Source organism: Kitasatospora sp. NPDC089797 (genome assembly GCF_040684795.1).
Lineage (GTDB): Bacteria > Actinomycetota > Actinomycetes > Streptomycetales > Streptomycetaceae > Kitasatospora.
In genome coordinates this window covers 1-57,671 of record NZ_JBFBGS010000032.1, presented here as the reverse complement: position 1 = coordinate 57,671, position 57,671 = coordinate 1, and the positions used below count along the sequence as shown (strand labels likewise).

The following is a 57,671-nucleotide window of genomic DNA, read 5'->3' as shown; positions in this document are numbered from 1 at the left end:
TGGGCTGAGCGGAAGCGGTCCAGGGCCTTCGCCGTAGGGGTGCTAATCGGTCAGAGACTGATCAAGACCGGGCACATTCGCGCAAGCGGTTCCCCGGCGGTCCGCCCGGGCGGCAGGATCGCGCTGAACAGGCGGATCGTGCCGTCCCGGCACCCGGCTGTCATGTCTTGGCCACTCGATGTCGATCACGGGGGTGCCCGGGTGTCCGTGTCCGACGACCGCAGAGCAGAGCAGCCGACGGAGGAACCGTACCGGGCCGACGACCCGCCGGGAGCACCGTACCGGGCCGACGACCCGCCGGAGCCGACGGCCGAGGACCCGTACGGGCCCGCCTACCCGTACACCGCCGAGGACCCGTACGGGAGTTGGGGGCCGGTCGAGGAGGACGAGCTCGCCGACCTCGACGACTTCCTGCGCGTCTGCGCCGAACTGACCGGCTTCGACGTCCCCGAACTGCGCGCCACCGGCATGGCGGACGAGCACCACCGCACCGCCCTGGCCCACCGGGTCCGCGACGAGCACGCGCTCGTCCACCTCTGGTACGTCGGCTCCTGGCCCGGCGAGGCCCCCTCCTCCGCGCGCGCCCACGACCGGGGCCTGGTCTGGCGGACCTTCCGGGCCGACCCTCCCGGGGCCGCCGCGCCCGGCCACGGCAGCTGGGCCGAGGCGCCGCGCGGGGGCGAGCAGTGACGGCCGGTTCCCCGCACCCCACGGGTCGGGACGCCGGGATTCGGGACGCCGCGGGCCGGGACGCCGGGCACTGGGACGCCGTCGTGGTCGGCGCGGGCTTCGCCGGCAGCCTGGTCGCCCAGCGGCTCGGCGCGCAGGGCTGGCGGGTCCTGGTGCTGGAGGCCGGCCGGACCGCGCCCCCCGCCGCGGAGACCGCCGCCGCCCACCGGGCGGCCGGCGGCGGCCCGCCCATCGCGGCGTACCCGCACAGCCCCGACGCGCCGTCACCCGACGCCGCCGACCTCACCGGTCTCCCCGACGGCGGCTTCACCGCCACCGGCTACCTCCGGCAGCACGGCCCGCTGCCCTACGCCAGCGGCTACCTGCGCGCCAACGGCGGCACCGGCCTGGTCTGGACCGGGCTCGCCCCGCGGATGCACCCCGAGGACTTCCGCACCGGCGACCTCGGCCGCGGCCGCAACTGGCCGATCGGCTACCACGACCTGGAACCGCACTACCGCGAGGCCGAGCGGGAACTCGGCGTCGCCGCCGACGCCGAGGACCAGCGCCGGGCCGTCGGCCTGCCGCTCCCGGACGGCTACGCCTTCCCGATGCGGCCCATCCCGGCCAGCTACCTCGACCGGCAGCTGGCCCGCGCCCTGGACGGCCGCACGGTGCGCGACCCCGCCGCGCCCGGCCCGGCCCGGCTCGCCGTCACGGCCACCCCGCACGCCCGCAACGGCCTGCCCACCCGGCCCCGCCGCGCGGACGGCGCCGACCACGGCCCGCCCTGCGCGGGCAGCGCCAGCTGCGTCCCGGTCTGCCCGACCGGCGCCAAGTACACCCCGCTGCGCACCCAGGCCCGCTGGTCGCCCGCCGTCGAACTGCGCACCGGCGCGGTGGTCGCCCGGGTGCTCGCCGACCCGGTGACCGGCCGGAGCACCGGAGTCGAGTACCTGGCCGGCGGCACCGCGCACCGGGTCACCGCGGACCTCGTGGTGCTCGCCGCGCACGCGATCGAGAACGCCAGACTGCTGCTGCTGTCCGGCCTGGCCGACCGCAGCGACCAGGTCGGCCGGAACCTGATGGACCACCCCGTGCTGCTCACCTGGGGCCTGATGCCCGGACCGGTCGGCCCCTACCGGGGGCCGGGCTCCACCAGCGGACTGGAGGCGTTCCGCTTCGGCGGGGCGCGCCGCCGCCGGGCGCCGTTCCGGATCGAGATCGGCAACTGGGGCTGGTCCTGGGTCGGCGGCGGCCCCGAGGCCGAGACGGCCGCGCTGCTCGCCGCCGGACTGCGCGGCAAGGAGCTGCGGGAACGGCTCGGCGACCGGTTGGGGCGTCAGTTCGCGTTCCAGTGCGAGCTGGAGCAGACCGCCGACCCGGGCAACCGGGTCACCCTCGACCCGGACCGGCGCGACCCGCTCGGGCTGCCCGTCCCGGCGATCCGCTACGACCTGGACGAGTACGTCCGCGAGGGCATGGCCTCCGCCCGGGCCGTCTCCGACCAGGTGTTCGCCCTGCTGGGCGCCGAGGACCACACCGCCTACCCGGGCCGCGGCTGGCCCGGCCGGCTGGAGCACCGGGGCGAGGTGTACGGCTACCGGGGCGCCGGCCACGCCGGCGGCACCCACGTGATGGGCGACGCCCCCGGCACCTCGGTGGTCGACCAGTGGCAGCGCTGCTGGGACCACCCCAACCTGTACGCCGTCGGCTGCGGCTCGATGCCCTCGCTCGGCACCTCCAACCCCTCGCTCACCATGGCCGCCCTCGCCCTGCGCAGCGCCGAACGGATGCACCAGGACCTGCTGGCGCTGCGGCGGCCGGCGACCCTCTCCCCGCCCTCCTCCGTGCCCCGCGCACCCTCCCCGCCCTCGGAGCCCTCATGACCGGCCTGCCGCTGCCGCCCGTCCCGGAGCCCTACCACCTGCCGTTCCACTACGGCGCGCTGCACAACATCGGCGTCGACTACCTGGTGGAGCCCGAGCGGGCCCGTCGCCTGCTCGCCAAGCGCCACCCCGGACTGACCGTCGCCGCCTTCGACGGCGGGGCCTGCGTGTCGCTCAACTACCAGCTGTACTTCGCCCAGTACCCGAACGGCGGTGGCATCACCGAGGAACTGGAGATCAACCTGATCGCCCACCCGGCCTTCGCCGAGGAGCGCATCCCGCTGGTCGACTACGGCCAGTACGCCCGGGGCCACGACCAGACCAAACTGCTCGGCATCGCCCGGCTGCACGTGCTGTGCGACAACCCGCTGGCCATCGACGCCGGGCGCCGGCTGTACGCCGAGCCCAAGCACCCCGGCTGGTTCGCGACCACCCTGCCCTCGCTCAACGCGCCCGCCGTGCAGGAACGGTGGAGCGTCTCCTGCCGCCGGGCCGAGCTCGGGGCGGACGGGCTGCACCGGCACGAGGAGGAGATCCTCGCCCTGGACGTCGACCTGGTCGGTCTCACCCCCGAGGCGGTGAGCAACACCCCGATCACCGGCTACGGCACCGACGACGAGGGGAAGCTGCTCGCCGGCCCGCTCAACGTCCACCAGCCGTACCGCTACTACGCGTTGGACGACCGTACCGCCGGCCGGGTCCGGCTGGAGCTCGGCAACCCGGCCGAGGAGGCCGCCCGCGACCTCGCCCAGCTGATCGGGGACGCCCCGGCCGCCGGGGTCTGGACCTACCAGTCCGCGCCGGTGGCCGCCCACCAGCGCCCCTACTACGTCCGGTGACGGCCGAGCCCGTTCCACCCGCCCGGAGCTAGAGTTCCCCTTCGACACGAACGAGGGGGAGCGATGGACGGGACGGACGCGCTGGACGGCGTCGAGGCGCTGCGGCGGCTGCACGAACCGGGGGAATACCGGCGGCTGGCGGAGCGGAGCACCGACCCCGAGGTGCTGCGGGTGCTGGTCCGGTGCGACTACCCGTTCGTCTGGCAGGCGATCGCCCGGAACCCCGCCGCACCCGCCGAGGCGCTCGCCGCGCTGGCCGTCCGGCGGAACTCCACCTGGAACGACAACTGCCTGCCGGCACTGATCGCGGCCCGCCCCGACCTCACGGTCGAGGTCCTGGACGGGCTGGTCGAGGTGGTGGCCGAACGGCTGCGGGAGGGCGAACGGCCCTATGCCGCCGTCCTGTTGCTGGCCCGGCGGCCGGAGGTGACGGCCGAACGGCTCAACCGGCTGGGGCACCTGCCGGGTGCCTCCAGCCGGTTGCGCCGGGGGATCAGGCGTGCGCTGGCGGCCCGCCCGTCCGACTGAGCTCGGCGGGCGGCGGTCCGTCGGCCGGGGCGGGCCCGGGCGAGCGGGACCAGCGTCCGGCGAGGACGGTGCCGACGACCAGTTGGAGCTGGTGGTAGGCCATCAGCGGCAGCACCATCAGCCCCGCCTCCGGGCCGAACAGCACGGTGGCCATCGGCAGCCCGTTGGCCAGGCTCTTCTGCGAGCCGCAGAGCATCGCCGCGATCGCGGCCGGGCGGTCCAGCCCCAGCAGCCGCGCGCCGAGCCCGGTGGCCGCCAGCGTCGCGGCGAGCAGTGCCAGCAGGACCACGACCAGGCCGAGCAGGGCGAAGGGCGTCGCCTGGTGCCAGATGCCCTGGGCGACCGCCGCACTGAACGCGGTGTAGACGACCAGCAGGATCGAGCCGCGGTCCACCGGCGTCAACACCCGCTTGTGACGGGCGACCAGGCCGCCGATCCACGGCCGCAGCAGCTGCCCGAGCAGGAACGGGGCCAGCAGTTGGAGCCCGATCCGCAGCAGCCCGTCCGCCGACAGCCCGGCGTGCGAGCCCAGCAGTCCGGCGACCAGCAGGGGGGTGAGCAGCAGTCCGGCGAGGCTGGAGTACGTCCCCGCGCAGATCGCCGCCGGGACGTCGCCCCCGGCGGCGCCGGTGAGCGCCACCGAGGACTGCACCGTGGACGGCACCAGGCAGAGGAACAGCACCCCGGCCTGGAGGGAGTCCGTCAGCGGCACGGGCGTGAGCAGGGCGGTGGCCAGCCCGAGCAGCGGGAAGAACGCGAAGGTGACGGCCAGCACCAGCCCGTGGAGCCTCAGGTGGCGCAGCCCGGCCAGCGTCTCCCGGGTGGACAGCCGGGCCCCGTAGAGGAAGAACAGCAGGGCCACCGCGATGTCGCACGCCGTCGCGGCGACCCGGGCCGAGGCGCCGGAGACCGGGAGGAGCGCGGCCAGTCCGACCGTCCCGGCCAGGGCCAGCAGGTACGGGTCCGGCCTGCCCGGCCGGGCGCGGCGCGGCGGGGCGGCGCCGCCGCGGAGCTCCGTCACGGCCCACCCCCGGGCGCCGGGGCGGGTGCGGCCGACGGTGCGGGGCCCAGCAGTCCGCCGACCAGCGAACCGGCACCGTCGTGGTCGCTGCCCGCCGAGCCGCTGCCGAACGGGAGGTTGGCCGTCCGGTCGACCTCCAGCCAGGAGTCGGCCCCGGAGTTGTCGACCACCGTGATCAGCGTGCCGCCCGCCGCGGCCGGGGCTGCGCCGGTCGCGAGCAGTGCGCACGCTCCGGCCAGCCCCAGCGCGGCGGTCCTCACCCGGCCACCGCCAGCGGTCCGCGGGAACGCGTGATGTTCTGCTCCAGCAGCTCGGTGGACTCCCGCACACCGACCGGGCGGGCCTGCTCGGCCGTGGCGGGCAGCCGCCCGTCGTCGTTCTTCAGCCCGACGAGCGCCTCGTCGATCGCCCGGTGGGACGCGAACAGGCAGGGCGTGCTGTAGATCGCCACGTCCACCCCGAGTTCGGTCAGCTCGGAGAGCGACAGCCGGGGGGACTTCCCGCCCGCGATCTGGTTGAACAGCAGCGGCTTGTCGCCGACCTCCTTGCGGATCCGGCGGATCCACTCCTCGCTGCGCACGCCGTCGACCAGCACCACGTCGGCGTCGGTCTCGGCGAGCGCGCGGGCCCGGCGCAGGATGTCCTGCTCCTCGGTGGCGTCGGTGCGGGCGACCACCAGGAGGTCGGTGCGGTTGGCGAGGACGAGTTCGAGCTTCTCGAGGTACTCCTCCAGCGGGAGGACCTGCTTGCCCTCGGCGTGGCCGCAGCGGCGCGGGCGCTTCTGGTCCTCCAGGATCACGCCCGAGGCGCCGATCCGCTCGAGCCGGCGCACCACGTGGCAGGCGACCTCGTGGTCGACGTAGCCGTCGTCGATGTCGACCAGGAGATGGTGTTCCGGAAAAGCACCGCGCAGTCGTTCGACGAAGGCCACCATGTCGGGCCACGCGATGAAGCCGATGTCCGGCAGGCCGTAGTAGGAGGCGGCGAAGCCGAAGCCGGAGACGAACATTCCGTTGTAGTGCCCGGCGGCAATGGTGGCCGAGTACATGTCGTGAACGCCGATCAGGGGGGTGGTGCCGGGGCCGGCGATCTCCGAGCGAAGGCGCTGACCAGGGCCGGAGGCGTTGGAACCGTGCAACAAGGGTTTCTCCCTACTCGCGACGGAAATTCCTCAACTCGACCTTTGTCGGTCCGAGTTGGCGTGTCCTCACTATGCAGTCTTTAGGTTTCCATGGGCAAATCTTTACTGTGGTATCACTCGTATGGGTGAATGAGCGTCAGATCGTGCATGAATCGTATGACATGTACACGCGGGCGGGTCGACCGTCTGGACACGAAGCGGCCCCGGAGCTCCGCAGTGCGGCGGTTCCGGGGCCGAAGTTCCGTGCGGTGACAGGGAGTTGAGGCTAAGGCGACAGGGCGTAGCCGGCGGCTCAGCTGCCCGGGGCGGGCCGGACGTCGCGGCGCTCGCGCAGCGTCCGCAGCACCCGGCGGGTCGCCCGGGTGGCCACCGGCGGGAGCAGGTCCAGGGCCAGTCGGCGCGGCCCGGAGCGGGAGAGCTGTGCGGGCGTCTTGACCTGGTAGTTGAGCCGGAGCACCCGCCGCCCGGCGATGGTGTCCTCGTCCACGGTGTAGCCCTCGGCCCGCCAGTCGCGCTCCAGCAGGACCTCGCGGGCGGCGCCGGCGTCGCCCCAGGTGCCGTAGAACTTCATCGGGGTGAGCAGCACCGGGTGCAGCCCCCCGGTGAAGACCGCCTCCCAGACCGCCGCGGAGACGCCCGGGGTGTGCTCGGAGCGGTAGTCGTCCAGTGCGACCAGGCCGTGCTCGCCGAGCGCGGCCCGGGCCACCAGGATGTCCCCGCTGACGTGCTCGTACAGGTGCGAGGCGTCGACGTGGACGAACCGGCAGCTGCCCGCCGGGATCCGCCCGTCCGCCAGCACCGAGGTGGGTGCCTGGACGATCTCGGGCAACTCCCGGTGGAACGCCAGGTAGTTGGACTCGAAGGCGCTGCGGGTGAGCGTCTTGCGGTAGGACATCGCCATCTCGGCGGCGTTGTCGGCGTCACCCGCGTCGGAGTCGAACAGGTCGCAGACGGTCAGCCGTTCGCCCGGCTGGAGGTGGTCGCCGAGCAGCACCGCGCTGCGGCCGAGGTAGCTGCCGAGCTCCAGGACGTCCCCGGTGACCCCGGCCGCGGTCTGGGCGGAGAGCAGGTGGGCGAACGCGGCCCGGTCGAGGCCGAAGAACCAGCCGGGGATGTCGTCCCGGCGTCGCGGGGCGGGGCCGACGGCTGCGGTCACTTCACTGGGCACGGCTGCCTCCAGGGCGGGCGGGGCGCGGCGGTGGGTCACGCCGCGGAAGGCGCCGTGGTCGTGAGGCAGATCATCATAGCGATGGGCGGGGCGCGCGGGGCGGACTGGGGAAACCCGCAATTCCGCATCGGTGGCGCGCTGTTCGACGGGGGCGTGCGGGTCGATTGCCCGCGCCCCATAGCCCCAGGTCACGCCCCTGCCGTACGCCGCCCCTGCCGCGCGCCCCCGCCCCACGCCTCCGGCCACCGCCCCGCGTTTCCGCGCGGTGGTGGCCGGGCCGTCCGGCCGTCAGGCCGGGGAGTCCCCGTCGCCGCAGGTCAGCCAGGAACGGGTGATCGTCCTCGCCTCGTCGGCCTGTTCCGGGGTGACGATGCCCTCCACGTCCGGGCCGCGCCCCAGGAAGTCCCGGACGCGTTCGCGCTCGTCGGCGCTGACGACCCAGACGGACGAGGTGGAGGACCCGTCGTCGTGCCAGTCGAGCACGCTCAAGGTGTGACGATGGCTCATCGCGTCCTCCCGGCCCCTCGGTGACGGAATTGCTTCGGAGCGGCCCGACGTCAGAGCACCCTGACGTTCGAGGCCTGCGGCCCCTTCTGGCCCTGGGTGACGTCGTACTCCACCCGCTGGTTCTCCTCCAGGGAACGGAAGGAGCCCGGACCCGCCGCGATCTCCGAGAAGTGCACGAAGACGTCGGGGCCGCCCTCGTCCTGCTCGATGAAGCCGAAGCCCTTCTCGGCGTTGAACCACTTGACCTTGCCTGTAGCCACGGTTTCTCCCGGGTCGTACGAGTGGCGTCCCGCCGGTCCCGCCGGCGGAGGACGACTTCTGGTCCCACGGTAGCCGCGACGCCCCGGCCCCGCGCGTCAGCGGAATCCGTCGCGCTGGGAGTCGGGGGTCGAGGGCGTGTCTGACAATTCCCGCCGGGCGCGCGGTGTCGGGCATCCCGCCTGGACGCACCGGCAGATCGCCCAAGTACGCCCAGTACGAGGACGACCTGCCGGCACGCCCAGCCGGGCGCCCGACCCCGCGCGCTGATCCGACGCGAATTGTCAGACACGCCCTAGCGGCCTTCGCCGCCCGGACGGTCCGTCGGGGCGGCCAGGGCGGCGAGGGTCTGCGCCAGCCAGGCCCGTTCGGCGGTGCCGGAGGCGTGGGCGACCAGCAGCATGCCGCGCCGGAACGGGTTCGGTTCCCGTTCGGCGGTGATCGGACGGCCCTCCCCGTCGTAGAAGAAGCTGCTCGGCGCCTCCAGGAAGGCCAGCCGGCGGCGCAGCACGGCGGCCTGCCGTGGCGGGTCGGCCAGTTGGTGGAGGAACGCGACGAGGGTGAAGAAGCGGATCTGGTCGGTGATGTCGCCCTGTTCCGGGTCGGCGAGGCGGCGCAGCAGTTCGGACCGGCCCTCCGCGGTCAGCTCCAGGGTCTGGCGCGGCACGGCCCCGGTACCGGGTTCGGTGCGGCGCCGCAGTAACGACGCCTTCTCCAGTCGGCTGATCGCGGGGTAGAGCGCGCCGTCGCTGACCGGGCGGACGTGACCGGTCAACCCGGTGATCCGGGACTTGAGTTCGTAGCCGTGCAGGGGCTGGTCGTACAGGAAGCCGAGGATCGCGAGGGTCAGCACGGTCGGAGCCCTTTCGTCGAAGTGCGCCCCATGATGCGCCCTGGGGCGCTGATCGTGCTACCTCTCCTCGATGTACCTCGAATCGATGCCATTCCTGCGGGGACGGTCGCCCGCGTCGGTGCGGGTGCCCGGGCGGGGGCGTCGGGCGCGAGCGGAGGCCGCGCCCGACGCGGGGGTCAGCGGGTCGCGCCCGGGCGGGGGTCGAGGCGGGCGGCGAGGCGGGTGGCGAAGGCCCCGGCCGCCGCCAGGTCGCGGGCGTCGGGGCGCTGCTTGTTGATCCCGCCGACCGGCCGGAAGGGGAGCCAGGTGTCATGGCCGCGGGCCGTGAAGCCGTCGACCACCTCGAAGCCCTTCGCCGCCAGCCGGCGCTCCAGCGGGCCGGTGAACGGGCGGAAGCCCGGCTGGGGGAAGCCGCTGGTGGCGAAGACGAAGGCGCGGGACGGCCGGGCGGCCGGCGGGAGGGCGTCGACGAAGCGCCGCAGGCGCGGGTGGAGGCGGCCGGTGAAGACGCCCGAGCCGAAGCCGACCAGGTCGTGGTCGGCGAGCCCGGCCGGGTCGAGCTCCTCGGGTTCGACCACCCGGGCGGCCAGCGGCCGGGCCATGGCGTCGGCGATCCGCCGGGTGTTCCCGTGGGACACCGACACGCACACGATGAGGGCCTTCATGGGGCTGCTCCCTTCGCTCCGCACTCGCGGGGGTGCGGAACGCCCGCACCCGTCAGGGGGACCGGGCGGCGCGCCGGAACGTGACACGGCGGACCGGCCTGCGGTGGCGGCCCGGCGTCCGCGGGGCCCGGCGGGTGCTCCCGGAGACACCCGCAGCACATCCGACCCGCATTTCCCGTCAGCACCTCCCGTCACATTTCCGCACACCCGTCCCGGCCGTCATTCCGGTCACTCTGCCGCGCCCGTGAAAACCTGGTACAGGCCTGCCGCTGGCCGACGGCCAAGGTTTCGGCCAACCAATTCACATCCGTCATCAGGGGTTCCGCCCGTGGTCGGGAGCCACACCAGGGTTTTTGCCGGTCCGATTCCTATGAGAATTGCTTTCCGTTCAATCGGAAGGGGTTGCGAGCGGGTGATCGGCCGTGAAGACTGTTCCGCGTTCGACTTTCGGAGTGTTCGGGCCGTCAAGGATTGCGCCGACTCCCCGGCTGTCGCGGCGGGTTCCGCCCGGTGGCCCGGGGACGGGCGTAGGGGGGATTGCGATGCCGGGTAGGGCTGCCGTGCGGAGTGCGGGCCGACGGGGCCGCAGGCCGGCGTGTTCGGGGTGCCTGTCCGGTCCGGCGGGTCGGGTGCGGGCATTCGGTTGCCCGGAGTTTGCCGAGTAGCGGGGAAATCGGGTCGTATTCGTGCCGTCGCGGCCGCCGCGCGCCGATGCGGCCCGGCACCGCTCCGCGTGCGCCGTAGTCGCGCCGCGCCACGCCGGTAGTCGACTCCATTCGCGTCCGTGCCGTACCGGCCCCGGCCGGGACGGCGCCCGGTCATTCCCGTTGTTCGCGCGGCTCTTTGCGCCGGTGCGCGCCGGGGCCGGAAATTTGGCACGACGTTCCTCAGTAATCCGGAAATTCATCCGCGGGGGCCGGCAGCGGCCCGCGGCCGAGAACCAGTCCACGGGAGCTTCCGCCCATGCCGTACCCCGCCTTGGCGCCGGTCCGCGAGTGCACGCCGCAGCTGTTGCGGCGTGAGCTGCAGGACCGGCTCGACACGCTCGCGCGCCACCACCGGGTGCCCGGTGCCCAACTCGTCCTGGACACCGGGGCGGAGGTGGTCGCCCTGCACACCGGGGTGGCCGACGCCGCGACCGGTGACCCGTTCACCGGGGACACCGCCGTCCCGGTCGGCTCCCTCACCAAGCCCTACACGGCGGCCCTGGTGCTGCTCCTCGCCGACGACGGGGACCTCGACCTCGACGACCGGGCCGCCGCCCACCTGCCCGAGTTCCGCCACCTGCCCGAGGTGACGGTCCGGCACCTGCTCAGCCACACCGGCGGGCTGCCCACCGGTCCGGACTCCGACGCGGCGGCCCGGACCACGGCGGTGCACTACCTGGCCTCGGTCTGCACCCCCGGGGACGCGCTGTTCCCGCCCGGCACGGGCTTCTCCTACTCCAACGCCGGCTACGTCGCCGCCGGGCGCCTGGTGGAGGCGGTGACCGGGATGACGTGGCAGGAGGCCGTCGCGACCCTGCTGCTGGAACCGCTGGACACCGTGCCCGCCTTCCTCGCGACCGCCGAGGGGACCGCCGCGGACCCGGCCGCGCGCCCGCTCGCCGCCGGGCACGCGCTCAACGCCGCGACCGGCCGGGCCCGGCCGGTCCGGCAGAACCTCGCCCCGCTGGAGGCGCCGGCCGGGGCGCTGTCCTTGAGCGCCACCGACCTCGCCGCACTCGGCGCCGCGGCGATCGGACGGTCCAAGGTGCTGCCCCCCGAGGTCGCCGAGGAACTGCGCCGCCCGCAGCCCGGCGCCCGGCCGGGCACCCTCGCGGACGGCTGGGGGCCGGGCCTGGCGCTCTACCGGCAGGACGACCGGCTGTGGTGCGGCCACGACGGCAACGCCATGGGCACCTCCTGCCACCTGCGGGCCGAGCCGGACAGCGGCACGGTGGTCGCCTTCACCGGCAACGCCGGTGCGGCCACCGCCCTCTGGCGCGACCTCGCGGCCGAGCTGGGCGGGCTGACCGGGCTGACGGTGCCCGCCGCGATCGGCCCGGTGGCCGCGGGCGAGCCGGTCGTCCTGCCCGAGTGCGCGGGCAGCTACGCCAACGGCGGGATCCGGTACCGGGTCGAGCCGGCCCGGGACGGAGGGCTCACCCTCTCCGTGGACGGCGACCTGCCGCTGCCGCTGCGCTGCTACGCCGACCTGAGCTACGACCTGGTCGACCCGGAGACCGGCCGCCCCGAGCCCGGCGGCCGGTTCCACCGGGACCCGGAGACCGGGGTGGTCGACCTGGTCCAGGTGTCCGGTCGCACGGCCCGCCGGGTCGGACCCGCCTGAGCCGGTCGCGCCGCCGCCGGGCCCGCCCCGGCACGTCCGCCGCCCCGTACCGCCCCGCACCGCCCCGCTCCCCGCACCGCCCTGCTCCCCGCACCGCCCCGCCCGGCTCACCCCGGCGCGGCCCGTACCGCCTCGTACCGCCGTCAGACCCGTACCGCCGTCACGTCCGTACCGCGGCGCCGGGGCCGGTCCCCGCCGTCCCGCCGCCCGCGTCGCTCCCTCCCCGTCCGGAAGGACCCCCCGTCATGGCCGCCCAGCCCGCCCAGCCCGCGCGTCCGTCCGCCCCGCCGCAGCCCAGGGACGCCGACCCGACCCCGGCGGCCCGGACGCTCGACGGGCTGTTCGCCGCCCGGGTGGCCGAGGCGCCGGACGCGCCCGCGCTGACCGACGGCCGGCGCACCTGGAGCTACCGGGAGCTGGCCGACCGGGTCGAGCGGCTGGCCCGGGCGCTGCGACGGCGCGGTGCGGGGCCCGAGCGGACGGTGGCGCTGGTCCTGCCGCGCTCGATGGAGCTGATCGCGGCGGAGCTGGCGGTCGCCCGGGCCGGCGCGGCCTTCCTGCCCGTGGACCCGGCCTACCCGGCCGAGCGGCGGGCGATGATGCTCGCCGACGCCGCGCCCGCGGTGGTGCTGGACGACCCGGCCCTCGTCGGCGGGCTGCTCGATGCGGCCGACGCCGACGGGCTGCTCGAAGCGGTCGACAACGCCGGGCTGCTCGAAGCGGCCGACGCCGACGGCACCGAGGGCACCGACCGCGCGGCGTACGTCATCTACACCTCCGGCTCCACCGGGACGCCCAAGGGAGTGGTGGTCACCCACCGGGGGATCGCCGGGTTCACCGCGGCGGCCGTCGAGCGCTACGCGATCCGCCCCGGTGACCGGGTGCTGCAGTTCTCCTCGCCCAGCTTCGACGCCTCCGTGCTGGAACTGTTCACCTCCGTGCTGGCCGGGGCCACCCTGGTGGTCCCGCCGGACGGCCCCTGGCTGGGCGCCGAACTCGCCGCCGTGCTGGACGAGCACCGGATCACCCACGCGCTGATCCCGCCCGCGGCCCTGGCCACCGTGCCCGCCGGGGCCGGCCGCGGGCTGCGCACCCTGATCGTCGGCGCCGAGGCCTGCCCGGCCGACCTGGTCGACCGCTGGGCGCCCGGCCGACGCATGATCAACTCCTACGGCCCGACCGAGGCCACCATCGTCGCCACCTGGACCGGACCGCTCACCGCCGGCAGCGGCACCCCGACCATCGGCGGCGCGCTGCCGCACACCCGGGCGTACGTCCTCGACGACGCCATGCGGCCCCGACCGGCCGGGAGCGACGGCGAGTTGTACATCGGCGGGGAGGGCGTGGCGCGCGGCTACCTGGGCCGCCCCGGCCTGACCGCCGAGCGCTTCCCGCCGGACCCGTTCGGGCCGCCCGGCGCCCGGCTCTACCGCACCGGCGACCGCGCCCGGTGGACGGCCGACGGGCAGCTGGAGTTCCTCGGCCGGCTCGACCGCCAGGTCAAGATCCGCGGCTTCCGGATCGAACCCGGCGAGATCGAGGCCGCGCTGCGGGCGCACCCGGCCGTCGACCAGGCCGTCGTGGTGGTCCGCGAGGACGAGCCCGGCCGGCCCCGGCTGGTCGGCTACGCCACCCCGGCCGACCCGGCGCACACCCCGGACCCGGCCGCGCTGCGCACCGCCCTGGCCGCCGCCCTGCCGGCCCACCTGGTGCCGTCCGCCGTCGTCGTGCTGCCCGCGCTGCCGCTCACCCCGCAGCACAAGATCGACCAGCGCGCGCTGCCCGCACCCGCCCGCCCCGGCAGCACCGCGGCCGTCGCCCCGCGCACCGACACGGAACGCGCCCTGGCCGCCGTGTGGGCCGAGGTCCTCGGCGTCGACGCGGTCGGCGCCGACGACGACTTCTTCGAGCTGGGCGGCGACTCCCTGCTGGCCGCCCGCACCCTGGCCCGGACCACCGAGCGGCTGGGCGTGCCGCTCACCCTCCGGGACGTCTTCACCGCCCGCACCGTCGCCGCCCTGGCCGCGCTGGTGGACGAACGCCCCGCCGCCGCCCCGCCCGCACCGATCCCGCCCGCCCCGCCCGGCGGACCCCGGCCGGCCTCCGCCGCCCAGCGCCGGCTGTGGTTCCTGAACGACCTCGACGCCGGGGGCACCGAGTACAACACCGGGGTCGCCCTGCGGCTGCGCGGCACCCTCGACACCGAGGCGCTGCGCCGGGCGCTGCACCGGCTCGGCGGCCGGCACGCCTCGCTGCGCACCACCTTCGGCACCGTCGACGGACAGCTCGTCCAGCACGTGGCCGAGGCCGTCGAACTGCCGCTGCGCACCGGGGAACTCGACGGGCTGCCGGCCGGGGAGCGCGAGGCCGCCGCCGAACGCCTGCTGACCGAGGAGCTCGGCCGCCCGTACGACCTGGCCGCCGGTCCGCTCACCCGGGCGCTGCTGGTGCGGACCGCCGCCGAGGACCACCTGCTGCTGCTCGGGCAGCACCACATCGTCACCGACGGCCGGTCCGTCGGTGTGCTCACCCGCGAACTCGTCGCGCTCTACCGGGCGGAGGCCTCCGGCGAACCCGACGGGCTGCCCGCGCCCGCCCTGCAGTACCCCGACTTCGCGCACTGGGAGCAGCACCGCGAGGCCCCCGGGACGGCCGCCGACCTCGCCTACTGGAAGCACTGCCTGGCCGACCTCCAGCCCCTCCAACTGCCCACCGACCGGCCCCGGCCCGCGGTGCGCACCACCGCCGGCGCCGCGCTCCGCCACCACCTCCCTGCTGAACTGGTCACCCGGCTGCGGCACTTGGCGGCCGGGCGCGGCACCACGGCGTTCACCCTGTTCGCCGGGGCGGCCGCCCTGCTGTTCGCGCGCTACTCCGGCCAGCGGGACATCGCCTTCGGCACCGTCACCACCGGGCGCGACCGGCGGGAGCTGGAGGAGGTCACCGGCTTCTTCGTGAACACCGTGGTGCTGCGCGCCGACGTGGACGCCAAGGCCACCGTCGACCGCTTCACCGAGACCATGCGCACCACCCTGCTGGACGCCTTCGCGCACGCCGCCGTGCCCTTCGACCGGGTGGTCGAGGAACTGGCCCCGCCCCGGGACCCGAGCCGCACCCCGATGGTGCAGGTGCTGGTCGTCCAGCAGGACACCGTCGCCCCGCCGGCCCCCGGCGACCCGGTCTTCGCGGACCACCCGCTGCCCCGCCCGGCCGCCCGGTTCGACCTGGTACTGGAGTTCACCCCGGAGCGGGCCGGCGGCTGCGGGCTGACCGTGGAGTACAACACCGACCTGTACGACCGGCGCACGGTCGACCGGATGGCCCGGCACCTGCACCGGCTGCTCGCCGGGATGGCGGACGGCCCGCAGCGCACCCTCGCCGAACTGCCGCTGCTCTCCGAGGAGGAGCAGCGCACCCTGCTCGACTCCTGGAACCCGCCGGTGGGCGGCGGGCCGGACACCCCCGGCGCGGTGCTGCCCGGGCTGTTCGAGGCGCGGGTCGCCGACGGCCCCGGGCGGACCGCCGTCGTCCACGGTCCGGTGCGGCTGGACTACGCGACGGTGAACCGGCGCGCCAACCGGCTCGCCCGGCTGCTGGTCGCCCGGGGCGCCGGCCCGGACCGGCTGGTCGGGATCTGCCTGCCCCGCTCGGCCGAACTGCCCGCCGCGGTCTGGGCCGTGCTGAAGTCGGGCGCGGCGTACCTGCCGGTGGACCCTGGGTACCCGGCCGAGCGGATCCGGCTGATCCTGACGGACGCCGACCCGGCGATCGTGCTCGCCACCCGGGAGACCGCGGCCGCGGTGCCGGCGGGCTTCCCGGTGCTGCTGCTGGACGACGGCCCGGACCTCGACGCCGGGCCGGAGGCCGGCCTGACGGACGGCGACGCCACGGACGCCGACCTGACGGACACCGAGCCCACGGACGCCGGGCCCACGGACGCCGACCTGACGGACGCCGACCGGCGGGAGCCGCTGCTGCCCGACCACCCCGCCTACGTCATCTACACCTCCGGCTCGACCGGCCGGCCCAAGGGTGTGGTGGTCACCCACCGCAGCGTCGCCGTCCTCGCGGACTGGGCCGCGGAGCGCTTCGGCGCCGACGGGCTGGCCCACGTGCTCGCCGCCACCTCGCTCAACTTCGACGTCTCGGTCTTCGAACTGCTCTGCCCGCTGCTGGTCGGCGGGACGGTCGAGGTGGTCGCCGACCTCACCGTCCTGGCCGAGACCGACGGCGCCGGGCCGCGCCCGGTCGGCCTGCTCAGCGGCGTGCCCTCGGTGGTGTCCCGGCTGATCGCCGGGGGAGCGGCCCCGGTCGACCCGGAGACCGTGGTGCTGGCCGGTGAGGCCGTCACCGCCCGGGCGGTGCAGGACCTGCGCCGGGCCCTGCCCGGCAGCGCGGTCGCCAACCTCTACGGCCCCACCGAGGCCACCGTGTACGCCACCGCCTGGTTCGCCGGCGACCGGCTGCCGGACCAGGCACCGCCGATCGGCCGACCGCTGGGGCTGACCAGGGCCTATGTGCTGGACCACGGGCTGCGTCCGCAACCGCCGGGCGTGGTCGGCGAGTTGTACCTCGGCGGCGGCGGGCTGGCGCGCGGCTACCTGCGCCGCAGCGGGCTGACCGCCACCCGGTTCGTGGCCGACCCGTACGGCGAGCCGGGGGGCCGGATGTACCGCACCGGGGACCTCGCCCGGTGGAACGCCGACGGTGACCTGGAGTACGTCGGCCGGATCGACCAGCAGGTCAAGGTGCGCGGCTTCCGGATCGAACTCGGCGAGGTGGAGGAGGCCCTGCGGCGCTGCCCGGGCGTGGCGGAGGCGGCCGCCGCCGTCGCCGACGGGGGCGGCGGTGACGGTGGCCGGCGCCTGGTCGGGTACGTGGTGCCCGCCCCCGAGCACCGGCTGGAGCCGGCGGAGGTGCGCCGCGCGCTCGCCCTGAGCCTGCCCGACCACCTGGTGCCCGCGACCGTCCTGGTGCTGCCCGCCCTGCCGCTCAACCCCAACGGCAAGCTCGACCGCGGCCGACTGCCCGATCCCGGGCCGGCCGAGCGGACCGTCCGGCACGTCGCCCCCCGCACCCCCGCCGAGCACGCGCTCGCCGCGATCTGGACGGAGGTCCTGCGGCTGGACCGGGTCGGCGCGGACGACAACTTCTTCGACCTCGGCGGCGACTCCATCCTCGGCATCCAGGTGGTCGCCCGCGCCCGGCAGGAGGGCCTGCCGCTCACCTCCCGGGACCTCTACCGGCACCAGACGGTGGCCGCGCTGGCCCGCTGCGCCGACGACGCCGAACGACCGGCCGTCGCCGCCGCGGTGGCCGCCACCGGGCCCGGCGTGCCCACCCCGATCCAGCGCTGGTGGTTCGAGCAGGCGGCCGGCCGGGCCGGGCACTTCAACCAGGCGACGTCCCTGCTGCTGCCCGCCGACGCGGACCCGGCGGCGCTGGAGGAGGCGCTGAACGACCTGGTCGCGCACCACGACGCGCTGCGCTCCAGCTTCGAGCCGGACGGCGCATCGGACGGCGCGCGCTGGCGGATCGAGGAGCGGACCGCCCGGCTGCGGCTGGCCCGGCACACCGGACCGGACGGCGACACCCCCCACTTCGGCCCCTTCGACCTGCGCCGCGGACCGCTGCTGCGCGCCGTGCTGCACGACCGCGGCGCGGACCGGCCCCCGGTGCTGCACCTGGCCGTCCACCACCTGGTGGTCGACGGGGTCTCCTGGCGGGTCCTGCTGGAGGACCTGGACACCGCCTACCGGGCCCGCCGCGCGGGCCGGGACGGCGCGGCGGCGCTGCCCGCGAAGGCCACCCCGCTGCGCCAGTGGTCCCGGCGGCTGGCCGGGTTCGCCGCCGACGGCGGCTTCGAGGACGAGACGGAGTACTGGGCCCGGGCCGTCCCGCCGGGCCCCGACCCCGACCCCTTCCCGGCCGACGACCCGGCGGGCGCCGACGACTACGCCTCGGCCCGCTCGGTGACCGTCCGGCTGGACCGCGCCGACACCGCCGCCCTGCTGCGCACCCTGCCCGACACCTACCGCACCCAGGCCAACGACGTGCTGCTGAGCGCCCTCGGCCGCGCCCTGGGCCGGGCGGACGGCCCGGCCCGGGTGGTGGTGGACGTCGAGGGGCACGGCCGCGAGGAGCTGTTCCCCGAGCTGGACCTCGGCCGCACCGTCGGCTGGTTCACCACCCGGCACCCGGTCGCCCTGGCGGTGCCCGCCGGAGCCGACTGGGACACCGTGCTCAAGCAGGTCAAGGAGCAGCTGCGGGCCGTCCCCCGGCGCGGCCTCGGCTTCGACGCGCTGCGCCAGTTCGGCCGCCCCGGGACGGCGCCCGCCGCCCAGGCCGCCCGGATCAGCTTCAACTACCTGGGCCGGATGGACGTCCCGGACGCCGCCGAGGGGCTGCTGCGCGGCACCTTCCGGCCGCTGGAGCTGGACGCCGACCCGGCCACCGGGCGCCCGCACGCCCTCGAGGTGGTCGGACATCTCGTCGACGACGTCCTGGAGTTCACCTTCTTCTACGCCGGGAGCCGGTACCGCCCGGCCACCGTCGGGGCACTGGCCCGGCGCTACGCGGAGGAACTCGCCGACCTCGCCCGCTTCGCCGCCCGCCCCGACGCGGCCGGCCGGACCCCGTCCGACTTCCCGCTGGCCCGGCTCGACCAGCCGGCCGTCGACCGGATCACCGGGGACGACCCGGGCGCGGTCGAGGACGTCCTCCCGCTGACGCCCACCCAGGCCGGGATGCTCTTCCACGGCCTCGCCGAGGAGGACAGCGGCGCCTACTTCCAGCAGCTCGACTTCGTGCTGGACGGCGTGCCCGACCCGGCGCGGCTGGCCGAGGCCTGGCAGTGGGTGAGCGACCGCACCGAGGTGCTGCGCGCCGAGGTCCGCTGGCAGGGCGTCCCCGAGCCGGTGCTGGTGGTCCACCGCCGGGCCGAGCTGCCGGTCGCCCGGCTGGACTGGCGCGAGGTGCCGGAGCCCGACCGCCCGGCCCGGCTGGCCGAACTGCTGGACCGTGACCGGGCCCGCGGCCTCGACCTCGACCTGGCCCCGCTCCAGCGGCTGGTGCTGATCCGCCTCGCCGACGACCGGGTGCGGGTGCTGTGGTCCTTCCACCACCTGGTGCTGGACGGCTGGAGCCTGTTCCAGGTGCTCTCGGACGTCTTCGCCGTGCACGCCGTCCTGGCCCGCTCGGGGCCGGCGGCGGACGTGCCGTACGGCACCGTCCCGGAGCGCCGCCCGTACCGCGACTACGTCGGCTGGCTGGCCGAGCGGGACCCGGCCGAGGCCGAGGGGCACTGGCGCGGGCGGCTGGCCGGGCTCACCGAGCCGACCCCGCTGCCGTACGACCGCGAGCCGCGGCAGAGCCACCGCGCGGAGTCCACCCAGGCGGTGCCGTTCACCCTGCCCGCCGCCGCGACCCGGGCCCTGGAGGAGCTCGCCCGGGGCGCCGGGCTCACCCTGAACACCGTGGTCCAGGGCGCCTGGGCGATCCTGCTCGGCCGCCAGGCGAACCGCGCCGACGTCCTGTTCGGCACCACCTCCTCGGGGCGGCCGCCCGAGCTGCCCGGGGTGGAGTCGATGACCGGCCTGTTCATCACCACCCTGCCGACCCGGACCACGGTGCCCGCCGACGGCACCCTGCTGGACTGGCTGCGCGCCCTCCAACGGGAGCAGAGCGAGGACCGGCGGCACGGCCACCTCCCGCTCACCCGCCTGCGGGCCGCCACCGAACTGCCCGAGCAGAGCGCGCTGTTCGACAGCCTGGTGGTCTTCGAGAACTACCCCGTGGACGACGACGCGGCCGCCGCCCACGGCCTGCGGCTGCGCGAGCTGGACGGGATCGAGACCACCAACTACCCGCTCGCCCTGATCGCCTACCCGGGCCCGGAGCTGGCCCTGCGGCTCTGCTACGACCCCCGGCTGTTCGACGCCGCCACGATCCGGCGGACGGCCCGGCAGCTCACCGCCCTGCTGACCGCGCTGCCCGGCGCGGCCGGGCGCCCGCCCGCGCGGATCCCGCTGCTGGCCGCCGAGGAGCGCCGACGGGTCCTGGTCGACTGGAACGACACCGCGGTCGAGCGGCCCGAGCGGGACATCGCCGAGCTGTTCGCCGAACAGGTCCGGCGCCGCCCCGACGCGGTCGCCCTGGAGGCGGGCGGGGAGCGCCTGAGCTACCGCGAACTCGACGCCCGCGCCGCCGCGTTGGCCGCCCGGCTGGCCGCACTCGGGGTCGGCCCCGAGCGGTCGGTCGGGGTCCTGATGAACCGTTCCGTCGCCCTGGTCGTCGCCCAGCTGGCGCTGGTCCGCAGCGGCGGGGTCTACGTGCCGCTGGACGGCCGGGCGCCGCGCGAGCGGCTGCTCGGGATGCTCGCCGCGGCCGGCGCCGAGCTGCTGCTCACCGACCCCGACTCGGCCGGCACGGCCGCCGGACTGGGACCTGCGGAAAGGGTTCTGCTGGTCGACGGCGGACCGGCCGACCCGAGCGTGACCGCCGACCCGAGCGTGACCGCCGACCCGGGCGCGACGGCCGACCCGGGCGTGCCGGCCGCCGGGGCAGCGCCCGTCCACCCCGACCACGTCCAGTACCTGATGTTCACCTCCGGCTCCACCGGCACCCCCAAGGGCGTCGCGGTCCGCCGCCGCGACGTCGCCGCGCTCGCCCGGGACCGCGCCTTCGCCGGGCACGACCGGGTGCTGGTGCACTCCCCGCACGCCTTCGACGCCGCCACCTACGAACTCTGGGTGCCGCTGCTGCGCGGCGGCACCGCCGTGCTGGCCCCGCCCGGGGAGGTGGACGCCGCCGTGGTCCGGCACGCCGTCACCGAGCAGGGCGTGCGCTGCCTCTTCCTGACCATCGGGCTGTTCCGGCTGCTCGCCCAGGAGGACCCGGGCTGCCTGCGCGGGGCCCGGGAGGTGTGGACCGGCGGCGAGGCGGTGCCGGGCGCGGTGGTGGGCCGGGTGCTGGAGGCCTGCCCCGGGCTCACCGTCGTCGACGTCTACGGCCCGACCGAGACCACCACCTTCGCCACCCGCCGGGCCTTCCGTCCCGGCGACCCGCTGCCCGCCGTGCTGCCGATCGGCCGCCCGCTGGACAACACCCGGGCGTACGTCCTGGACGGCGCGCTCCAGCCGCAACCCCCGGGCATCACGGGTGAGTTGTACCTGGCCGGGGCCGGGCTGGCGCGCGGCTACGCGGGCCGCCCCGGCGAGACCGCCGCGCGCTACCTCGCCGACCCCTACGGCCCGCCCGGCAGCCGGATGTACCGCACCGGGGACACCGTCCGCTGGAGCGAGGACGGCGAGCTGCAGTTCGTCGGCCGCGCGGACGACCAGATCAAGATCCGCGGCTTCCGGATCGAACCCGCCGAGATCGAGGCCCGGCTGACCGCCCACCCAGCCGTCGCCGAGGCCGTGGTCTCGCTGAACCAGGGCGGCGGACGCAAGCGGCTGGTCGCCCACCTGGTGCCCGCCGAGGGCGCCGACGGCACCGTGCCGCCCGCCGCCGCGGCCCTGCGCGCCCACCTGGCCGCCGACCTGCCCGACTACATGCTGCCCGCCGCGTTCGTCACGGTGCCCGCACTCCCGCTGACCGCCAACGGCAAGGTGGACCGCCGCCGACTGCCCGCCCCCGACTGGTCCACGGCCGGCGGCGCCGCCCACCGCGCCCCGCGCACCGACGCCGAACGCGCCCTCGCCGGGATCTGGGCGGAGCTGCTCGGCGTCGAACGGGTCGGCCTGGACGACGACTTCTTCCTGCTCGGCGGCGACTCCATCCTGAGCATCCAGGTGGTCTCCCGGGCCCGCGCCGCCGGACTCGCGCTCTCCCCGCGCGACCTCTTCCGGCACCCCACCGTGGCCGCGCTGGCCGCCGCCGCCGGCACCGCCGCCACCGTCCTCGGCACCGAACCGGTCAGCGGTGAGGTCGGGCTGACGCCCATCCAGCACTGGTTCCTCGACCCGCACCCGGCCCAGGCCCACCACTTCAACCAGTCCCTGGTGGTGGAGACGCCCGGCGCCGTCGACCCGGCGGCCCTGCGCCGCGCCCTGACCGCCCTGTGGGCCCAGCACGACGCGCTGCGCTGCCGCTTCGCCCCCGGCCCGGACGGCCGCTGGCAGCAGCACTGCGAACCCGCCGACGCCACCGCCCCCGAACTGCTGGAGGTGCACGCCGGGGAGGACGAGGCGGCGGTGACCGAGGCCGCCCAGGCGGGCTTCCGGCTGGACACCGGCCCGCTGTTCACCGCCCGGCTGTTCACCGGCCCGACCACCGGCCGGCTGCTGCTCACCGTCCACCACCTGGTCGTCGACGGCGTCTCCTGGCGGGTCCTGCTGGAGGACCTGGAGACCGCCTACCGGCAGGCCGTCGAGGGCCGCCCGCTGCGCCTGCCCGCCCGCACCAGCTCCGTCCGGGAGTGGACCCGCCGGCTGCGCGCCCACACCGGGGCCGGCGGCTTCGCCGACCAGCACGCGCACTGGACGGCCGCCGCCCGGGCCTGCGAGGCGCCGCTGCCGGTGGACGGCGAGGGCGCCAACACCGCCGCCGAGCTGGGCACGGTGACCGTCCGGCTCGACCGCGAACGCACCGACCGGCTGCTGCGGCAGGTCCCCGCCGTCTACCGCACCCGGATCGACGACGTGCTGCTCACCGCCCTGGGCCGGGTGCTCGCCGAGTGGACCGGCCGCCCCACCGTGGCGATCGGCCTGGAGGGCCACGGCCGCGAGGACGCCCTGTTCGAGGGCGTCGACCTGTCCCGCACCGTCGGCTGGTTCACCTCCCTGTACCCCGTCGCGCTGGCCGTCCCCGCCGCTCCCGACGGGGACTGGGGCGCCGCGCTGAAGTCCGTCAAGGAGCAGCTGCGCGCGGTGCCGGACCGCGGCCTCGGCTACGGCGCGCTGCGCCACCTGGCCGGGGAGCGGTTCGCGGACGCCCCCGCCCCCGGGATCAGCTTCAACTACCTGGGCCGCTTCGACTGGTCCGCCGACGGCGCCGCCCTGGTGCGCGCCGTCCCCGGCGGCCTCGGCGGCTCGGAGGCGCCCGGCACCGAGCGCCCCCACCTGCTGGACGTGGTCGCCCGGGTCGAGGACGGCGAACTGGAGGTCGGCTGGTACTACAGCACCGGACGGCACCGCGCGGAGACCGTCACCGCCCTCGCGGACGCCCTGCTCCGGGCGCTGGAGGGGATCGTCGCCCACTGCGCCCGCCCCGGCGCCGGCGGCCGCACCCCGTCCGACTTCCCGCTGGCCCGGCTGGACCAGGCCGCGGTGGACCGGATCGTCGGGGACGGCCGGAGCGTCGCCGACGTCCACCCGCTGACGCCGATGCAGGCCGGGATGCTGTTCCACAGCCTGCTGGAGCCGGACGGCGACACCTACGTCAACCAGGTCCAGCTGGTGCTGACCGGGGTCACCGACCCGCGGGCGCTGGCCGAGGCCTGGCAGGCGACCGTCGACGCCAACCCGGTGCTGCGCACCCGGCTCAGCTGGCAGGACACCGCCGAGCCGGTCCAGGTCGTGCAGCAGCGGGTCGTCCTGCCGGTGGCCCGGCACGACTGGACGGACCGGCCCGCCGAGCAGGTCGCCCGGGACACCGCCCGGCTGCTCGCCGCCGACCGCGAGGCCGGCATCGACCTGGCCGCCGGGCCGCTGCTGCGGCTCTCCCTGGTGCGGCTCGGCGCCGACCGGGTCCGGGTCGTCTGGACCTTCCACCACGTGCTGCTGGACGGCTGGAGCGCCGCCCAGGTCTTCGACGAGGTCTGCGAGCGCTACGCCGCGCTCACCGCCGGCCGCCCCCCGCAGCTCGCCGACCGCGCCCCCTACGCCGACTACCTGCGCTGGCTGTCCGAACAGGACCAGGAACAGGCCGAACGGCACTGGCGCGCCACCCTGGCGGGCTTCCCCGCCCCCACCGAACTGCCCCGGGACCGCCGCCCCGCCGAGGCCCACCGGGCCTCCTCCTCCGCCAAGGTGCGGATCAGCCTGGGCGCCGGACTCTCCGCGCGGCTGCGCGACACCGCCCGGCAGGCCGGGCTCACCGTCAACACCGTGCTCCAGGGCGCCTGGGCGCTGCTGCTCTCCCGCTACGGCGGCGGGCCGGACGTGGTGTTCGGCACCATCGTCTCCGGCCGGCCCGCCGAACTCCCCGGCGTCACCTCGATGGTGGGGCTGTTCATCAACGCCCTGCCGACCCGGGCCCGGATCGACGACCGGCGCCCGCTGGGGGAGTGGCTGCGGGAGCTCCAGGACACCCAGTCGGAGGCGCGCCGGTACGACTCGGTCTCCCTCGCCCAGCTCCAGAACTGGAGTGAACTGCCCGGCGGGACGGCCCTGTTCGACAGCATCGTGGTCTTCGAGAACTACCCGTTCGACGCGGGGGCGCTGACCCGGCACGGCCTGTCCGTGGAGACCGAGCACGTCCTGGAGCCGACCAGCTACCCGCTGAGCGTGGTGGTCGCCCCCGGCGAGTCCATCGCGGTCGACCTCGACCACGACCCGGCCGCCTTCGACACCGCCACCGTCGAGGGGATCGGGGCGAGCCTGCGCACCCTGCTGGCGGCGCTCGCCACCGGCCTGGACCGGCCCGCCGCCGAACTGCCGCTGCTGGCCCCGGCGGAGGGCCGCGAGCTGGTCGAGCGCCTCGGCGGGAAGCCGACCCGGCTGCCCGCGGGCACCCTGCCCGAGGCCTTCGCCCGGCAGGCCGCCCGCACCCCCGACGCCCCGGCCGTCCGCTCCGGCGACACCCTGCTGAGCTACCGGGAGCTGGACGAGCGCTCCAACCGGCTGGCCCGGCTGCTGATCGCGGCCGGCGCGGGCCCCGAGCGCTTCGTCGCGCTCGCGCTGCCCCGCACCGCCGACCTGGTGGTGGCCCTGCTGGCGGTGCTCAAGAGCGGCGCCGGCTACCTGCCGGTCGACCCGGGGTACCCGGCCGAGCGGATCGCCTACCTCTTCGAGGACGTCCGGCCGGACGCCGTGGTCACCGACACCGGGGCCCGGGAGCGGCTGCCGGAGGGCCCGTACACCCGGATCGTGCTCGACGACCCGGCCAGTGCCGCCCGGCTCGCTGCTGCCTCCGCCGACCCGGTGAACGTGCAGGAACGATCCGCCCCGCTGCTGCCCGGCCACCCCGCCTATGTCATCCACACCTCCGGCTCCACCGGCCGGCCCAAGGGCGTGGTGGTCGCCCACGCCTCCGTGCTGGCCCTCACCGACTGGGCGGCCGAGGAGTTCGGCGGCCGCGGCCTCGCCCACGTGATCGCCGCCACCTCGCTCAACTTCGACGTGTCGGTGTTCGAGATCTTCTCGCCGCTGCTCTCCGGCGGCTGCGTGGAACTCCTCCGGGACCTCCTGGCCCTCGCCGAACGGCCCGGCCGCTGGCAGGCCGGGCTGGTCTCCGCCGTGCCCTCCGCGCTCGGCGGGCTGCTCGCCGAGAACACCGTCCGGCTCGCCGCGGACACCGTGCTGCTGGCCGGCGAGGCGCTGCCCGCCCGTACCGTGCGCCAGCTCCGGGCCGCCGTCCCCGGCTGCCGGGTGCTCAACGTCTACGGCCCCACCGAGGCCACCGTCTACGCCACCGCCGCCCTCTGCGACCCCGCCGACCCCGACCGCGACCCGCCGATCGGCCGGCCGGTCGGCGGCGCCCGGGCCTACGTCCTGGACGAGCGGCTGCGCCCGGTGCCGATCGGCGCGCCGGGCGAGCTCCACCTGGCCGGCACCGGCGTGGCCCGCGGCTACCTGGGCCGCCCCGGCCTGACCGCCGCCCGCTTCCTGCCCGACCCCTTCGGCCCGCCCGGCGCCCGGATGTACCGCACCGGGGACGTCGTGCGCTGGACGGCCGACGGACAGCTGCGCTACCTCGGCCGCGCCGACGACCAGGTCAAGGTCCGCGGCTTCCGGATCGAACTCGGCGAGCTGGAGGCCGCGTTGGCCCGCCACCCGCAGGTCGCCGCGGCGGCCGCCCGGGTGCTGGAGCAGGACGGCCACAAGCGGCTGGTCGGCTACGCGGTGCCCCGCGGCGGCGACCTGCCGGACCCGGCCGGCTGGCGGGCCTTCCTCGGCCGCACCCTCCCCGAACACCTGGTGCCCGCCCTGGTGGTGCCGCTGGAGCGGCTGCCGCTCGGCGCCACCGGCAAGCTCGACCGGCGCGCCCTGCCCGTCCCGGCCTGGCACGCCCCGGCCGCCGGCGCCACCCGGCCGCCCCGCACCGCCACCGAACGGGCCCTCGCCGCGATCTGGTCCGAGGTCCTCGGCGTGCCCGAAGTCGGCGCGGACGACAACTACTTCGCGCTCGGCGGCGACTCCATCCTGGGCATCCAGATCGTCTCGGCGGCCCGCCGGGCCGGCCTCACCCTGACCCCGCGCCACCTGTTCGCCCACCAGACCCTGGCCGAACTCGCCCGGGCCGCCGAGGACGCGCCCCGGCCGGCCGGCCCCGACGAGCAGGGCCCGGTGACCGGCGACGCCCCGCTCACCCCGGTCCAGCACTGGCTGTTCGACACCCTCGACGGCGACCCGGCCCGGCTCACCCAGTCCGTCGCCTTCCGGCTCGCCCCCGACACCGACGAGCAGCTGCTGCGGGCCGCCCTGGCCGCCGTGCTGGAGCGGCACGACGCGCTGCGACTGCGCTACCAGCCGCTGGAGCACGGCCGGTGGCGCCAGCACGGCACCGAACCCGGCCCGGCACCCGAGCTGAGCACCCACCGGCTGCGCGGCGACGAGGAGTTCCAGCGGCTGCGCGACGACCTGGCCGACGGCTTCGACCTGACCGCCGGCCCCCTGCTGCGCGCCGCGCTCTGCCACCTCGCCGACGACCCGCACCCCGTGCTGCTGCTGGCCGCCCACCACCTGGTGGTGGACGCGGTCTCCTGGCGGCTGATCCTGGAGGACCTGGACACCGCCCACCGGGCCCTGCGGGACGGACGCCGGCCCGACCTCGGCCCCCGCAGCGCCTCCTTCCTGACCTGGGCCGACCGGCTCGACCGGCACGCCCGGGACGGCGGCTTCGACGCCGAACTCGCCCACTGGCGGGGCGTGGAGGCCGCGACCCCGCTGCCGACCGACCTCGACGGCGCCAACACGGCCGCCGAGGAGGAGACGCTGACCGTCGCCCTGGACCAGGAGGAGACCAGGCGGCTGCTCCAGGACGTGCCCGAGGCCTACCGCACCCGGGTCAACGACGTGCTGCTCTGCGCCCTGGGCCGGGTCCTGGCCCGCTGGACCGGCCGGGATACGGCCGCGGTCGCCCTGGAGGGCCACGGCCGCGAGGACCTCCTCGGCCTCGACCTCTCGCGCACCGTCGGCTGGTTCACCGCGATGTACCCCGTGATCCTGGACGTGCCGCGGAGCGCCGACACCGGCACCGCGCTCAAGACCGTCAAGGAGAACCTGCGCGCCGTCCCCGGCGGCGGCCTCGGCTACGGCGCCCTGCGCCACCTGGGCGACGCCCGCGACCTGCCCGGCCTGCCGCAGATCGGCTTCAACTACCTCGGCCGGCAGGACTGGACCGCCACCCCGGGCGGCCTGCTGCACTCCCCGTACGGGCCGCTCACCGGCGGCCTGGACCGCACCGCCGAACGGCCGCACCTGCTCGACCTGCTCGGCCGGGTGGCGGACGGCCGGCTCGAGTTCAGCTGGTCCTACTCCCGGGAACGGCACCGTCCGGCCACCGTCGCCCGGCTCGCCGCCGAACTGCTCGACGAACTGCGGGAGATCGTCCGGCACTGCGCCGGACCCGGCGCCGGCGGCCGCACCCCGTCCGACTTCCCGCTGGCCCGGCTCGACCAGGCCGCCGTGGACCGGCTGGTCGGCACCGGCCGCGAGGTGGCGGACCTCCAGCCGCTCACCCCCACCCAGACCGGCATGGTGCTGCACGGCCTGGACGAGGCCGAACACGGCCTGTACGTCGAGCAGATCACCTTCGTGCTGGACGGCGCCCGCGACCCGGAGCCGCTGGCCGCCGCCTGGCAGCACGTGGTCGACCGCACGCCCGTGCTGCGCACCGCCGTCGTCCTGCGGGACGTCCCGGTGCCGCTCCAGGCGGTGCACCGGCGGGCGACCCTGCCGGTCACCCACCACGACTGGCGCACCCTGCCCGAGGCCGGGCGCGCCACCCGGCTGGAAGAGCTGCTGGCCGAGGAGCGCTCCCGCCCGCTCGCCCTGGACCGGGCCCCGCTGCTGCGGCTCCACCTGATCCGGCTCGGCCCGGACGCGATCCGGGTCGTCTGGACCTTCCACCACGTGCTGCTGGACGGCTGGAGCGTCTTCCACGTGCTCGCCGACGTGCTGGCCGCGCACGCCGCGCTGGCCGCCGGCGACCGCCCGGACCTGCCCGCGCGCCGGCCCTTCGGCGACTACGTGAGCTGGCTGGCCGCCGGCGGCAGCGCCGACCGCACCGGCGCGGCCGCCGACCACTGGCGGGCGGCGCTCGCCGACCTCACCGCGCCCACCCCGCTGCCCTACCACCGCCGCCCCGCCCCCGGCGACACCACCCGCTCCGGGCAGTGGCTCTCGCACCGGCTCGACGCGGCCGCCACCCGGCAGCTCCAGGACTTCGCCCGCCGCCACCGGATCACCCTCAACACGCTGGTCCAGGGAGCCTGGGCGCTGCTGCTCGCCCAGCGCAGCGGGGAGAGCCGGGTGTGCTTCGGCACCACCGTCTCCGGGCGCCCGGCCGAACTGACCGGCGCGGACGCCATCATCGGCCTGTTCATCACCACCCTGCCCGCCCTGGTCGCCGTCGACGGCGCCCGGCCCTGCGCGGACTGGCTGCGCGCCCTCCAGGAGGAGCGCGCCGAGGACCGCCGGTTCGAGCACCTGCCGCTGGCCGAGATCCAGGCCCTCGGCCAACTCCCGCCCGGAACCGGACTGTTCGACAGCCTGGTGGTGCTGGAGAACTACCCGGTCAGCGAGGCGACGGCCGACGGCCAGGGCCTGCGGATCCGCGAACTGGACGCCCGGGAGGCAACCAACTACCCGCTCACCGTGGTCGTCTCGCCCGGCGAACGGCTCGCCGTCGAACTCGGCCACGACCCCCGCTACCTCGACCGGCGGACCGCCCGCGGCCTGGCCGACCAACTCCTGCACATCCTGGACGCGTTGGCCGCCACCGACGGCGCCACCCGGCTGGACGCGCTCGACCTGCTGCCGCCCGGCGAGCGGGACCGGCTGCTGCACGGACCGGCCCGCCCGGAGACCGCCCCGGTCGCCCCGGCGAGCCTGCCCGCCCTGGTCGAGGCCGCCGTCGACCGCTGGCCGACCGCCGTCGCCCTGAGCACCGACGGCCAGGACCTGACCTTCGCCGAACTCGAGGCCCACGCCAACCGGCTGGCGCACCGGCTGATCGCCCGCGGGGCCGGCCCCGGCACCGTGGTCGCCCTGCTGCTGCCGCGCTCGGCGGACACGCCGCTGGCCGAGCTGGCGGTCGCCAAGGCCGGCGCCGCCTTCCTCCCGGTCGACCCCACCTACCCCGACGAGCGGGTGGAGGCGATGCTGCGCGACGCGGCCCCCGGACTCACCCTGGACGCCAAGGAAGTGGCCGCCCTGCTGGCCGCCGCACCGGACGGCACCCCCGGGCACCGCCCCACCGACGCCGACCGGACCCGCCCGCTCGACCTCGACGACCCCGCCTACGTGATCTACACCTCCGGCTCCACCGGCACCCCCAAGGGCGTCGTCCTCACCCACCGCGGCCTGGCCGGCTTCGCCGCCGCCGAGGCCGCGCACTACCGGGTCGCCCCCGGGGACCGGGTGCTGGCCTTCGCCACCCCCAGCTTCGACGCCTCGGTGCTGGAACTCTGCCTGGCCCTGCCGCACGGCGCCCGGCTGGTCGTCCCGCCGCCCGGGCCGCTGCTCGGCGCCCCGCTCGCCGAACTGCTGCGGGCCGAGCGGATCACCCACACCCTGCTGCCGCCCGCCGCGCTCGCCACCCTGCCGGCCGACACCCCCGGCACGCTGCCCGCGCTGAAGACCCTGATCGTCGGCGCGGACGCCTGCGGCGCCGACCTGGTCGCCCGCTGGGCCCCGCACCACCGGATGGTCAACTCCTACGGCCCCACCGAGGCCACCGTGGTCGCCACCTGGTCCGCGCCGCTGGCCCCGGACGGCGCCGCCCCGCCGATCGGCCGCCCGCTGCCCGGCACCGGCGCGTACGTCCTGGACGCCCGACGGCGCCCGGTGCCCGACGGCACCCCCGGCGAACTCTGGCTGAGCGGACCGTCGTTGGCCCGCGGCTACCTGCGCCGCCCGGGCCTGACCGCGGCCCGGTTCACCGCCGACCCGTACGGGCCGCCCGGCAGCCGGATGTACCGCACCGGCGACCTGGTGCGCCGCGACCACCGGGGCGAACTGCACTACCTCGGCCGCACCGACCACCAGCTGAAGCTGCGCGGCCACCGGATCGAGGCGGGCGAGGTCGAAGCCGTCCTGGTGCGCCACCCGGCCGTGCTGGACGCCGTGGTGACCATCCGGGAGGACGAGCCCGGGCTGCCCCGGCTGGTCGCCCACCTGCTGGCCGCCCCCGGCACCGAACCGCCCACCGGCGCCGAACTGCGGGCGCTGGCCGCCCGCTCGCTGCCCGGCCCGATGGTCCCGACGGCCTTCGCCGTCCTCGACCGCTTCCCGCTCACCCCCGGCGGGAAGACCGACCGGGCCGCGCTGCCCGCGCCCCGGCCCGCCGCCGAGGAGACGCTCGAACGGCTGGCCCCCCGGACCCCCACCGAGGAGGCGGTCGCCGAGCTCTGGGCCGAGGCCCTGGGCACCGCCGTCGGCGTCACCGACGACTTCTTCCTGCTCGGCGGCGACTCCATGCGGGCCCTGCTGATCGCCTCCCGCGCCAACGATGCCTTCGGCGTCACGCTCACCCCGCGTGACGTGCTGGTCTCCCGCACCGTGGCCGAACTGGCCGAACTGGTCGAGGACCTGGTGCTGAGCGAACTCGAAGACGCCGCGACCGGCGGCCCCGACGATGACGAACGGTGAGGATCCGACGACCATGACGCCTTCGAAGCGAGACCGCGCGGCCGCCCTGCCCGCCGACCTGCGGGAAGCGCTCCGGCTCCGGCTGGCCGGACGGTCCGGCACCACCGCGGCGGCCATCCCGCCCGCCGACCGCAGCCGCCCGCTGCCGCCGTCCTCCGTCCAGCAGCGGCTGTGGTTCCTGGACCGGCTGCGCCCAGGCGACCCGCGCTACAACAGCGCGCTGGCCGTCCGGTTCACCGGGCCGCTGGACGGCGCGGCGCTCACCGGGGCGCTGGCCGCCGTGCTGGCCCGGCACGAGGCGCTGCGGACCGTCTTCGAGGAGGTCGACGGCCGCCCGGTGCCGACCGTCCGGCCGGCCGCGCCGGTGCCGGTGCGCGAGGTCGCGGCCGACCTGTCGGACGGCCCGGCGGACGGCCTGGACGCGCTGCTGCTCGCCGAGTACTCCCGCCCCTTCGACCTGCGGCGGGGGCCGCTGCTGCGCGCCCTGCTGGTCCGCGAGTCGGAGCAGGCGCACGTGCTCCAGCTGACCGCGCACCACATCGTCACCGACGGCTGGTCGATGGGCGTCGTCCTCGACGAGCTGTGCACCGCCTACGCGGCGCTGGCCCGCGGCGCCGCGCCGGAGCTCGCGCCGGTCGCCGTCCAGTACCCGGACTTCGCCGCCTGGCAGCGCGAACAGCTCTCCGGGGTCCGGCTGGAGGCCGAACTCGCCCACTGGAAGCGGCGGCTGGCCGGCGCGGTGCCGCCCGAACTGCCGCTGGACCACCCCCGGCGCGGCGAGGAGGCCGGGCCCGGCGCCGTCCACGCCTTCACCGTCCCCGCCCCGCTCACCGCCCGGCTGCGCGAACTCGCCGCCGAACAGCACGGCACCCTGAACACCGCGCTGGTGGCCGGCGTCCAGGCGCTGCTGGCCCGCTGGTCCGGCCAGGAGGACGTCAGCGTCGGCTCGCTGACCCCCGGCCGCTCTCGCACCGAACTGGAGCGCGCCGTCGGCTGCTTCGTCAACACCGTGGTGCTGCGCACCCGGGTCGACCCGGCCGGCTCCTTCCGCACCCTGCTGGCGGCCGCCGCCGGCACCGGCAACGAGGCCCTCGCGCACGGCGACACCCCGTTCGACCGGATCGTCGAGGCGGTGGCCGCCCCCCGCGAGGCCGGCCGCAACCCGCTGTTCGACGTGCTGGTGCTGCTGCACTCCGCGCCGCCCGCGGCCACCGCCCCGGAGGGCACCGCGGTCACCCCGGTCGCGATACCCCGGCAGGCCGCCACCTTCGACCTCAGCGTGGAGTTCGTGCCCGAGGGCGAGCAGCTCACCGGCCTGCTGGAGTACCGCGCCGACCTCTTCGACCCGGCCACCGCCCGCCGCACCGCCGACCAGCTGCTGCGGCTGCTGGCCGGCGCCGCCGCCGAACCCGACCGCCCGCTCGGCACCCTGCCGCTGCTCTCCCCGGAGCAGACCCGGCAGGTCACCCGGGACTGGAACGCCACCGACCTGCCCGTCGAGAACGCACTCCACCCCGAGCTGCTGCAGCGCCGGGCGGCGGCCACCCCGGACGCCCCGGCGCTGACCGCCGGCGACCAGGTGCTCGGCTACGCGGAGCTCAACGCCCGCGCCAACCGGCTCGCCCACCAGCTGATCGCCCGCGGCATCGGCCCCGAGCAACTGGTCGCCCTGCACCTGCCGCGCACCGCCGACCTGGTCACCGCCATCCTCGCCGTCTGGAAGACCGGCGCCGGCTACCTCCCGCTGGACCTCGCGCTGCCCGCCGAGCGCATCGACTACCTGCTGGCGGACGCCCGCCCGGCGTTCGTCCTGGACGAGGCGACACTGCGCGCCCTGCCCGCCGACGGGCCGGACACCGACCCCGTCGACGCCGACCGGACCGCCCCGCTGCACCCCGACAACACCGCCTACGTGCTGTACACCTCCGGCTCCACCGGCCGCCCCAAGGGCGTCGCCGTCCCGCACCGCGCACTGGCCAACCTGCTGGCCGCGCACCGGGCCGGCTTCGTCGCCGACGCGGGCGGCGGCCCGCTGCGGGTCGCGCTGACCGCGTCCTTCTCCTTCGACACCTCCCTGGAGGGCGTGCTGCTGCTGGCCGACGGCCACCCGCTGCACCTGGTCGACGAGACCACCCGGATGGACCCGGCGGCCCTGGTCGAGTACGTCGTCCGGCACCGGATCGACTTCCTCGACCTGACCCCCTCCTACCTGCGCCAACTGCTGCCCGCCGGGCTGCTCGACGACCCCCGGCACCGGCCCCGGGTGCTGATGCTCGGAGGCGAGGCCGTCGGCCCCGGGCTCTGGCGCGAACTCGCCGCCCGGCCGCGGACCGCCGCGTACAACTACTACGGCCCCACCGAGTGCACCGTCGACGCCCTGGCCTGCCGGATCGCCGCCGAGGACCGCCCGCTGGTCGGCCGCCCGCTGCCCAACCTCCGGGCGTACGTGCTGGACGACCGGCTCCAGCCGGTGCCGCCCGGCGTCAGCGGCCAGCTCCACCTGGCCGGCGCCCAGGTCGCCCGCGGCTACGCCGGCCGCCCCGGCCTGACCGCCGCCCGGTTCACCGCCGACCCGTACGGGCCGCCCGGCACCCGGATGTACCGCACCGGCGACCTCGCCCGCTGGACGGCCGACGGCCGGCTGGAGTACCTCGGCCGCGCCGACGACCAGGTCAAGGTGCGCGGCCACCGGATCGAGCCCGGCGAGATCGAGGCGGCCCTGCTCGACCTGCCCGGGGTCGCCGCGGCCGCCGTCGTGGCCGGCCCGGACGCCCACGGCCACACCCGGCTGGCCGCCTACCTGGTCCCCGCCGCGGGGACGCACCTGCCGGCCGCCGAACTGCGCGCCGCGCTGCGCCGGGTGCTGCCCGACCACCTGGTGCCCTCCTCCTTCACCACGCTGGCCGCGCTGCCCCTCACCACCAGCGGCAAGCTGGACCGCCGCGCCCTGCCCGCCCCGCGGCCCGGCGAGCAGGAGCACGCGTTCGTCGCCCCCCGGACCCCCGACGAGCAGACCCTGGCCGCGATCTGGGCCGAGGTGCTGGGCGTGCCCAGGGTCGGCGTCACCGACAACTTCTTCGAGCTCGGCGGCGACTCCATCCTGAGCATCCAGGCCGTCTCCCGGGCCCGCGCGGCCGGCCTGCGGATCGGCTCCCAGGACGTCTTCCGCCACCAGACCGTCGCCGACCTCGCCGCCGCCGCCCGTGCGGCGACCGCCCCCGCCACCCCGGCCGCGGCGCCGCCCCGGATCGACGGACCGGCCCCGCTCACCCCGGTCCAGGCGTGGTTCCTCGCCACCCACGGCCCGCTGCGCCACTACGCCCTGTCGATGCTGCTCGACCTCCCGCTCCAGCTCGACGAGGCCGCCCTGGAGATGGCGGTGCGGGCGCTGCTCGCCGCCCACCCGGCGCTGCGCACCCGCTTCCGCCAGGACGCCGACGGCTGGCGGCAGGAGCCGGTCGACGCCCCGACCGCCGGGCTGCTCGACCGGGCCGACCCGGCCCGCGACCGGGCGCAGGCCGCCGACGCCGCCCGCGCCGCGCTGGACCCGGCCACCGGCACCCTGCTGCGCGCCGTCCTGTTCCGCGGGCCCACCGGGGAACGCCCGCAACTCCTGCTGGCCGCCCACCACCTGGCCGTGGACAGCGTCTCCTGGCGGGTGCTGCTGGCCGACCTGGAACGGGCCTACCGGCAGGCGGCGGACGGCGCCGCACCCCGGCTGGAGCCCGAGCACACCCCGTTCACCACCTGGGCGCACCGGCTCGCCGACCACGTGCGCTCCGGCGGCCTCGACCAGGACCTGCCGTACTGGACGGCGGCGACCCGGCAGCCCGTCCGGCCGCTGCCCGTCGACCACCCCGGCACGCCCACCGCCGGCTCGGTCCGCACCCTGCGCACCCGGCTGGACCGCGCCACCACCGGCGCACTGCTGCGCACCGTCCCCGAGGCCTACCGCACCCAGGTCAACGACGTGCTGCTGAGCGCGCTCGGTCGGGCCCTCGCCGACTGGACCGGCGGCGGGCAGGTCACCGTCGCCCTGGAGGGCCACGGCCGCGAGGACCTGTTCGACGGCCCCGACCTGGCCCGGACGGTCGGCTGGTTCACCACCCAGTACCCCGTCACCCTCACCCCGGCCGGCCCGGCCGAGCGCCCCGACTGGGCCGCCACCCTCAAGCAGGTCAAGGAGCAGCTGCGGGCCGTCCCGCACCGGGGCCTCGGCTACGAGGCGCTGGCCCGGCTGCGCGACGGCGACCCGGCCGCCCGCGCCCTGCGCGAGGTCCCGCTGCCCCAGGTCTGCTTCAACTACCACGGCCAGTGGACCGCCCCCGCCGACGGCGACTTCGCCCCGGCCGGTCCCGCCCCGGGCCGGGACCACGCCCCCGACGAGCCGCTGGACCACCTGCTCGACATCTCCGCCGTGGTCACCGACGGCGTCCTCGAACTCACCTGGCACTACAGCGAGCAGGTGCACGAGACGGCCACCGTCCAGGCCCTCGCCGAGGCCGTCGTCCGTGCCCTGACCGCCGTGGTCGAGCACTGCGCCACCCCCGGCACCGGCGGCCGCACCCCCTCCGACTTCCCGCTCGCCGGGCTCGACCAGGCCGCCCTGGACCGGATCGTCGGCGACGGACGGGACGTCGAGGACCTGCTGCCGCTCACCCCGCTCCAGGAGGGCATGCTCTTCCACCGCCTGGTCGGCGGCCCCGACGACGTCTACCTCGACCAGGCCGCCCTGCTGCTGGAGGGCGTGACCGACCCCCGGACCCTCGCGCTGGCCTGGCAGCGGGTGGTGGACCGGACGCCCGCGCTGCGCACCTCGGTGCGGTGGGAGGGCGTGCCCGCCCCGCTCCAGCTGGTGCACCGCGACGTGCGGCTGCCCGTCGCCCACCACGACCTGCGGGCGCTCGACCCGCAGCAGCGCGCCGACCGGCTGGAGCGGCTGCGCGCCGAGGACCTCGCCGCCGGGCTGGACATCGCCGTCGCGCCGCTGACCAGGCTCACCCTGGTCCGACTGCCGGACGCCCGGGTCCAGTTGCTCTGGACCTCGCACCACCTGATCCTGGACGGCTGGAGCCTGGCCCAGGTGCTCACCGAGGTGTTCGAGGAGTACGCCGCGCTGACCACCGGCGCCGCGCCCGCCCCGGCGCTGCGCCGTCCCTTCGGCGACTACGTGCGCTGGCTCGCCGACCAGGACACCGGGGCCGCCCGGGCGCACTGGCGCGGCGTGCTGGCGGGCTTCGCCGGCGCCACCCCGCTGCCCGTCGACCGCCCCCGGCGCGAGCTGCACCGGGCCCGCTCGGCGGACAGCCACCGGGCCGGCCTGTCCGAGGAGGTCTCCGAGCAGCTGGCCGGCGCCGCCCGCCGGGCCGGACTGACCCTCGGCACCGTGGTCCAGGGCGCCTGGGCGCTGCTGCTCTCCCGGTACGCGGGCGAGCCGGACGTGCTGTTCGGCACCACCGTCTCCGGCCGTCCCGAGGAACTGCCCGGCGTCGAGTCGATGATCGGGATGTTCATCAACACCCTGCCCACCCGGGTCCGGGTGGAGGGCGGCCGCACCGCCGCCGACTGGCTGCGCGGGCTCCAGGAGGAGCAGGCCGGGGCCCGGCGGCACGCCGCGGTCTCGCTCGCCGAACTCACCGGCTACAGCGACGTCCCGGCCGGCGGCGCGCTGTTCGACAGCATCGTCGCCTTCGAGAACTACCCCTTCGACGACGCCCGCGCGGCGGGCACCGGGGTCCGGCTGGTGGAGGTCGCCTCCCGGGACGCCACCAACTTCCCGCTGGTGCTCCGCGCGTACCAGGGCGACCGCCTCGGCTTCGAACTCGCCCACGACCCGGAGCTGTTCGACGCCGGGACGGTCCGCGACCTCGCCGGGCGGCTCTGCCTGCTGCTCACCGAGCTCGCCCGCGGCCTCGACCGGCCGCTGCGCGAGCTGGCCTGGACCACCGCCGAGGAGCGCCGCCGGCTGCTGGCCGCGGGCGACGGCGGCGCCCACGGCCGGCCCGGGCGCACCCTGGTCGACCTGTTCGAGGCGCAGGCCGCCCGCACCCCGCACGCCGAGGCGGTCACCTGCGGGAGCGAGCACCTCGACTACGCCGCCCTGGACGAGCGGGCCACCCGGCTCGCCGGCCGGCTGGCCGCACTCGGCGCCGGGCCCGAGCGGTTCGTCGCCCTCGCGCTGCCCCGGACGGCCGAGCTGGTGGTGGCCGTCCTCGCCGTCCTGAAGACCGGCGCGGCCTACCTGCCGCTGGACCCGAAGCTGCCCGCCGGACGCCGCGCCGAACTGCTCGCCGACGCCGACCCGGTGGCCCTGGTGACGTTCGCGGACGAGCCCGCGTCCGTCCCCGTGCTGTCGCCGGCCGACCCCGGGCCGGGCGGCACCGCCGCGCTCGACCCCGGCCGCCGCCCGCTGCCCGACAGCCCCGCCTACGCCATCTACACCTCCGGCTCCACCGGCCGCCCCAAGGGCGTCGTCGTCCCGCACGCCAACGTGGTCCGGCTGTTCGACCAGACCCGGGAGCTGTTCGACTTCGGCCCGCAGGACGTCTGGACGCTGTTCCACTCCTACACCTTCGACTTCTCGGTCTGGGAGCTGTGGGGCCCGCTGCTGCACGGCGGCCGGCTGGTCGTGGTGCCGGAGGACGTCGCCCGCTCGCCGGAGGAGTTCCTGCGGCTGCTCGTCGACGAGCGCGTCACGGTGCTCAACCAGACCCCGTCCGCGTTCCACCCGCTGGTCCGCGCCGACGCCGAACACCCGGAACTGTCACGGCGGTTGGTGCTGCGCACGATCGTCTTCGGCGGCGAGGCGCTGGACGCCACCCGGCTCGGCGACTGGTACGCCCGCCACCCCGAGGACGCGCCGCGCCTGGTGAACATGTACGGCATCACCGAGACCACCGTGCACGTCACCCACGCCCCGCTCGGCCTGGCCACCGCCGCCGCGGGCGGCCCGGCCCCGATCGGCGACGGCCTCGCCGACCTGCGGCTCCACCTGCTGGACGGCGGGCTCTCGCCCGTCCCGGCGGGCGCCGTCGGCGAACTGTACGTGGCGGGGGAGGGCCTGGCCCGCGGCTACCTCAACCGGCCCGGGCTGACCGCCACCCGCTTCCTCGCCGACCCGTACGGCCCGCCCGGCAGCCGGATGTACCGCACCGGGGACCGCGCCCGCCGCCGCTCCGACGGCACCCTGCACTACCTCGGCCGGGCCGACCAGCAGGTCAAGATCCGCGGCTTCCGGATCGAGCCCGGCGAGATCGAGGCCGCCCTGCTCACCCACCCCGGCGTCGGCCAGGCCGCCGTCGGCGTGCACCAGGACGCGGCCGGCACCCGCCGGCTGGTCGCCCACGTGGTCGCCGGGGAGGGCGCGGCCGAGCCGCCGTCCGCCGCCGACCTGCGGGCCCACCTGGAACGGCTGCTGCCCGCCTACCTCGTGCCCGCCGCCTACGTCCCGATGGCGGCCCTGCCGCTCACCCCCAACGGCAAGCTCGACCGGCGCGCGCTGCCCGCCCCCGGCCCGCAGGGCTACCCGGGCGCGGCCGGCCGCGCCCGCACCGCGCCGCGCACCCGCGCCGAGCAACTGGTCGCCGCCGCCTGGGCGGAGGTGCTGGACACCGCCGAGGTCGGCGCCGAGGACGACTTCTTCGCCCTCGGCGGCGACTCCATCCTCGCCGTCCGGGCCACCGCCCGGCTGCGCACGGCCTTCGGGCGCGCGGACCTCACCCCCCGGCTGCTGTTCAGCCACCCCGTGCTGGCCGACCTGGCCGAAGCCCTCGGGGCGCCCGCCGCGGCCCCCGGCCCGGCCGTGATCCCGGTGGTCGACGACCCGGCGGGCGAACCGCCGCTCTCCTACGCCCAGCAGCGGCTCTGGTTCCTCGACCGCTTCGAGCCCGGCGGCACCGAGTACACCACGCTGTCCGTGCTGCGGCTGCGCGGGACGCTCGACCGGGACGCGCTGGGCGCGGCCCTGGACGGCCTGGTCGAGCGGCACGCCGCGCTGCGCACCACCTTCGCCGAACGGGACGGCCGGGCCCACCAGGTGGTGCGCCCGCCGTACCCGGTCGAGCTGCCCGCCGAGGAGACCGACCCGGACGCGCTGGACGCCCTGCTGGAGCGGATCGCCGCCACCCCCTTCGACCTCGCCGCCGGCCCGCTGCTGCGCGCCCGGCTGGTGCGCACGGGGGAGCGGGAGCACATGCTCGTCCTGGCGGTGCACCACATCGCCACCGACGGCTGGTCGATCGGCGTGCTCGGCCGCGACCTCGCCGAGCTGTACGCGGCCGCGCTCACCGGACGCCGCCCCCGGCTGCCCGAACTCCCCGTCCGCTACACCGACTTCGCCACCTGGCAGCGCTCCCGGAGCGACCGCGCCGAGGCCGAACTCGACCACTGGCGCACGGTGCTGGCCGACCTCCCGCCGCTGGAACTGCCCACCGACCGCCCCCGCCCCGCGGTCCGCGGCACCGACGGCGCGCTGGTCACCTTCGACCTGCCCGCCGCCCTGACCGCCCGGCTGCGCGAGCGCGGCCGGGAGGCCGACGGCACCCTCTACACCGTCCTGCTGGCGGCCTGCCAGGTGCTGCTGGCCCGCTGGTCCGGGCAGTCCGACCTCGCCGTCGGCACCGTCACCTCGGGCCGCGACCAGGGCGAACTCCACGACGTGGTCGGGATGTTCGTCAACACCCTGGTGCTGCGCGGCGCCGTCCGCCCGGAGCTGCCGTTCCGCGCCCTGCTGGCCGGGGCGCGGGACACCGTGCTGGACGCGCTCGCCCACCAGGAGGTGCCCTTCGAACGGCTGGTGGACGCCCTCCAACCGGAGCGGGACACCAGCCGCACCCCGCTGTTCCAGGTGATGGTGGCCCTGCACAACCTCGGCGCCGAGGCGCCCCGGCTGCCCGGCCTGACCGTCGAGCCGGTCACCCCGCCGGTGCGCCACGCCACCTTCGACCTGTCCTTCGACTTCGTGGAGCGCGACGGCGGCCTCACCGGCCACCTGGAGTACAGCACCGGGCTGTTCGACGCCCGGACCGCCGAGCAGCTCGCCGCCCGGCTGACCGTGCTGCTGGAGGCCGTCGCCGCGGACCCGGACACCCCGGTCGGCGCGCTGCCGCTGATGACCGCCGAGGAGCGGGACCGGACTCTGCGGCAGGGCCGCGGCGAACCGCTGCCCGAGGAGCCGGACACCGTCCTGCCCGCCCTGCTCGAGGAGCAGGCCGCCCGCACCCCGCACGCCACCGCGCTGGTCGCCCGGGACGCCACCCTGGACTTCGCCGCCCTCAACGGGCGGGCCAACCGGCTGGCCCGCCACCTGGTCGCCCTCGGCGCCGGCCCGGAACGGCTGGTCGCCCTGCGGCTGCCGCGCACCTCCGAGCTGGTGGTGGCGCTGTTCGCGGTGCTCAAGGCGGGCGCCGGCGTGCTCTTCGTCGACCCGGAGCTGCCCGCCGAACGCGCCGCCCTGCTGTTCGACGACGCCCGGCCGCACACCGTGCTGACCGAGCAGGACCTGCGCGACGTGCCCTGGCAGGCCCTGCCCGGGCACGACCTGACCGACGCCGAGCGGACCGCCCCGCTGCTGCCCGGGAACACCGCCTACGTCATCTTCACCTCCGGCTCCACCGGCCGCCCCAAGGGCGTGGCCGTCGAGCACCGCCAGCTGGTCAGCCTCTGCCGCGACCACCGCCTCGGCCTGGTCGCCCCGCACACCGCCGACGGCGAGCGGCTGCGGATCGCGCTCAGCGCCTCCTTCTCCTTCGACACCAGCTGGGAGGGCCCGCTGCTGCTCGCGCTCGGGCAGGAGGTGCATCTGATCGACGAGGACGTCCGGCTGGACCCGCAGGCCTTCTGCGCCCTGGTCGCCGAGCGCCGGCTGGACCTGGTCAACGTCACCCCGTCCTTCCTGCGCGAACTCACCGCCGCCGGACTGCTCGACCCCGGCCGCCACCACCCGCGGCTGCTGCTGGTCGGCGGCGAGGCCGTCCCCGCCGCCACCTGGCGCCGGCTCGCCGCCGCCCGCGCCGAACTCGGCGTCACCGCCTACAACGTCTACGGCCCCACCGAGTGCACCGTCGACGCCACCTGGGCCCGCTGCGCGGACCACCCCGACCGCCCGGTGATCGGCCGCCCCGGCCGGGGCCTCAGCGCCCACCTGCTGGACGACGCGCTGCGCCCGGTGCCGCCCGGGATGCCCGGGGAGCTGTACCTGGCGGGCCCCCAGGTCGCCCGCGGCTACCTCGACCGGCCGGGGCTGACCGCCGCCCGCTTCCTCGCCGACCCGTACGGCCCGCCCGGCAGCCGGATGTACCGCACCGGGGACCGCGCCCGCTGGGACGCCCACGGGCAGCTGGAGTTCCTCGGCCGGGCCGACGACCAGGTGAAGGTCCGCGGCTTCCGGATCGAGCCCGGCGAGGTGGAGGCCGCCCTGCTCGCCCACCCCGACCTCGCCGACTGCGCGGTCGCCGCGCGCGAGCACGCCGGGCGCACCCTGCTGGTCGGCTACCCCGTGCCGGCCGGGGACCGGGTGCCGCCCGCCGAGGAGCTGCGGGCCTGGCTGCGGCGCACCCTGCCCGACCACCTGGTGCCCGCGGCCTTCGTCCCGCTGGCCCGGATCCCGCGCACCGCCGGCGGCAAGACCGACCGTCGCGCCCTGCCCGCACCGCCCGCCCAGCCGGACAGCGCCACCCCGTACGTGGCCCCGCGGCCCGGCCCCGAGCAGCGGCTCGCCGCGATCTGGGCCGAGGTCCTCGGAGTCGAACGGGTCGGCGCCCGGGACAACTTCTTCGCCCTCGGCGGCGACTCCATCCTGAGCATCCAGATCGTCTCCCGGGCCCGGGCCGACGGGCTGGCGCTGACCACCAAGGACGTCTTCCGGCACCAGAGCGTCGCCGAACTCGCCCTCGTCGTCGGCGAGTCGACGCCCCGGGCCGCGTCGGAGCCGGAGCCCGACGAGGCGCCGCTCACCCCGATCCAGCACTGGTACCTGGACGGCCGCCGCCCCGGCGACCCACTGCGCTTCACCATGACCCAGCGCCTCGAACTCGCCCCCGGCACCGACCCGGCGGCGCTGCGCGCGGCCGTCCTCGCCCTGCTGCCCGCCCACCCGGCGCTGCGCACCGGCTACCGCCACGACGGGACGGGCTGGCGCCAGGAGGTGCGGCCGCCGCAGCCGGACGGCCTGTTCACCCACCACCCGGTGGCCGGCCTCGACGACGCCGCACTGGAGGCCGAGGTACAGCACGCCACCGACGCCGCCCAGCGCTCGCTCGACCCGGTCGAGGGCCGCCTGCTGCGCGCCCTCCTCTTCGACGCCGGCCCGCAGCGGCCCGGCCAACTCGTCCTCACCGCCCACCACCTGGCCGTGGACGGGGTCTCCTGGCGGATCCTGCTGGCCGACCTGGAGACCGGCTACCGCACCGCCCGCAGCGGCGCCGCGGTCGAGCTGCCGCCGGAGGGCACGTCCTACGGCCGCTGGGCCGCCCGGCTCGGCCGGCACACCCGCTCGGGCGCCCTGGACGGCGACGCCGGGTACTGGACCCGCACCGGCGCGGCCCCCGCGGAACTGCCCGCCGGACGCCCCGGCGGCAACACCCAGGCCGGCGCCGCCACCGTCACCGTCACCCTGGACGAGGCGACCACCGAGGCCCTGCTGCGCGGGGCACCCGCCGCCTACCGCACCCAGGTCAACGACGTGCTGCTCAGCGCCCTGGGCCGCACCCTGAGCCGCTGGTGCGGCCGGGACACCGTGCTCATCGGCGTGGAGGGGCACGGCCGCGAGGAACTCCTCGACGGCCTGGACCTCTCCCGGACGGTCGGCTGGTTCACCGCCGAGTTCCCGCTCGCCCTGCGCGTCGACCCGGCGGCCGGCTGGCACGACACCCTGCGCGCCGTCAAGGAGCAGCTGCGCGCCGTCCCGCTGCGCGGCCTCAGCCACGGCGCCCTGCGCCACCTGCTCCCGGACGGCCCGCTCACCGGGGCGGCCGTCCCGCAGATCGGCTTCAACTACCACGGCCGGGTCGACACCGGCGGCGCCGCCGACGGCCTGGTCCGCGGCCCGCTGCCGCCCGCCGGGCGCGACACCGACCCGGACGAGCCGCGCCCCTACCTCCTGGAGGTCACCGGCGCGGTCCAGGACGGCCGCCTCGAACTGGGCTGGACGTACCCCACCGCGATCTACCCCGAGGCCACCGTGCGCGGCCTCGCCGAGGAGACGCGCGACGCCCTGCGCGAACTGGCCGAGCACTGCGCCCGCCCGGGCGCCGGCGGCCGCACCCCGTCGGACTTCCCGCTGGCCGGCCTCGACCAGCCGCAGCTGGACCGGCTGGTCGGCGACGGACACGCCGTCGACGACGTGCTGCCGCTGACCCCGCTGCAGTCCGGGATGCTCTTCCACGGGCTGGTCGACACCGACGGCGCCTACGTCGACCGGATCGCCGTGCGGCTCGCCGGGGTCGCCGACCCGCAGGCCCTCGCCGCCGCCTGGCAGCGGGTCGCCGACCGCACCCCGGCACTGCGCTCCGCCGTGCACTGGCGCGGCCTGCCGCACCCCGTCCACCTGGTCGCCCGGCACGCGTCACTGCCCGTGCGCCACCTCGACCTGCGCCCGGCCACGCCGCCGGACCTGGCGGCGGAGACCGAACGGCTGCTCGCCGAGGAGCGGGCCACCCCGCTGGAGCTGACCACCGCGCCGCTCACCCGGCTGACCCTGGCCGCGCTGCCCGACGACGAGGTGCTGCTGCTCTGGTCCACCCACCACCTGATCCTGGACGGCTGGAGCACCGGCCAACTGCTCACCGAGGTGTGCGAGGAGTACGCCGCGCTGACCGGCGGCCCGCAGGCGCCCCGGCCGGTCCGCCGGCCGTTCGCCGACTTCCTGGACTGGCTGCGCGGCCAGGACACCGCGGCGGCCGAGGCGCACTGGAGCGCCGCACTCGCCGGGTTCACCGCCCGCACCCCGCTGCCCTACGACCGCCGCCCGGCCGGGGCGCACCGGGCCCGCTCCACCGCCGCCGTCCACCGCGCCCTGGACGAACCGCTCTCCCGGCGGCTGCGCGAGAGCGCCGCCGCCGCCGGACTCACCGTCAACACCGTCATCGAGGGCGCCTGGGCGCTGCTGCTGGCCCGGCACGGCGGCGGCGAGGACGTGGTCTTCGGCACCACCGTGTCCGGCCGCCCGGCCGAACTGCCCGGGGTCGAGACGATGATCGGCCTGTTCATCAACACCGTGCCCACCCGGGTGCGGCTCGCCCCCGGCGGCGTGCTGCCCTGGCTGCGGGAGCTCCAGGACCGCCAGAGCGAGGCCCGCCGGTACGACCACCTGGCCCTGACCCGGATCCAGGCGCTCGGCGAACTCCCCGCCGGGGAGCCGCTGTTCGACAGCATGCTGGTGTTCGAGAACTACCCCGTCGACGAGTCGGCCGCGGCCCGGACCGGGGTCCGGGTGGTCGCGGTGCGCGCCGACGACGCCACCACCTTCCCCTGGTGCCTGCGCGCCCACCTCGGCGACCGGCTCGGCTACGACCTGGCGTACGACCCCGCGCTGTTCGACCACCGCACCGCCCGGGACGCCGCCGACCGGCTCGCCCTGCTGCTGACCGGCCTCGCCGACGCGCTGGCCGACGGCGGCGACCTCGACGCACTGGACCCGCTCACCCCGGCCGACCGGGCCCGGCTCGCCGACTGGCGGGCCACCGCCCGCCCGGCGTCCCCGCGCAGCCCGCTGACCGTCTTCGCCGAGCAGGCCCGGCGCACCCCCGACGCCCCCGCCGTCCGCACGGACGCAGGGGAGCTGAGCTACCGGCAGCTCGACGCCTGGTCCGACCGGCTGGCCGGCCGACTGCTGGCCGCGGGCACGGCTCCCGAGGAGCCGGTCGCGCTGGAGCTGGAGCGCTCGGCCGAACTGGTGGTCGCCCAGCTGGCCGTGCTCAAGGCCGGCGGCGCCTACCTGCCCGTCGACCTGCGGGCCCCCGAGGAGCGCCGCCGCACCCTGCTCGCCCGCGCGGGCGCCGGACGCCGGCTCACCGCCGAGGAGGTCACCGCCGCCCGCACCGACCCGGCGCCCCGGCGGCTGCCGCCCGCCGACCCCGACCGGCTGGCGTACGTGATGTACACCTCCGGCTCCACCGGCGAGCCCAAGGCGGTCGCCGTCCGGCACCGGGACGTCGCCTCGCTCGCCACCGACAGCCGCTTCGCCGACGGCCGCTGCGCCCGGGTGCTGCTGCACTCCCCGGTGGCCTTCGACGCCGCCACCTTCGAGGTGTGGACCCCGCTGCTGACCGGCGGCTGCGTCCTGGTGGCCCCCGCCGGACCGCTGGACGCGGCCCTGCTGCGCCGGCTCGCCGGACCGGACGGGCCGACCGCCCTGTGGCTCACCGCCGGGCTGTTCCGGCTGCTCGCCCAGGACGCCCCGGACTGCTTCGGCGGCCTGCGGACGCTCTGGACCGGCGGCGACGTCGTCCCCGCCGCCGCCGTGCGCCGGGTGCTCGCCGCCTGCCCCGGCCTGACCGTGGTGGACGGCTACGGCCCCACCGAGACCACCACCTTCGCCACCGCCCACGAACTCGCCGACCCGGCCGCGGTGCCCGACACCGTGCCGATCGGCCGCCCGCTGGACGAGCGCCTGGTGCACGTGCTGGACCGCCGGCTGCGGCCCGTCCCGCCCGGCTGCCCGGGCGAGCTGTACCTGGCGGGCGAGGGCCTGGCCCGCGGCTACCTCGGCCGGCCGGGCGCCACCGCCGCCCGCTTCCTCGCCGACCCGTACGGCCCGCCCGGCAGCCGGATGTACCGCACCGGCGACCTGGCCCGGCGCCGCCCCGACGGCACCGTGGAGTTCCTCGGCCGGGCCGACGACCAGGTGAAGATCCGCGGCTTCCGGGTCGAGCCGGCCGAGGTGGAGGCCGTGCTCGCCGCCCACCCCGCGGTCACCGACGTCGCCGTCATCGCCCGGACCGACGGGCCCGGCGCCCGCCGGCTGGTCGCCTACCCGGTCGGCGCCGTCGACCCCGAGGAACTGCGGGCCTTCGCCGCCCGCACCCTGCCCGACTACCTCGTCCCCGCCGCCTTCGTCCCACTGGACGCCCTCCCGCTGAGCCGCAACGGCAAGGTCGACCGGGCCGCCCTCCCCGCGCCGGACCAGCAGCACGCCGCCGGGGGCGCCGAGCGGGTCGAGCCGCGCACCGCGGCCGAACGCCGCACCGCCGAGGTCTTCGCGGAGGTGCTGGGCATCCCCGCCCCCGGGGTGACCGCGGACTTCTTCGCGCTCGGCGGCGACTCCATCCTCAGCATCCGGCTCACCACCCGGCTGACCGAGGCCTTCGGCGTCGAGCTCACGCCCCGCGCGGTGTTCGACCACCCGACCCCGGCCGCGCTGGCCGCGCTGCTCACCGGCGACCCGCGGGTCGCCGACGGGGCGCCCGACGCGGGCGAGGCGGCCGGCCCGGCCCGGGCCGCCCTCGTCCCGGTCCCCCGGTCCACCGCCGCGCCGATGTCCTACGCCCAGCAACGCCTGTGGTTCCTGGAGGAGTTCGCGCCCGGCAGCGCCGAGTACGTGACCGCGCTCGCGCTGCGGCTGCGCGGCCCGCTGGACACCGGCGCCCTCGGCGCGGCGCTCGGCGCCCTGGTGGCCCGGCACGAGTCGCTGCGCACCACCTTCGAGAGCGTCGACGGCCAGGGCGTGCAACGCGTCCACCCGCCGCAGGAGGTGCCGCTGCCGCGCCACGACCTGTCCGGACTGCCCGCGGCGGACCAGGAGCCGGAGCTGCGGCGGCTGCTCGCCGCCGAGCGCGCCCACCCCTTCGACCTGCGCCGCGGCCCGCTGCTGCGCCCCGCGCTGGCCCGCCTCGCCGAGGACCACCACGTCCTGGCGCTGACCCTGCACCACATCGTCACCGACGGCTGGTCGACCGGGGTGCTGCTCACCGAGCTGGCCCACCTCTACCGGGCCGAACTCGGCTCCGCCGAGTCGCCGTTGGCGCCGCTCCCGGTGCAGTACGCCGACTACGCCCACTGGCAGCGCGGAGCCGACGACGAAAGCCAACTCGACTACTGGAAGCAGCAGTTGGCGGGAGTCGAGACGCTCCGGCTACCGCTCGACCGGCCCCGCCCGGCGGTGCGCACCAGCAACGGGGGCACCGTCCGGCTGGAGCTGCCCGCCGACACCGCCCGGCGGCTGGCCCGGGTCGGCCGCGACCGGGGCACCACCCTGTTCACCACCCTGGTCGCCGCCGCCCAGGCCTACCTGGCCCGGCTCAGCGGCGACCAGGACATCGCGGTCGGCACCGTCACCGCCGGCCGCGACCGCCCCGAGACCCAGCAACTGATCGGCTTCTTCGTCAACACCCTGGTGCTGCGCTCCCGGGTCGACCCCCGGCAGCCCTTCACCGCCCTGCTCGCCGAGGTGCGGCAGACCGTCCGGGACGCCTTCGCCCACCAGGACGTGCCCTTCGAGCGGGTGGTCGACGAGGTGCAGCCGGTCCGCGACACCAGCCGCAGCCCGCTGTTCCAGGCCCTGGTGGTGCTCCAGAACACCCCGGCGGCCGAACCCGACCTGCCGGGCCTGGCGGTGACCGACGTCGAGACCGACACCACCCGGACCGCCTTCGACCTCGTCCTGGAGTTCGCCCAGGGCGACCACGACACGCTGCACGGCCTGCTCACCTACAACACCGACCTGTTCGAACCGGCCACCGCCGAGCGGATGGCCGACCAGCTCGCCACCCTGCTGACCGCCGTCGCCGACGGCCCGGACCGCGCCGTCGGCACCCTCCCGCTGGCCGCCGCCGACCGGCTCGCCGCCGAACTCGGCCGGGCCCGCGGCGACTTCCGCCCGGTACCCGAGGCCACCCTGCCCGAGCTGTTCGAACGGCAGGCCGCCCGCACCCCCGACGCCCCGGCCCTGCTCGACGCCGAACGCACCCTGAGCTACGCCGAACTGGACCGGGCCGCCAACCGGCTCGCCCACCACCTGGTGCACCGCGGCGTCGGACCGGAGCGCCTGGTCGCCCTCGCCCTGCCCCGCTCGGCGGCCGCGGTGGTCGCCCAGCTCGCCGTCGCCAAGGCCGGCGGCGCCTTCCTCCCGGTGGACCCGGACTACCCGGCCGCCCGGCGCGAGTTCATGGTCCGCGACGCGGGCGCCGCCGTGCTGCTCGACGACCCCGACCAGGTCTGGCACGCCGACGGCCCGGACACCGCGCCCGCCCGCGCCCTCACCCCCGCCCACCCGGCGTACGTCGTCTACACCTCCGGCTCCACCGGCACCCCCAAGGGCGTCCTGGTCACCCACGCCGGACTCGCCGCCTTCGCGGCCGCCGCCGCCGAACAGTACGCGGTCGGCCCCGGCGACCGGGTGCTCCAGTTCGCCTCGCCCAGCTTCGACGCCTCCGTCCTGGAACTGTGCATCTCGCTGCTCAGCGGCGCCGCGCTGGTCACCGGCGAGGAGGGACCGCTGGTCGGCGAACGGCTCGCCGAGGCGCTCGCCGGACGCCGGATCAGCCACGCGCTGATCCCCCCGGCCGCCCTCGCCACCCTCGACCGGGACGCCGCGCAGGCCCTGCCCGCGCTGCGCACCCTGGTGGTGGGCGCCGAGGCCTGCCCGGCCGACCTGGTCGACGCCTGGGCCCCCGGCCGCCGGATGGTCAACTCCTACGGCCCCACCGAGGCCACCGTGGTCGCCACCTGGACCGGCCCGCTGACCGCCGGCGCCGGCGCGGCGCCCGCCATCGGCCGCCCCAGCGGCGCCACCCGCGCCTACCTGCTGGACGCCGCCCTGCGCCCCGTCCCGCCCGGCGTCACCGGCGAACTCCACCTGGCCGGCCCCGGCCTCGCCCGCGGCTACCACGGCCGGCCCGGCCTGACCGCCCAGCGCTTCCTGCCCGACCCGTACGGCGCGCCCGGCGACCGGATGTACCGCACCGGCGACCTCGCCCGCCGCGACGCCGACGGCCAACTCCGGTACTGCGGACGGGCCGACGAACAGATCAAGCTGCGCGGGTTCCGGATCGAACCCGGCGAGATCGAGAGCGCGCTGCGCCGCAGCCCGCTGGTGCGCGACGCCGTCGTCACCGTCCGCACCGACGCCCCCGGCGGCGGCCGACTGGTCGCCCACGTGGTCTACACCGACCCGGCCACCGGCGCCGACGACCCCGCCGCGACCGCCCTCGAACTCCGCGCCCAGCTCGCCGAAGCGCTGCCGCCGCACCTCGTCCCGGCGGTGTTCGTCCCGCTCGACCGGCTGCCGCTCACCCCGAACGGCAAGACCGACCGCCGGGCCCTGCCCGACCCCGGGCCGGTCCAGGCCGCGGCCGGCCCGTACCGCCCGCCGCAGACCGACACCGAACGCCGGATCGCCCGGATCTGGGCCGACGTGCTCGGCGTCGAACAGGTCGGCGCCGACGACAACTTCTTCCTGCTCGGCGGCGACTCCATCCTCAGCATGCAGGTGGTCTCCCGGCTGCGCCGGGACGGCCTGCACCTGGCCACCCGGGACCTCTTCACCCACCAGACCGTCACCGAACTCGCCACCGTGGTGCGCAGCGCCACCGAGCGCACCGACGACGGCCCGGTCACCGGAGCGGTGCCGCTCACCCCGATCCAGGAGTGGTTCCTCACCACCCCGCGCGTGGCCCACCACCACTTCAACCAGTCGGCGCTGCTCGAACTCGGCCCCGACCCGGACCACACCGCGCTGCGCGCCGCCCTGGACGCCCTGCTGGACCACCACGACGCGCTGCGCATGCGCTTCACCCACGACGGCTCCGGCTGGCGGCAGTTCAACCCGCCGCCCGCCCGCACCGAGGACCTGCTCGTCCGGCACGACCTGACCGGCCACTCCGCCGAATCCGCCGAGGCCGCCCTCACCAAGGCCGCCGACGAACTGCACAGCGGCTTCGACCTGGCCCGCGGACCGCTGCTGCGCGCCGCCCTGTTCACCGGCGAACCGGACCGCCCGCCGCTGCTCCTGCTGGTCGCCCACCACCTGGTGATCGACGCCGTCTCCTGGCGGGTGCTCCGGGACGACCTGGAGACGGCCTACCAGCAGGCCCGCCGGGGCGGCCCGATCGCCCTGGGGGAGCGCGGCACCTCCTTCCGGGACTGGGCGCAGCGGCTCGCCGGCCACGTCGTCGAGGGCGGGCTGGACCACGAACTGGCCTACTGGGAGCAGGCGGTGGCGGTTCCCGCCGAACTCCCCGGCCTCTCCGGCGGGCCCGCCGACCCGGCCGCGGGCGGCGGCACCGGCACCGTCACCGTGGAACTCGACGAGGCGGACACCGAAGCCCTGCTCCGGGCCGCCCCCGCCGCCTACCGCACCCGGGTCAACGACGTCCTGCTCGCCGCCCTCGCCCTGGCACTGGCCCGCTGGACCGGGCGGCAGCGGGTCCGGCTGGATCTCGAGGGCCACGGCCGGGAGGACCTGCTGGAGGGCGTCGACCTGTCCCGCACGGTCGGCTGGTTCACCACCGTCTTCCCGGTCGGCCTGGACGTCCCCGCGCCCGAGCAACTCGGCCCGGACCGGGACTGGCGGGCCCTGGTGAAGTCCGTCCGGCGCCAACTGCGCGCGGTGCCCGGCAACGGGCTCGGCTTCGGCGCGCTGCGCACCTTCGGCCCGCCCGAGGTCCGCGCGCGCCTCACCGCCGGCGCGCCCGGCCAGGTGGTCTTCAACTACCTCGGCCAGTGGGACGCCCGGCCGCAGACCCCCGGGGACGGCCTGGTCCGGGCCGAACTGGGCTCCTGCGGCCAGGACCACGACCCCGGGGACGGCGGCTCCCACCTGCTGGAGGTGGTGGGCGCGGCCCAGCACGGTCGGCTCGCCTTCACCTGGCACCACCGCCCCGCCGTCCACGACCCGGCCGCCGTGCGCCGGGTGGCCGAGGAGTTCGCCGAGGCGCTGCGCCAGATCGCCCGGCACGCCCGGCACTCCCGCTGACCCTGCACCGTCCACCATCCACGATCACCACCGTTCACCGTCATCACCACCGTCACCGAAGGAGAAGTCCATGGACGAGAACACCCGCTACCAGGTGCTGCGCAACGACGAGGAGCAGTACTCCCTCTGGCCGGTCGACCTCGAGGTGCCCGCCGGCTGGCAGCCCGTCGGCAAGGAGGGCACCGAGGCGGAGTGCTCCGCCCACGTCGACGAGGTCTGGACCGACATGCGCCCGCGCAGCCTGCGCGAGCGCATGGAGAACGCCGGCGCCTGACCCCGCACCCCGCACCCACCCTCAGGTACTTCCCCGAGTACGACCTTGAACGAGGAGCCGCCGTGACCCCCGTGCTGCGCACCGAACGCCTGGAGTTCATCCCGTACAGACCCGACGACGAGGACGCCTTCGTCGGCCTGCTCCGCGACGCGGAGGTGTGCCGCTGGATGGGCCAGGACCTGGTGCCGGAACCGGACCTGCGCATCCTGTTCCGCGCCATCCTCACCGACGTCTACCCCCGGCGGCTCTTCGACGTCTGGGGCCTGTGGCTGGACGGCACCTACGCGGGCCACGCGGAGGTGAAGCCGACCGGGAACGTCGACGGCCACGAACTGGTCGCCGCGCTCGTCCCGCAGTGCTGGGGCCGCGGCCTGGGCGCCGAGGTGGTCCGCGGCCTGATCCGCTACTCCGGTGACGTGCTGGGCCTGGAGGAGGTCTACGGTCTGGTCGGCGCGGAGAACACCCCGAGCCTGGCGATGTGCGAGCGGCTGGGCTTCCGGCACCTGCGGGACTCGGTCGGCGAGGACGGCACGGTGGCGAAGGTGGTGGTGGTCTCCACCGCCGGGGTGGTCTGACCCCGCCCGGCCCCCGGCGCGCCGGAACGCGCCGGGGACCGGTCCGGGTCGCCCGTGGTCATCAAGTCCTCTTGTTCATCGAGTCTTTGACGGACCATCGAGACACCTGTGGCGGCGACGCTAGGTCAGGTCGGGCAGGGGCTGCGCCGCCCGCCGGCGGGGGAGGCGCAGGGCCGGCAGGGCGCCGGCCGCCGCGACCGCGGCGGTGGCCAGGGCGACCGGGGTGAGGGCGGCACCCGGGGCGGTACGGCCGGCCACGGTGGTGGCGAGGGCGATGCCCAGCGCGGGGCCGATGTTCATCACCGTCTGCTGGAGGCCGCCCGCGAGGCCGGACTCGGCCGCGGGCGCGCCCTGGACGATGGCCGAGGTGGCGGTGGTCATCACCGCGCCCAGGCCGCAGCCGAGCAGCAGGAAGCAGCCGCCGATCGCGGCGTCCCCCGAGTCCGGGCCGAGCCGGGCGGTCAGCAGGATGCCCGCCGTGATCAGCGCCATTCCGCCCAGCACGGTTGTGCGCACGCCGTGACGCTTCGCCAGCCAGGCGGCCGCGGGGGCGGCGAGGATCATCGACACCGCGAGCGGCGCCGCCCGCAGGGCGCTGCGCAGCGGGTCGAGGCCGAGGACGTCCTGGAGGAAGTAGGTGGCCGGGAAGAGGACGCCGAGCACCGCCGCGGAGGCGGCGAACAGGACGCCGAGCGCGGGCCCCACGGTCGGCGAGCGCAGCACGGCGGCCGGGAGCAGGGGGTGGGCGGTGCGCCGCTCGTGCCGGGCGAGGGCGAGGGCGGCCAGCGCGGCGACGGCGAGGACCAGGGCGGTGCCGGGTGTCCAGCCGGCGGTGGGCAGGGTGACCAGGGTGTGCACCAGGGCGACCAGGGTGAGGGCCAGCAGGGCCGCGCCCGGCAGGTCCAGGCCGCTGACGGTCCGTCCGGTGGTCGGTGCGCCCGGTGCGCCCGGTGCGGCGGGGATGGCGAGGGCGGCGAGCAGGGCGGCCGCGGCGGGCAGCAGGCCGAGCAGGAAGACCGCCCGCCAGCCGAGGTGGGTGGTGAGCGCGCCGCCGACCAGCGGTCCGGTCGCGGCGGCCAGGCCGAGTGCGGCGGTGCGGGCGGCGATGGCGCCGGGCAGCCGGTCGGCGGGCCAGACGGCGCGCAGCAGGCCGAGGGTGGCGGGCTGGAGCAGGGCGCCCGTCATGCCCTGGGCGACCCGCAGGGCGATCACCCAGCCGATGCCGGGGGCGGCCGCGATTCCGGCCGAGCTCGCGGCGAACCCGGTCACGCCGAGGACGAACAGGCGCCGGTGCCCGTAGCGGTCCCCGAGCCGGCCGGCGAAGACCAGCAGCGCGGCGACGGTGACCAGGTAGCCGGTGCTGGTCCACTGGACGGCGGTGACCGAGGCGTGCAGGTCGCGCTGGAGGGTGGGCTGGGTGACGCTCAGCACCGTGCCGTCGAGGGCGACCAGGACGGCACCGGTGATGCTGGCGGCCAGGGTGAGCCCCCGGCGGTGCCGCGGGTTCACCGGGGGACCGGCCCGAGGTGGGCGTCCAGGGCGGCGCGCAGCAGCGGTTCGAGGTCCTCGCCGCCGGTGGCCAGCCGCAGGCTGCCCCAGGTGCGCAGTTGGGCCAGGCCGTGCAGGTTGGCCCAGAGCGCGGCGGTGGCGGCGGTCGGGTCGGTCAGCTGCGGGTGGACCTCGGCGACCAGCTCCGCGAGGGTCCGGAACAGCGGCAGGGTGGTGCGCCGCAGCTCGGTGCCGCTGTCCTCCAGCAGGTCGTGACGGAACATCAGCTCGAACATGCCGGGATTGGCCGCCGCGAAGCCGAGGTAGGCGCGGGCGAGCGCGTCGATCCGGGTGCGGGCGTCGGCGCCGGTGGTGGCCGCCAGCGCGTCGGCGCCGGCCAGGGCGTCGGTGAGCCGGCCGAAGCCGTGCCGGGCGATGGCGGCGAGCAGTTCCCGGTGGGTGGGGAAGTGGCGGCGCGGAGCCCCGTGCGAGACCCCGGCGCGCCGGGCGATCTCGCGCAGGCCGAGCGCGTGCACGCCCTCGCGGCTCACCAGCTCGACGCCGGCGGCCACCAGCCGGGTGCGCAGATCCTGGTCGTCCTCTGTCATAGACACTGTCTACTGGATCGCCGTAGACGGTGTCTACTCGCCTCGCCGGGAAGTCACCGGGCAGAATCCGGGCATGGATCGAGGCGCAGTGGACGAAGGCGGGGAGTCGGCCTGCTGGCTGGACCGGGTGTGCCCGGAGTGCGGACGGCTGCGGGAGCGACCGGGCCCGGGGCCGTGCGGGAACTGCGGCTCCGGCGGCGACGAACCGCCCGAGCGCGACGGCGAGGGCGCCCCCGAGGGCCGGGGCCGGGGCTGAGCGCCGCCGACCCCGGCCGGGTGGCACCGCGGCCGGGTGCTACTGCGGCGGCTGGTCGCGGAACTGCTCCTTCAGCTTGTCCTGGGCGGTATCCACCTGGCTGCTGTACTTGCCCTGGGTGCGCTCGTCGAAGGCGTCTCCCGCCTTGTCGATCCCCTTCTCGGCCTGGTCCTCGTGCCCTTTGAGCATCTGCTTGAGCTTATCCAGCATGGACATCTGTTCACCCTCCTGGATGAGACGCCCCCACCCCTCCAGGATCACCGCAGGCGGCCGCCTCCGCACCTCGCGACCGCGCGGCGGCCTTGGCAAGGCGGGACGGTTCGGGTCCAATCGTGAGTCCACGGACCGTCGGAAGGAGTCGCCTTGCAGTCGCGCACCGCCCCTCCCACCCGCCCCGCCCGCTCCCGCAGCCGTGCGGGCGCAGCCCTGACCGTTACCGCCCTTGTCGCCCCGTTCCTCCTGGTCGGGGCCGGCAGTGCCCAGGCCGATCCGGACCCGGCCCGCCGGGGCGCGAGACTGGCCGAACGCCTGGTCGCGGCCGCCGGCGCCGACTCCGCGCACCGCACCCTGGCGGCGCTGCAACGCTTCGCCGACCGCAACGGCGGTACCAGGGCCGCCGGTTCGAAGGGCCACGACGAGTCCGCGCGGTACGTCTACGAGCAGGCCCGGCGGGCCGGCCTCAAGGTCTCCCGGCAGGAGTTCGAGTACACCTTCTTCGAGGCCCGTTCGGAGCACCTCCAAGTCCTCTCCCCGCAGGCCGAGTCGGTGCCGGTGTCGGCGATGACGTACTCGGTGAGCGGCCCCGAGGCGGGCCTGACCGCCGAGTTGGGCGTCGCCCCGGTCGGCGCGGCCACCGGCTGCACGGCCGCCGACTACCCGGCGGGATCGGTCACCGGCCGGATCGCGCTGATCCGGCGCGGCGGCTGCACCTTCGCCGAGAAGCAGGCGGCCGCGGCCGCGTCCGGCGCCGTCGGGGCGCTGATCTACAACAACACCGACGGCGCCCTCAGCGGCACCCTCACCGACCCCACCGCCGGGAAGGTCCCGACCGGCGGGATCTCCCGGGCGGACGGCGAGGCCCTGGCGGCGAAGGCCGCCGCGGGGCCGGTGCGGGTGACCCTCGACCTGCGGACCTTCATGGAGCAGCGCAGGACCTGGAACGTCCTCGCCGAGACCCGCGGCGGGGACCCGGCCGACACCGTGATGATCGGCGCGCACCTGGACTCCGTCCCCGCCGGGCCCGGCATCAACGACAACGGTTCCGGCGCGGCCGGCATCCTGGAGGTCGCCCGGAACCTCGGCGTCCACCCGGTGCGGAACAAGGTCAGGTTCGCCTGGTGGTCCGCCGAGGAGTTCGGCCTCAAGGGCTCCGAGGCGTACGTGAAGTCGCTCTCCGCAGCGGACCGGAAGAAGATCCGGCTCTACCTCAACTTCGACATGATCGCATCCCCCAACTACGCGCAGTTCGTCTACAACGGCTCCGGCAGTGCGGGCGGCGACGCGGGCCCGGAGGGCTCGGCCCAGCTCGAACGGGACCTCGGCGACTACCTCGACAGCCGCGGACTGCCGCACGAGCCGATCGCCTTCGACGGCCGCTCCGACTACGGCCCGTTCATCGACCAGGGCATCCCGGCGGGCGGCACCGACACCGGCGCCGAGGTGATCAAGACCCCCGAGCAGCAGGCCCGTTACGGCGGCACGGCGGGTGCCGCCTTCGACTCCTGCTACCACCGGGCCTGCGACGACCTGGGCAACCTCGACATGGCGGCCTTCGACGCCAACATCGACGTGATCGCCCACGCCGTCGGCACCTACGCCTGGGACCTCTCCTCGCTGCGGCGCCCGGTGGCGGCGACGCCGTCGGACCGGCGCCCGGCCGGTCAGCCGGCCGCCGGAACGGGTATGAGCACCCCGGGCCGCGCCGGATCGGGCAGTGCCGGCACGGGCGGCGCCGCGGGCCGTGAGGTGACGGCCTGACGCCCGGGTGGGCCCGCTGCCGTCCTCGGGCGGCGGGCCCACCCGCCCGCCGTGCGCCGTGCGTCCATGCCCGCCTCCCTCCGCCGTCGCCCCTGGTGGGGTCCGGTGCCGGTCACCGTAGCGGAGCCCACTGACAATCCGCCCCGGGCCCGGTACGGTTCCGCGCGGAGCGCCTCCGCCGGGACCCGGTGGGTGCGCCGGACCCGGTCCTGACACCATGGGATCGAGACCACGCCACAGGGACATCCCCCGGAGGAGTCAGCAAGATGAGCACCCACTACGACGTCGTCGTCCTCGGCGCGGGCCCCGGCGGCTACACCGCCGCCGTCCGCTCGGCCCAGCTGGGCCTGAAGGTCGCCGTCATCGAGGCCAAGTACTGGGGCGGCGTCTGCCTCAACGTCGGCTGCATCCCCTCCAAGGCCCTGCTGCGCAACGCCGAGCTCGCCCACATCTTCACCAAGGAGGCGAAGACCTTCGGCATCAAGGTCGACGGCACGGTGACCTTCGACTTCGGCGAGGCCTTCAAGCGCAGCCGCTCGGTGGCCGACGGCCGGGTCAAGGGCGTCCACTACCTGATGAAGAAGAACGGCATCACCGAGTACGACGGCTGGGGCACCTTCGTCGACGACCACACCCTCCAGGTCGCGCTCAGCGGCGGCGGCTTCGACGTGGTCACCTTCGACCACTGCGTCATCGCGGCCGGCGCCACCACCCGACTGCTGCCCGGCACCAGCCTGAGCGAGCGCGTGGTGACCTACGAGGAGCAGATCCTCACCGAGCAGCTGCCGGAGAGCATCATCATCGCGGGCGCCGGCGCGATCGGCGTCGAGTTCGCCTACGTGCTGCACAACTACGGCGTGAAGGTCACCATCGTCGAGTTCCTCGACCGGGTGGTGCCGCTGGAGGACGTCGAGGTCTCCACCGAACTCGCCAAGCAGTACCGCAAGCTGGGCATCGAGGTGCTCACCTCCACCCGGGTCGAGTCGATCGACGACAGCGACCGGAACGCCAAGGTCCGGGTCACCGTCACCAAGGACGGGCAGCAGCAGGTGCTGGAGGCCGACAAGGTGCTCCAGGCGATCGGCTTCGCGCCGCGGGTCAACGGCTACGGCCTGGAGAACACCGGCGTCAAGCTCACCGACCGCAACGCCATCGCGGTGGACGGCCGCGGCCGCACCAGCGTCGAGCACATCTTCGCGATCGGCGACGTCACCGCCAAGCTGATGCTGGCGCACGCCGCCGAGACGATGGCCGTGATCGCCGCCGAGACCATCGGCGGGGCGGAGACCATGGAGGTCGACTTCGCCATGATCCCGCGCGCCACCTACTGCCAGCCGCAGATCGCCTCCTTCGGCTACACCGAGGCGCAGGCCCGCGAGCTGGGCCACGACGTCAAGGTCGCCAAGTTCCCGTTCACCGCGAACGGCAAGGCGCACGGCCTCGGCCACCCGATCGGTTTCGTCAAGGTGATCAGCGACGCCGAGCACGGCGAGCTGCTCGGCGCCCACCTGATCGGCCCCGAGGTCACCGAGCTGCTGCCCGAGCTGACGCTGGCCCAGCAGTGGGACCTCACCGTCCACGAGGTGGCCCGCAACGTGCACGCCCACCCGACCCTGGGCGAGGCGGTCAAGGAGGCCATCCACGGCCTCGCCGGTCACATGATCAACATGTGACGACCCGACCCGTACGACCGGTACGAGCTGTATGACCGGTGGCCCCGCCGGACGCTCGCTGCGTC

At 76.4% G+C, this 57,671-nt stretch carries 24 protein-coding genes (1 of these 24 running past the window's edge); 13 read left to right on the top strand and 11 right to left on the bottom strand.

Annotated features, from left to right (window positions below; all coding sequences use genetic code 11):
- From AB0O91_RS25315 to AB0O91_RS25295, 5 genes are all read left to right on the top strand, one after another.
- Positions 1 to 8: the final stretch of a TIGR03617 family F420-dependent LLM class oxidoreductase gene (locus AB0O91_RS25315; protein WP_363437108.1), read on the top strand. Its footprint begins 1,039 nt before the window's first position; only the last 8 of its 1,047 coding nucleotides appear in the window; its start codon lies off the left edge, out of view; the stop codon is at positions 6 to 8.
- Between the two features lie 193 nt (positions 9 to 201).
- The gene (locus AB0O91_RS25310; protein WP_363437105.1) at positions 202 to 690 is read left to right on the top strand and encodes a hypothetical protein; all 489 of its coding nucleotides are present in this window, start codon (positions 202 to 204) and stop codon (positions 688 to 690) included.
- The gene (locus AB0O91_RS25305) at positions 687 to 2,558 is read left to right on the top strand and encodes a GMC family oxidoreductase (RefSeq protein WP_363437102.1); all 1,872 of its coding nucleotides are present in this window, start codon (positions 687 to 689) and stop codon (positions 2,556 to 2,558) included. Before AB0O91_RS25310 ends, AB0O91_RS25305 begins: the two co-directional genes overlap by 4 nt.
- Positions 2,555 to 3,397 carry a hypothetical protein gene (locus tag AB0O91_RS25300; protein WP_363437100.1) on the top strand — a complete coding sequence of 281 codons (843 nt, stop codon included), beginning with the start codon at positions 2,555 to 2,557 and terminating at the stop codon, positions 3,395 to 3,397. Before AB0O91_RS25305 ends, AB0O91_RS25300 begins: the two co-directional genes overlap by 4 nt.
- Before the next feature lie 63 nt (positions 3,398 to 3,460).
- On the top strand, positions 3,461 to 3,925 hold the full coding sequence (locus AB0O91_RS25295; RefSeq protein ID WP_363437098.1) for a hypothetical protein: 465 nt from the start codon (positions 3,461 to 3,463) through the stop codon (positions 3,923 to 3,925).
- Here AB0O91_RS25295 and AB0O91_RS25290 read toward each other — a convergent pair.
- The 8 genes from AB0O91_RS25290 to AB0O91_RS25255 form a co-directional block, all read right to left on the bottom strand.
- On the bottom strand, positions 3,891 to 4,946 hold the full coding sequence (locus tag AB0O91_RS25290; protein ID WP_363437096.1) for a bile acid:sodium symporter family protein: 1,056 nt from the start codon (positions 4,944 to 4,946) through the stop codon (positions 3,891 to 3,893). The two genes, AB0O91_RS25295 and AB0O91_RS25290, sit on opposite strands and share 35 nt — an antisense overlap.
- On the bottom strand, positions 4,943 to 5,206 hold the full coding sequence (locus tag AB0O91_RS25285) for a hypothetical protein (RefSeq protein WP_363437094.1): 264 nt from the start codon (positions 5,204 to 5,206) through the stop codon (positions 4,943 to 4,945). The genes AB0O91_RS25290 and AB0O91_RS25285 overlap by 4 nt, the downstream gene beginning before the upstream one ends.
- Positions 5,203 to 6,084 carry an isocitrate lyase/PEP mutase family protein gene (locus AB0O91_RS25280; RefSeq protein WP_363437092.1) on the bottom strand — a complete coding sequence of 294 codons (882 nt, stop codon included), beginning with the start codon at positions 6,082 to 6,084 and terminating at the stop codon, positions 5,203 to 5,205. The genes AB0O91_RS25285 and AB0O91_RS25280 overlap by 4 nt, the downstream gene beginning before the upstream one ends.
- A 295-nt stretch (positions 6,085 to 6,379) precedes the next feature.
- Positions 6,380 to 7,255 carry a class I SAM-dependent methyltransferase gene (locus AB0O91_RS25275; protein ID WP_363437090.1) on the bottom strand — a complete coding sequence of 292 codons (876 nt, stop codon included), beginning with the start codon at positions 7,253 to 7,255 and terminating at the stop codon, positions 6,380 to 6,382.
- Between the two features lie 288 nt (positions 7,256 to 7,543).
- Positions 7,544 to 7,762, bottom strand: coding sequence for a hypothetical protein (locus tag AB0O91_RS25270; RefSeq protein ID WP_363437089.1), 219 nt, complete (start codon positions 7,760 to 7,762; stop codon positions 7,544 to 7,546).
- A 50-nt stretch (positions 7,763 to 7,812) separates the two neighbouring features.
- On the bottom strand, positions 7,813 to 8,022 hold the full coding sequence (locus AB0O91_RS25265) for a cold-shock protein (RefSeq protein WP_363437087.1): 210 nt from the start codon (positions 8,020 to 8,022) through the stop codon (positions 7,813 to 7,815).
- Between the two features lie 293 nt (positions 8,023 to 8,315).
- Positions 8,316 to 8,873, bottom strand: a complete 558-nt coding sequence (locus tag AB0O91_RS25260; protein WP_363437085.1) for a PadR family transcriptional regulator — start codon at positions 8,871 to 8,873, stop codon at positions 8,316 to 8,318.
- A gap of 176 nt (positions 8,874 to 9,049) precedes the next feature.
- Positions 9,050 to 9,538 (bottom strand): flavodoxin family protein, encoded by a 489-nt coding sequence (locus tag AB0O91_RS25255; RefSeq protein WP_363437083.1) that lies wholly within the window; start codon positions 9,536 to 9,538, stop codon positions 9,050 to 9,052.
- 963 nt (positions 9,539 to 10,501) lie between these two features.
- Here AB0O91_RS25255 and AB0O91_RS25250 point away from each other — a divergent pair.
- From AB0O91_RS25250 to AB0O91_RS25230, 5 genes are all read left to right on the top strand, one after another.
- Positions 10,502 to 11,869 carry a serine hydrolase domain-containing protein gene (locus tag AB0O91_RS25250; RefSeq protein ID WP_363437081.1) on the top strand — a complete coding sequence of 456 codons (1,368 nt, stop codon included), beginning with the start codon at positions 10,502 to 10,504 and terminating at the stop codon, positions 11,867 to 11,869.
- A gap of 245 nt (positions 11,870 to 12,114) precedes the next feature.
- Positions 12,115 to 30,846 (top strand): non-ribosomal peptide synthase/polyketide synthase, encoded by an 18,732-nt coding sequence (locus tag AB0O91_RS25245; RefSeq protein WP_363437078.1) that lies wholly within the window; start codon positions 12,115 to 12,117, stop codon positions 30,844 to 30,846.
- Between the two features lie 13 nt (positions 30,847 to 30,859).
- Positions 30,860 to 50,755: a non-ribosomal peptide synthase/polyketide synthase gene (locus tag AB0O91_RS25240; RefSeq protein ID WP_363437077.1), complete on the top strand. Its 19,896-nt coding sequence runs from the start codon at positions 30,860 to 30,862 to the stop codon at positions 50,753 to 50,755.
- 70 nt (positions 50,756 to 50,825) lie between these two features.
- On the top strand, positions 50,826 to 51,029 hold the full coding sequence (locus AB0O91_RS25235; RefSeq protein ID WP_363437074.1) for an MbtH family NRPS accessory protein: 204 nt from the start codon (positions 50,826 to 50,828) through the stop codon (positions 51,027 to 51,029).
- A 62-nt stretch (positions 51,030 to 51,091) separates the two neighbouring features.
- Positions 51,092 to 51,604: a GNAT family N-acetyltransferase gene (locus AB0O91_RS25230; RefSeq protein ID WP_363437072.1), complete on the top strand. Its 513-nt coding sequence runs from the start codon at positions 51,092 to 51,094 to the stop codon at positions 51,602 to 51,604.
- Positions 51,605 to 51,724: 120 nt separating this feature from the next.
- On the opposite strand, the gene AB0O91_RS25225 is transcribed toward AB0O91_RS25230, so the two are convergent.
- Both AB0O91_RS25225 and AB0O91_RS25220 read right to left on the bottom strand, forming a co-directional pair.
- The gene (locus AB0O91_RS25225; RefSeq protein WP_363437069.1) at positions 51,725 to 53,113 is read right to left on the bottom strand and encodes an MFS transporter; all 1,389 of its coding nucleotides are present in this window, start codon (positions 53,111 to 53,113) and stop codon (positions 51,725 to 51,727) included.
- A complete protein-coding gene (locus AB0O91_RS25220) occupies positions 53,110 to 53,700 on the bottom strand; it encodes a TetR/AcrR family transcriptional regulator (RefSeq protein WP_363437066.1) in 591 nt (196 codons plus the stop codon). The genes AB0O91_RS25225 and AB0O91_RS25220 overlap by 4 nt, the downstream gene beginning before the upstream one ends.
- Positions 53,701 to 53,773: 73 nt before the next feature.
- On the opposite strand from AB0O91_RS25220, the gene AB0O91_RS25215 reads away from it, so the two are divergent.
- A complete protein-coding gene (locus AB0O91_RS25215) occupies positions 53,774 to 53,956 on the top strand; it encodes a hypothetical protein (protein ID WP_363437063.1) in 183 nt (60 codons plus the stop codon).
- 39 nt (positions 53,957 to 53,995) lie between these two features.
- Here AB0O91_RS25215 and AB0O91_RS25210 read toward each other — a convergent pair whose 3' ends face one another.
- Entirely contained in the window at positions 53,996 to 54,172 is a 177-nt protein-coding gene (locus AB0O91_RS25210) for an antitoxin (protein ID WP_350512108.1), read from the bottom strand.
- A gap of 147 nt (positions 54,173 to 54,319) precedes the next feature.
- On the opposite strand from AB0O91_RS25210, the gene AB0O91_RS25205 reads away from it, so the two are divergent.
- Both AB0O91_RS25205 and lpdA read left to right on the top strand, forming a co-directional pair.
- Positions 54,320 to 55,933: a M28 family peptidase gene (locus tag AB0O91_RS25205; RefSeq protein ID WP_363437060.1), complete on the top strand. Its 1,614-nt coding sequence runs from the start codon at positions 54,320 to 54,322 to the stop codon at positions 55,931 to 55,933.
- 266 nt (positions 55,934 to 56,199) lie between these two features.
- Entirely contained in the window at positions 56,200 to 57,606 is a 1,407-nt protein-coding gene (lpdA, locus tag AB0O91_RS25200; RefSeq protein WP_363437057.1) for a dihydrolipoyl dehydrogenase, read from the top strand.
- The last annotated feature ends 65 nt before the right edge of the window (positions 57,607 to 57,671 follow it).

Bases quoted from the DNA above. Each gene is read 5' to 3' on its own strand.
- AB0O91_RS25215 (WP_363437063.1), top strand. From the start codon at position 53,774: ATGGATCGAGGCGCAGTGGACGAAGGCGGGGAGTCGGCCTGCTGGCTG.
- AB0O91_RS25235 (WP_363437074.1), top strand. From the start codon at position 50,826: ATGGACGAGAACACCCGCTACCAGGTGCTGCGCAACGACGAGGAGCAG.
- AB0O91_RS25240 (WP_363437077.1), top strand. From the start codon at position 30,860: ATGACGCCTTCGAAGCGAGACCGCGCGGCCGCCCTGCCCGCCGACCTG.
- AB0O91_RS25245 (WP_363437078.1), top strand. From the start codon at position 12,115: ATGGCCGCCCAGCCCGCCCAGCCCGCGCGTCCGTCCGCCCCGCCGCAG.
- AB0O91_RS25220 (WP_363437066.1), bottom strand. From the start codon at position 53,700: ATGACAGAGGACGACCAGGATCTGCGCACCCGGCTGGTGGCCGCCGGC.
- AB0O91_RS25255 (WP_363437083.1), bottom strand. From the start codon at position 9,538: ATGAAGGCCCTCATCGTGTGCGTGTCGGTGTCCCACGGGAACACCCGG.
- AB0O91_RS25210 (WP_350512108.1), bottom strand. From the start codon at position 54,172: ATGTCCATGCTGGATAAGCTCAAGCAGATGCTCAAAGGGCACGAGGAC.
- AB0O91_RS25300 (WP_363437100.1), top strand. From the start codon at position 2,555: ATGACCGGCCTGCCGCTGCCGCCCGTCCCGGAGCCCTACCACCTGCCG.
- AB0O91_RS25250 (WP_363437081.1), top strand. From the start codon at position 10,502: ATGCCGTACCCCGCCTTGGCGCCGGTCCGCGAGTGCACGCCGCAGCTG.
- AB0O91_RS25295 (WP_363437098.1), top strand. From the start codon at position 3,461: ATGGACGGGACGGACGCGCTGGACGGCGTCGAGGCGCTGCGGCGGCTG.
- AB0O91_RS25270 (WP_363437089.1), bottom strand. From the start codon at position 7,762: ATGAGCCATCGTCACACCTTGAGCGTGCTCGACTGGCACGACGACGGG.
- lpdA (WP_363437057.1), top strand. From the start codon at position 56,200: ATGAGCACCCACTACGACGTCGTCGTCCTCGGCGCGGGCCCCGGCGGC.